Annotated in this window: 47 protein-coding genes and 2 pseudogenes (2 of these 49 only partly in view); 23 read left to right on the top strand and 26 right to left on the bottom strand. The window is 38.9% G+C overall.

Translation table 11 applies throughout. The features are described from left to right. The 8 genes from hrpA to znuC form a co-directional block, all read right to left on the bottom strand. A protein-coding gene (gene hrpA, locus HBL79_RS01780) for an ATP-dependent RNA helicase HrpA (RefSeq protein WP_124994864.1) crosses the window boundary here: on the bottom strand, positions 1–735 show its start. Its footprint begins 3,174 nt before the window's first position; only the first 735 of its 3,909 coding nucleotides appear in the window; it begins with the start codon at positions 733–735; the stop codon falls past the left edge of the window. A 340-nt stretch (positions 736–1,075) separates the two neighbouring features. Beyond that, positions 1,076–1,429, bottom strand: a complete 354-nt coding sequence (rplT, locus tag HBL79_RS01775; RefSeq protein ID WP_005546410.1) for a 50S ribosomal protein L20 — start codon at positions 1,427–1,429, stop codon at positions 1,076–1,078. A 65-nt stretch (positions 1,430–1,494) separates the two neighbouring features. Continuing rightward, positions 1,495–1,692 carry a 50S ribosomal protein L35 gene (gene rpmI / locus HBL79_RS01770; RefSeq protein WP_005596065.1) on the bottom strand — a complete coding sequence of 66 codons (198 nt, stop codon included), beginning with the start codon at positions 1,690–1,692 and terminating at the stop codon, positions 1,495–1,497. A 225-nt stretch (positions 1,693–1,917) separates the two neighbouring features. Further along, a complete protein-coding gene (infC, locus tag HBL79_RS01765; protein ID WP_035688343.1) occupies positions 1,918–2,382 on the bottom strand; it encodes a translation initiation factor IF-3 in 465 nt (154 codons plus the stop codon). Between the two features lie 341 nt (positions 2,383–2,723). Further along, positions 2,724–3,869 carry a molecular chaperone DnaJ gene (gene dnaJ, locus HBL79_RS01760; RefSeq protein ID WP_046097331.1) on the bottom strand — a complete coding sequence of 382 codons (1,146 nt, stop codon included), beginning with the start codon at positions 3,867–3,869 and terminating at the stop codon, positions 2,724–2,726. Positions 3,870–3,935: 66 nt separating this feature from the next. Then, entirely contained in the window at positions 3,936–5,840 is a 1,905-nt protein-coding gene (gene dnaK / locus HBL79_RS01755) for a molecular chaperone DnaK (protein WP_046097330.1), read from the bottom strand. A gap of 343 nt (positions 5,841–6,183) precedes the next feature. Continuing rightward, positions 6,184–6,969, bottom strand: coding sequence for a zinc ABC transporter permease subunit ZnuB (gene znuB / locus HBL79_RS01750; protein WP_017806962.1), 786 nt, complete (start codon positions 6,967–6,969; stop codon positions 6,184–6,186). Positions 6,970–6,981: 12 nt separating this feature from the next. Then, a complete protein-coding gene (znuC, locus tag HBL79_RS01745; RefSeq protein WP_021724575.1) occupies positions 6,982–7,776 on the bottom strand; it encodes a zinc ABC transporter ATP-binding protein ZnuC in 795 nt (264 codons plus the stop codon). A gap of 178 nt (positions 7,777–7,954) precedes the next feature. Between znuC and mepM the strand changes: the two genes are divergently transcribed. Then, positions 7,955–9,364 (top strand): murein DD-endopeptidase MepM, encoded by a 1,410-nt coding sequence (gene mepM, locus HBL79_RS01740; protein WP_017806964.1) that lies wholly within the window; start codon positions 7,955–7,957, stop codon positions 9,362–9,364. A gap of 51 nt (positions 9,365–9,415) precedes the next feature. Here the strand turns inward: mepM and ubiD are convergent, their stop codons facing one another. Then, on the bottom strand, positions 9,416–10,888 hold the full coding sequence (gene ubiD, locus HBL79_RS01735) for a 4-hydroxy-3-polyprenylbenzoate decarboxylase (RefSeq protein ID WP_017806965.1): 1,473 nt from the start codon (positions 10,886–10,888) through the stop codon (positions 9,416–9,418). 129 nt (positions 10,889–11,017) lie between these two features. On the opposite strand from ubiD, the gene smpB reads away from it, so the two are divergent. Further along, positions 11,018–11,500, top strand: coding sequence for an SsrA-binding protein SmpB (gene smpB / locus HBL79_RS01730; protein WP_017806966.1), 483 nt, complete (start codon positions 11,018–11,020; stop codon positions 11,498–11,500). Positions 11,501–11,801: 301 nt separating this feature from the next. On the opposite strand, the gene xseA is transcribed toward smpB, so the two are convergent. Genes xseA through HBL79_RS01710 form a run of 4 tightly spaced genes read right to left on the bottom strand, consistent with a single transcriptional unit; the run spans position 11,802 to position 15,361 of the window. Then, positions 11,802–13,349 carry an exodeoxyribonuclease VII large subunit gene (gene xseA, locus HBL79_RS01725; RefSeq protein WP_046097329.1) on the bottom strand — a complete coding sequence of 516 codons (1,548 nt, stop codon included), beginning with the start codon at positions 13,347–13,349 and terminating at the stop codon, positions 11,802–11,804. Positions 13,350–13,351: 2 nt separating this feature from the next. Then, the gene (locus tag HBL79_RS01720) at positions 13,352–14,548 is read right to left on the bottom strand and encodes a ribosomal protein uL16 3-hydroxylase (protein ID WP_046097328.1); all 1,197 of its coding nucleotides are present in this window, start codon (positions 14,546–14,548) and stop codon (positions 13,352–13,354) included. Continuing rightward, the gene (locus HBL79_RS01715) at positions 14,541–14,930 is read right to left on the bottom strand and encodes an RnfH family protein (RefSeq protein WP_017806969.1); all 390 of its coding nucleotides are present in this window, start codon (positions 14,928–14,930) and stop codon (positions 14,541–14,543) included. The genes HBL79_RS01720 and HBL79_RS01715 overlap by 8 nt, the downstream gene beginning before the upstream one ends. After that, on the bottom strand, positions 14,927–15,361 hold the full coding sequence (locus HBL79_RS01710) for a type II toxin-antitoxin system RatA family toxin (RefSeq protein ID WP_046097327.1): 435 nt from the start codon (positions 15,359–15,361) through the stop codon (positions 14,927–14,929). The genes HBL79_RS01715 and HBL79_RS01710 overlap by 4 nt, the downstream gene beginning before the upstream one ends. A gap of 234 nt (positions 15,362–15,595) precedes the next feature. Between HBL79_RS01710 and pth the strand changes: the two genes are divergently transcribed. From pth to HBL79_RS01690, 4 genes and pseudogenes are all read left to right on the top strand, one after another. Then, entirely contained in the window at positions 15,596–16,180 is a 585-nt protein-coding gene (gene pth / locus HBL79_RS01705) for an aminoacyl-tRNA hydrolase (RefSeq protein ID WP_046097326.1), read from the top strand. 19 nt (positions 16,181–16,199) lie between these two features. Further along, positions 16,200–17,291 (top strand): redox-regulated ATPase YchF, encoded by a 1,092-nt coding sequence (gene ychF, locus HBL79_RS01700; RefSeq protein ID WP_017806972.1) that lies wholly within the window; start codon positions 16,200–16,202, stop codon positions 17,289–17,291. 107 nt (positions 17,292–17,398) lie between these two features. Beyond that, positions 17,399–18,298 (top strand): homocysteine S-methyltransferase family protein, encoded by a 900-nt coding sequence (locus HBL79_RS01695; protein WP_046097325.1) that lies wholly within the window; start codon positions 17,399–17,401, stop codon positions 18,296–18,298. 35 nt (positions 18,299–18,333) lie between these two features. Continuing rightward, positions 18,334–19,744, top strand: a pseudogene (locus HBL79_RS01690) (basic amino acid/polyamine antiporter). Between the two features lie 91 nt (positions 19,745–19,835). Here the strand turns inward: HBL79_RS01690 and HBL79_RS01685 are convergent. From HBL79_RS01685 to HBL79_RS01675, 3 genes are all read right to left on the bottom strand, one after another. Next, positions 19,836–20,774 (bottom strand): sigma 54-interacting transcriptional regulator, encoded by a 939-nt coding sequence (locus tag HBL79_RS01685; protein ID WP_017806974.1) that lies wholly within the window; start codon positions 20,772–20,774, stop codon positions 19,836–19,838. A gap of 179 nt (positions 20,775–20,953) precedes the next feature. After that, the gene (locus HBL79_RS01680) at positions 20,954–21,994 is read right to left on the bottom strand and encodes a YcjF family protein (RefSeq protein WP_017806975.1); all 1,041 of its coding nucleotides are present in this window, start codon (positions 21,992–21,994) and stop codon (positions 20,954–20,956) included. A 21-nt stretch (positions 21,995–22,015) separates the two neighbouring features. Beyond that, a complete protein-coding gene (locus HBL79_RS01675) occupies positions 22,016–23,419 on the bottom strand; it encodes a YcjX family GTP-binding protein (RefSeq protein ID WP_017806976.1) in 1,404 nt (467 codons plus the stop codon). A 65-nt stretch (positions 23,420–23,484) separates the two neighbouring features. On the opposite strand from HBL79_RS01675, the gene HBL79_RS01670 reads away from it, so the two are divergent. From HBL79_RS01670 to HBL79_RS01650, 5 genes and pseudogenes are all read left to right on the top strand, one after another. Next, positions 23,485–25,182, top strand: coding sequence for an ABC transporter substrate-binding protein (locus HBL79_RS01670; RefSeq protein WP_017806977.1), 1,698 nt, complete (start codon positions 23,485–23,487; stop codon positions 25,180–25,182). Then, on the top strand, positions 25,179–26,144 hold the full coding sequence (locus tag HBL79_RS01665) for an ABC transporter permease (RefSeq protein ID WP_017806978.1): 966 nt from the start codon (positions 25,179–25,181) through the stop codon (positions 26,142–26,144). Before HBL79_RS01670 ends, HBL79_RS01665 begins: the two co-directional genes overlap by 4 nt. Next, positions 26,134–27,023, top strand: a pseudogene (locus tag HBL79_RS01660) (ABC transporter permease subunit). Before HBL79_RS01665 ends, HBL79_RS01660 begins: the two are co-directional and overlap by 11 nt. Before the next feature lie 8 nt (positions 27,024–27,031). Continuing rightward, complete coding sequence (locus HBL79_RS01655; protein WP_046097324.1) at positions 27,032–28,087, top strand: peptide ABC transporter ATP-binding protein; 1,056 nt, start codon at positions 27,032–27,034, stop codon at positions 28,085–28,087. A gap of 9 nt (positions 28,088–28,096) precedes the next feature. Beyond that, positions 28,097–28,897 (top strand): peptide ABC transporter ATP-binding protein, encoded by an 801-nt coding sequence (locus HBL79_RS01650; RefSeq protein WP_017806981.1) that lies wholly within the window; start codon positions 28,097–28,099, stop codon positions 28,895–28,897. Between the two features lie 73 nt (positions 28,898–28,970). Here HBL79_RS01650 and ykgO read toward each other — a convergent pair whose 3' ends face one another. Both ykgO and HBL79_RS01640 read right to left on the bottom strand, forming a co-directional pair. Further along, entirely contained in the window at positions 28,971–29,114 is a 144-nt protein-coding gene (ykgO, locus tag HBL79_RS01645; RefSeq protein WP_017806982.1) for a type B 50S ribosomal protein L36, read from the bottom strand. Positions 29,115–29,123: 9 nt separating this feature from the next. Then, entirely contained in the window at positions 29,124–29,390 is a 267-nt protein-coding gene (locus HBL79_RS01640; RefSeq protein WP_017806983.1) for a type B 50S ribosomal protein L31, read from the bottom strand. Positions 29,391–29,596: 206 nt separating this feature from the next. Here HBL79_RS01640 and HBL79_RS01635 point away from each other — a divergent pair, with 206 nt between their 5' ends. Further along, the gene (locus HBL79_RS01635) at positions 29,597–31,327 is read left to right on the top strand and encodes a protein-disulfide reductase DsbD (protein ID WP_017806984.1); all 1,731 of its coding nucleotides are present in this window, start codon (positions 29,597–29,599) and stop codon (positions 31,325–31,327) included. A 290-nt stretch (positions 31,328–31,617) separates the two neighbouring features. Here HBL79_RS01635 and HBL79_RS01630 read toward each other — a convergent pair whose 3' ends face one another. Further along, the gene (locus HBL79_RS01630) at positions 31,618–37,734 is read right to left on the bottom strand and encodes a YadA-like family protein (protein WP_167316907.1); all 6,117 of its coding nucleotides are present in this window, start codon (positions 37,732–37,734) and stop codon (positions 31,618–31,620) included. Positions 37,735–38,343: 609 nt separating this feature from the next. On the opposite strand from HBL79_RS01630, the gene HBL79_RS01625 reads away from it, so the two are divergent. The 9 genes from HBL79_RS01625 (at position 38,344) to HBL79_RS01585 (ending at position 49,131) form a co-directional block, all read left to right on the top strand. Further along, positions 38,344–38,751: a DoxX family protein gene (locus tag HBL79_RS01625; protein WP_046097322.1), complete on the top strand. Its 408-nt coding sequence runs from the start codon at positions 38,344–38,346 to the stop codon at positions 38,749–38,751. A 580-nt stretch (positions 38,752–39,331) separates the two neighbouring features. Further along, on the top strand, positions 39,332–40,936 hold the full coding sequence (gene purH, locus HBL79_RS01620) for a bifunctional phosphoribosylaminoimidazolecarboxamide formyltransferase/IMP cyclohydrolase (RefSeq protein WP_035686908.1): 1,605 nt from the start codon (positions 39,332–39,334) through the stop codon (positions 40,934–40,936). Positions 40,937–41,314: 378 nt separating this feature from the next. Beyond that, positions 41,315–42,601: a phosphoethanolamine transferase gene (locus HBL79_RS01615; RefSeq protein WP_418883990.1), complete on the top strand. Its 1,287-nt coding sequence runs from the start codon at positions 41,315–41,317 to the stop codon at positions 42,599–42,601. Between the two features lie 42 nt (positions 42,602–42,643). Further along, positions 42,644–43,963: a phosphoribosylamine--glycine ligase gene (gene purD / locus HBL79_RS01610; RefSeq protein ID WP_035686913.1), complete on the top strand. Its 1,320-nt coding sequence runs from the start codon at positions 42,644–42,646 to the stop codon at positions 43,961–43,963. Between the two features lie 116 nt (positions 43,964–44,079). Then, complete coding sequence (glyA, locus tag HBL79_RS01605) at positions 44,080–45,345, top strand: serine hydroxymethyltransferase (protein WP_035686915.1); 1,266 nt, start codon at positions 44,080–44,082, stop codon at positions 45,343–45,345. Between the two features lie 489 nt (positions 45,346–45,834). Next, positions 45,835–46,548, top strand: coding sequence for a two-component system response regulator ArcA (gene arcA / locus HBL79_RS01600; RefSeq protein ID WP_017806993.1), 714 nt, complete (start codon positions 45,835–45,837; stop codon positions 46,546–46,548). Positions 46,549–46,607: 59 nt separating this feature from the next. After that, a complete protein-coding gene (gene lolB / locus HBL79_RS01595) occupies positions 46,608–47,237 on the top strand; it encodes a lipoprotein insertase outer membrane protein LolB (RefSeq protein ID WP_035686918.1) in 630 nt (209 codons plus the stop codon). After that, the gene (ispE, locus tag HBL79_RS01590) at positions 47,234–48,124 is read left to right on the top strand and encodes a 4-(cytidine 5'-diphospho)-2-C-methyl-D-erythritol kinase (RefSeq protein ID WP_035686921.1); all 891 of its coding nucleotides are present in this window, start codon (positions 47,234–47,236) and stop codon (positions 48,122–48,124) included. The genes lolB and ispE overlap by 4 nt, the downstream gene beginning before the upstream one ends. A 59-nt stretch (positions 48,125–48,183) precedes the next feature. After that, on the top strand, positions 48,184–49,131 hold the full coding sequence (locus tag HBL79_RS01585; protein ID WP_017806996.1) for a ribose-phosphate pyrophosphokinase: 948 nt from the start codon (positions 48,184–48,186) through the stop codon (positions 49,129–49,131). A 137-nt stretch (positions 49,132–49,268) separates the two neighbouring features. Here HBL79_RS01585 and yciH read toward each other — a convergent pair whose 3' ends face one another. The 7 genes from yciH to cmk all read right to left on the bottom strand — a co-directional run bounded on the left by yciH (position 49,269) and on the right by cmk (position 54,711). After that, positions 49,269–49,598: a stress response translation initiation inhibitor YciH gene (gene yciH / locus HBL79_RS01580; protein WP_035687047.1), complete on the bottom strand. Its 330-nt coding sequence runs from the start codon at positions 49,596–49,598 to the stop codon at positions 49,269–49,271. An 8-nt stretch (positions 49,599–49,606) separates the two neighbouring features. Continuing rightward, positions 49,607–50,299 (bottom strand): orotidine-5'-phosphate decarboxylase, encoded by a 693-nt coding sequence (pyrF, locus tag HBL79_RS01575; protein ID WP_017806998.1) that lies wholly within the window; start codon positions 50,297–50,299, stop codon positions 49,607–49,609. A gap of 19 nt (positions 50,300–50,318) precedes the next feature. Beyond that, positions 50,319–51,506 (bottom strand): lipopolysaccharide assembly protein LapB, encoded by a 1,188-nt coding sequence (gene lapB / locus HBL79_RS01570; protein ID WP_035686923.1) that lies wholly within the window; start codon positions 51,504–51,506, stop codon positions 50,319–50,321. After that, a complete protein-coding gene (locus HBL79_RS01565; RefSeq protein ID WP_017807000.1) occupies positions 51,499–51,789 on the bottom strand; it encodes a LapA family protein in 291 nt (96 codons plus the stop codon). Before HBL79_RS01565 ends, lapB begins: the two co-directional genes overlap by 8 nt. Before the next feature lie 89 nt (positions 51,790–51,878). Then, positions 51,879–52,163 (bottom strand): integration host factor subunit beta, encoded by a 285-nt coding sequence (locus HBL79_RS01560; RefSeq protein WP_035686926.1) that lies wholly within the window; start codon positions 52,161–52,163, stop codon positions 51,879–51,881. 65 nt (positions 52,164–52,228) lie between these two features. Next, on the bottom strand, positions 52,229–53,872 hold the full coding sequence (gene rpsA / locus HBL79_RS01555; RefSeq protein WP_046097320.1) for a 30S ribosomal protein S1: 1,644 nt from the start codon (positions 53,870–53,872) through the stop codon (positions 52,229–52,231). A gap of 110 nt (positions 53,873–53,982) precedes the next feature. Beyond that, positions 53,983–54,711: a (d)CMP kinase gene (cmk, locus tag HBL79_RS01550; RefSeq protein ID WP_244300916.1), complete on the bottom strand. Its 729-nt coding sequence runs from the start codon at positions 54,709–54,711 to the stop codon at positions 53,983–53,985. Positions 54,712–54,867: 156 nt separating this feature from the next. Between cmk and HBL79_RS01545 the strand changes: the two genes are divergently transcribed. Both HBL79_RS01545 and HBL79_RS01540 read left to right on the top strand, forming a co-directional pair. Then, positions 54,868–57,297 (top strand): TonB-dependent receptor plug domain-containing protein, encoded by a 2,430-nt coding sequence (locus HBL79_RS01545; RefSeq protein ID WP_035686933.1) that lies wholly within the window; start codon positions 54,868–54,870, stop codon positions 57,295–57,297. Between the two features lie 77 nt (positions 57,298–57,374). Further along, a protein-coding gene (locus HBL79_RS01540) for a M16 family metallopeptidase (RefSeq protein WP_017807005.1) crosses the window boundary here: on the top strand, positions 57,375–57,671 show its 5' portion. 2,481 nt of this gene lie beyond the right edge of the window; 297 of the gene's 2,778 nt are visible here — the first part of the coding sequence; the start codon lies at positions 57,375–57,377; its stop codon lies off the right edge, out of view.

Here is a 57,671-nt window from a genome sequence, read left to right as displayed (position 1 = left end):
ATGATGCGAAAAACGCTCCACATCAATGGTTGCCGAGGTGATAATCACTTTTAAATCTGGGCGTTTTGGCAGCAGCTGTTTTAAATAACCAAGAATAAAATCGTTATTCAGGCTGCGTTCGTGGGCTTCGTCAATGATCAAAGTATCGTATTGATTTAAAAAAGGATCACTTTGAATTTCAGCGAGCAAAATACCATCTGTCATTAATTTGATTTGCGTATTATCGCTAATTTGATCGTTGAAGCGAACCTTATAACCCACTAAATCGCCTAGCTCACAATATAGCTCTTCGGCAATGCGAGTCGCCACCGATCTCGCAGCGATACGGCGAGGCTGAGTATGCCCAATCAAGCCTTCTTTTCCACGACCTAATGCAAGGCACATTTTCGGCAATTGGGTGGTTTTACCTGACCCCGTTTCCCCCGCGATAATCACTACTTGGTTTTGCTCAATGGCTTTGAGAATTTCATCTTTGCGCTGGCTTACTGGCAAGTTTTCAGGAAATTCAATTTTTCCCACCGCACTTTCTCGTTGCTGTAAACGTGCTTGCGCTTGCTGAATTTGTAATTGAATTTCTGCTGCGACTTTTTCTTGGGTTTGTGGATTTTTGATTTGATGTAGCCCTTTAATTCGCCCTTGCAGACGGCGATAATCTACGTTCATCATCTCCGTTAATTGAGCAAATAAGGCTTTTTGTAATGGGCTAAATGGTTGTTTGTGTTTTGTATTTTTCATTGGTTTTATATATAGGATCACGTCCGCTTTCATTAGGCGTGAAATGATAAATTGTATGAATGATTTTCAAGGTTTTCTGTTTATCTATTTGTGGGCAAGTTTACTAAAAACAATCAAAAAATAAATAAAATTTGCACCGCACTTTGTTTTTCGTTTTATACGGACGGACACATAGGTCTGCCCCTACAGGGCAAAGTGCGGTGAGAAAACTCATCATTTTTTCACCGCACTTTAAGCGGATAAAAAACCTTGATAAATCATTCTTATGCGTATTTGGGTAAAATCGGCTTATAAGAAAAAGGACGCTATGTAGCGTCCTTTCACAATCAGTCTTTAAAAATTAAAGCGCAGATTTTGCTTTTTCAACTAATGCTGCAAATGCAACTTTGTCGAATACTGCAATATCAGCAAGGATCTTACGATCGATTTCAACAGATGCTTTTTTCAAGCCGTTGATAAATTTGCTGTAAGATAAGCCATTTTGACGTGCCGCAGCATTGATACGCGCAATCCATAATTGACGGAATTGACGTTTACGTTGACGGCGGTCGCGATAAGCATATTGACCTGCTTTAATTACAGCTTGGAACGCAACGCGATAAACACGTGAACGTGCACCATAATAACCTTTAGCTGCCTTAAGAATTTTCTTATGGCGAGCCCTTGCAATAACACCACGTTTTACACGAGCCATTATTTAATCTCCTATACAATATTATTAACTAAAATTCACTTGACGTACGCTTTACTTGTTTACGCTTATGCGTATGGCAAGCAGGCTACAACTAAAACTTGGTCTGCTTTCGCAACCATTGATTTATGACGTAGATGACGTTTACGTTTAGTGGTTTTCTTAGTCAAAATATGACGTAAGTGAGATTGTTTACGTTTGAAACCGCCAGAAGCTGTTTTTTTGAAACGCTTCGCAGCACCACGTACTGTTTTAATTTTAGGCATTGTTTAAATAACTCCGCATTGTTTAAGTTAGGTTGGATAATTAGGCGAATTTATCAATTTAATAATAAATTACTTGTAAAGCACTAATTATTTCTATTTGTTAGCCAAAGGCTATCATACACAAGGAAATCAGGTTGCGTAGTTTACCTGATTATCACTTTGTTTTTCTGCAAAGAAAAACGGATGAATTCTATAAGATCCATCCGCTTTAAGCAAGAAATAAAATTATTTTTTCTTCGGTGCAATCACCATTACAGCTTGGCGACCTTCTAATTTACCTGGTGCTGACTCAATCATTGCGATTTCTGAGGTGTCTTGTTTAACACGCTCTAACACATTTAAACCAATATCTTGGTGAGCCATTTCGCGTCCACGGAAACGCACGGTAATTTTTACTTTATCGCCATCTTCCAAGAAACGTAAGATGCTACGCAATTTAACTTGGTAATCACCTTCATCTGTTCCTGGACGGAATTTAATTTCTTTAACTTGAACAACTTTTTGCTTTTTCTTCTGCTCTTTTGCTGCTTTGCCTTTTTCATAAAGAAACTTACCGTAATTCATAATACGGCAAACTGGTGGCTCAGCATTTGGGCTGATTTCCACGAGATCGAGATTTACTTCTTCCGCTTTATTTAAAGCCTCTTGCAGACTGACAATTCCTGCTTGCTCACCATCTTGGTCAATCAAGCGAACTTCCTTCGCCCGAATTTCTTCGTTAATGCGATTTGGGCGATTTGTTGTTGGTGCTTTTTTTACGGTTTTAATAATCTTATTCCTCTATATGATTAAAACAATTTTCTGCAACGCAGAAGAACGAAATTTCACTTGCTTTATCTAAAGCAAAAACGGGCGAATTTTATAGCATTTATAGTTATTATGCAATAGCTTATTCAAGCACAACCGTGATAGCTATCACAAAAAACATAAAAAAACGACCGCACTTTATAAAATGCGATCGTTTTTAATTTGAAGACTGGTTTAGTTCAAATAATCCTGCTTGAATTCACTATTTCAACGAATTTAACAAGCTATTTGCCTAAATTATCAAAAAACTTTTTCACACCGTCAAAGAAACTTGAAGATTTCGGGCGGTGTTTTTTCTTACCGCTTTCAAGGCTTTCTTCAAATTTTCTTAATAACTCTTTCTGTTCAGCGTTGAGTTTCACTGGGGTTTCCACAATCACTTTGCAGATGAGATCCCCTGTATAACCTGTTCTCACAGACTTAATGCCTTTACCGCGTAAACGCAAAGATTTGCCTGTTTGAGTTTCTGCTGGGATTTTCACTTTTAAGCGACCATCAAGGGTTGGCACTTCAATTTCACCGCCAAGCGCTGCCATTGTGAAACTAATTGGCACTTCGCAGTAAAGATTATTACCATCACGCTCAAAAATATGGTGCGGTTTAACGTGAATCACCACATATAAATCCCCCGCTGGCGCACCAAACTCCCCTGCTGCGCCTTCACCAGCTAAGCGTAATTGGTTGCCGGTATCCACGCCTGCTGGAATGGTAACGGAAAGATTTTTCTTCTTGTAAACGCGTCCTTCACCGTGGCATTTTTTACACGGATTTTCAATTTTTTTACCTGTTCCGTGACAAGTTGGACAGACATCTTCCGTCACAAAGAAACCACGTTGATGACGCACTCGACCTGCTCCGTGACAGGTTGGACAGGTTTCCACTTTAGAATCTTTTTCGGCCCCAGTGCCGTGGCAATGATCACATTCTGCCAAGGTATCAAACTGAATTTCTTTTTTCGTTCCACGAACCGCTTCTTCTAGGGTAATTTCGATGTCGTAGCGTAAATCTTCACCGCGCACAACACGCTGTTGGCGTGAGCGACCACCACCGAAAATATCGCCGAACATATCACCAAAAATATCGCCAAAATCAGCACCGCTGAAGCCACCAAAACCGCCGCCAGCACCGCCACCAAATCCACCTTGTTCAAAGGCTTGGTGTCCATATTGATCGTAAGCAGCACGTTTTTCTTTATCACCTAGAATTTCATAGGCTTCTTGCACTTCTTTGAATTTCTCCGCCGCGTCTTTGTCCCCTTGATTGCGGTCAGGGTGCAACTTCATTGCAAGGCGTTTGTAGGCTTTTTTAATCGCTTTCTCGTCAGCCCCACGTTCAACGCCAAGCACTTCATAATAATCTCGTTTTGCCATTGTTATCCTTTTTATACGCTAAAAGGGCATATTGCTATGCCCTTTAATTTTATAATTGAAAATCAATTATTTATTATCTTTCACTTCTTCAAACTCAGCATCTACCACATCATCGTTGCCGTTTTGTTGTGGTTGTGGTTGTGCATCGGCTTGACCTTGTTGCTGTGCCGCTTGCATTAGTTTTTGCGAAGCCTGCACTAAGGCTTGGATTTTCGCTTCAATTTCTGCTTTATCTTCACCTTTTGCTGCGGTTTCAAGTTCGCTTACCGCTGCTTCAATCGGTGCTTTGTCTTCTGCAGATAATTTATCACCCACTTCGCTTAACTGTTTGCGTGTGCTGTGAACAAGGTGATCAGCTTGGTTACGCGCTTGAACTAATTCTTCAAATTTACGGTCAGCTTCTGCATTGGCTTCTGCATCACGCACCATTTGTTGGATTTCATCTTCGCTTAAACCAGATGACGCTTTAATGGTAATTTGTTGTTCTTTACCTGTACCTTTATCTTTCGCTGAAACGTGGATAATACCGTCCGCGTCAATATCAAAAGTTACTTCAATTTGTGGCATACCGCGTGGTGCAGGGTTAATACCTTCTAGGTTAAATTGACCTAGCGATTTGTTGGCAGACGCTTGTTTACGCTCACCTTGTAACACGTGAATGGTTACTGCACTTTGGTTATCTTCAGCGGTTGAGAACACTTGTGATTTCTTCGTTGGAATCGTTGTGTTTTTCTCAATTAAGGTAGTCATCACGCCACCCATTGTTTCGATACCTAATGAAAGCGGGGTTACGTCTAATAACAATACGTCTTTCACATCACCTGCTAATACACCACCTTGAATTGCCGCACCGATTGCAACAGCTTCATCAGGGTTCACATCTTTACGAGGCTCTTTGCCAAAGAACTCAGCCACTTTTTGTTGTACTAATGGCATACGAGTTTGACCACCTACTAAGATCACGTCATCAATGTCTGATACGCTTAAACCTGCATCTTTCAATGCCACTTTTACAGGCTCTAATGAGCGTGCTACTAAATCTTCTACTAAGGCTTCTAATTTCGCACGAGTTAATTTAATGTTTAAGTGTTTTGGCCCTGTTGCATCTGCAGTGATGTAAGGTAAGTTCACATCAGTTTGTTGTGCTGAAGAAAGTTCGATTTTCGCTTTCTCTGCCGCTTCTTTCAAACGTTGCATTGCAAGTGGATCGTTGCGTAAATCAACACCTTGCTCTTTTTTGAACTCATCAACTAAGTAGTTAATTACACGGTTATCGAAGTCTTCACCACCTAAGTGAGTATCACCATTGGTTGCTAATACTTCAAAGGTTTTTTCGCCATCTACTTCATCAATTTCGATGATAGATAAGTCAAATGTACCACCACCTAAGTCATATACCGCAATAGTGTGGTTGCCTTTACCTTTGTCTAAACCATAAGCAAGTGCTGCTGCTGTTGGTTCGTTAATAATACGTTTAACATCTAAACCTGCAATACGGCCTGCATCTTTGGTTGCTTGACGTTGTGCATCGTTGAAGTAAGCAGGTACGGTAATTACAGCTTCAGTGACTGGCTCACCTAAGAAATCTTCTGCTGTTTTCTTCATTTTTTTCAACACTTCAGCAGAAATTTGCGGTGGTGCCATTTTTTCATCTTTCACTTCAACCCACGCATCGCCGTTGTCTGCTTTCACAATGCTAAATGGCATAATGTTCACATCACGTTGTACTTCTTGATCTTCAAAACGACGACCGATTAAACGTTTGATTGCAAATAAAGTATTTTTTGGATTTGTTACTGCTTGACGTTTCGCAGGCTGACCTACTAAGGTTTCGCCATCATTTGTATAAGCAATAATTGACGGAGTTGTACGATCCCCTTCCGCATTTTCAATAACACGCGGTTTGTCGCCGTCCATTACAGCCACACAAGAGTTTGTTGTACCTAAGTCAATACCAATAATTTTTCCCATAATATGTTTTCTCCTAATAAAATTCGGTTAATTTGTTTACGCTTGATTAAATTGGGCTGGCTTTCATAATTTCAAGTGCAATTTTGCAAATTTTTTGCATTTTTTCACACGCGAATAAAATTCAAAGTGTGGTAGAAAATTTTCACATTTTGCAGCCCAACTCACTGATGGAAGTAAAATGTTGGTCGAAAGAGAAATTTCAAGGGCAGTAATGAAAAAATTTTCTTATGTTGAAATTTTGTACTCTTGTAAAATAAAGTTTGTTAAATAAAAAAAATAGAGAAACTTACACCGCACTTTATTTTTATGCTTAGTTCCAAAATAATAAAGTACGGTGCATTGTTTACGATTTTTCTCTTTTAAATAAAGAAAACAGAAATAAAAAAGTCGCACTAATTACCACAGAAGGGCCTGCTGCGGTGTTGTAGAAAGCGGAGAGCATTAAGCCAAATGATACGGCAAGAATGCTGGTGATGACGCCAATCGCTACCATCGCTTCTGGGGTGCGGGCAAAACGCCGTGCAGTGGCGGCGGGGATAATCAGCAAAGAAGTGATGATTAACGCACCAACAAACTTCATACTTAAGGCAATGGTTAAGGCGGTTAAAATCATTAATACAAAACGCATTTTACGAATGTTAATACCTTCTACTTGTGCAAGCTCTAGGCTAACGGTGGTGGAAAGTAGCGGTTTCCAGTAATACCACAAGCAGCCCACCACCACGAGAACGCCAATGGCGATAAGATAAAGATCCTCATAGCTAATCGCCAGTAGATCGCCAAATAAATAATTCATTAAATCCACCCGAACATTTTGCAGTAACCCCACGGTTACTACGCCTAAAGAGAGGCAACTGTGTGCAATAATGCCAAGCAGGGTATCCACGGAAAATTGCGTGTTGCTTTCTAGCCAAACCATTCCTAAGGCGAGCAAAAGAGTGAGAATTAAAATGGTTAGGTAAGGATCAACTTGTAAAAATATCCCGATTGCCACACCTAGCAAAGCAGAATGGGAAAGCGTATCGCCAAAATATGCCATTCTTCTCCATACTACAAATGCACCTAAAGGTGCGGTAATAAAAGATAACAAAATGCCACTCAACCACGCGGGAAATAAAATCTCAAACATTGTTTCCTCTCTTTAATGGCGGTGATGTTCGCATTGCGTTGGGGTGATTTCCTTTCCGCAGCACACATCACCGTGAATATTGTGTTTATGATTATGATGATGGGTATAAAGGGCGATATTGTGCGACAACTGGTTGCCAAAATAATGTCTAAACGTCGGATCATTTGACACGATTTCAGGCGTACCAGCACAACAAATATGTTGGTTAATACACAGCACTTCATTGGTGTCTGCCATCACGATATGCAGATCGTGCGATACCATCAAAATCGCACAATTCAGCTGTTTTCGTGTTTGATGAATGAGCTGATAAAGCTCTGCCTGCCCAGCAATATCCACCCCTTGAGTAGGTTCATCAAGCACCAACAAATTCGGTTTATTCAAAATTGCTCTGGCTAACAACACCCGTTGCATTTCGCCTCCTGATAGCTTTTGCATTGCATTTTGCTTTAAATGGGAAATAGAAAGGAGAGCTAACGCAGCTTCAATTTCAGATTTGCTTACGCCTTTTTTTAGTGCAAGAAATTTTTCTACGGTTAAAGGCAGGCTATGGTCAAGGTGAATTTTTTGCGGCACATAGCCAATACGCACATTATTGTGATAAATCACTTCGCCCGAACTTGGCTTAATCAATTTAAGTAAAACTTTGAGTAAAGTGGATTTCCCGCCGCCATTCGGACCAACAATGGTGATCACAGAATCGGGATAAAGAGATAAATTGATATTTTGTAAAATATTTCTTTGTTCAAATTGAACGTTGATATTTTTTAGCTCAATTAAAAGAGGCTTAATTCTATGAATTTGCATTTTATCTCTATACATTATGAAAAATTGGCTTAAAATAGCTCATTTTGCCATACTTAACAAGTTAAATGCAGAATTTATGCGTTATTCTAAATACAATTTAACTAAAATTAATCAATGAATTTTTAGGCTCTTTTGGGGTCATAAAAACATAGAATAAATGATAAAAGGATTATAGGTAGTGCAGCATATAAAATTAGCTAGAGATAGACGAAAAAGAAAATCACAAATAAAAGCTATCGCCTTCGTTCTAGCAATATTATCTATTCTAATAGGTATCGTTTTTAGTGTAAAAGATAATGTTGAGCCAAATACATTCACACTTTCCTCTGATGAAATGCAATATAAATATCTAACACCTGAAAACGATAATGTATCAGAGGGCTCAAAAATACATTCGGGCTTCAAACTTGACGATGCAACCTCATATGATGAGCTACAAAATCAAGAAGATGAGACCGCTCTATCTTCATTGCCTGAAAATGCTAGAAATGCAGTATATGATTTACTTAATGTCGCTGATCAAGCTATACGAATAAAAGAACAATATTCCCATACCGTTGTTCAAGGTGAAAAACTCCAGGATATTCTAGGGCAAGCTGGGTTAGAAGATAATGTCAGTCAAACTCTTATTTCACTTGATCCAGAGTTAAATAAATTAAAAGCTGGGCAACAATTTTACTGGTCTATAAATAAAGAAGGAGAATTAGAATACCTAAACTGGCTAGTTTCGCAGAAAGAAGAACGTATTTATGAGCGAACAAATGATGATAAATTTAAACGCCAAGTTATAAAAAAACAAAGTATTTGGAAAAAGGAAATTTTAAAAGGCGAAATAAAAGGTTCTTTTTCCGCAAGCCTAAAAGCCCAAGAAATAAACTCAAAACAGATAAATCAGTTAAGTACGGCTCTTCAATGGCAAATTAGTATGAAAAAACTTAAAGCAGGAGATAAATTTGCCCTACTCATTTCTCGAGAGTATTTGGATAACAAATTAACGGGACAAGGCAATGTTGAAGCTATTCACATAAAGACTAATGGTCAAAGTTATTACGCCATTCAATCAAATAATGGGCGATATTATAACCAAAAGGGAGAAACATTAGGAAAAGGATTCGCAAGATACCCTATGCAGCGGCAAGCTCGAGTTTCTTCTCCCTTTAACCCAAATAGACGGCATCCCGTCACAGGAAAAATTAGCCCACACAAAGGGGTAGATTTCTCAATGGCTATTGGTACACCGATTATTGCCCCTGCTGATGGAATTGTTGAAAAAGTTGCTTATCAAGCCAATGGGGCAGGTAACTACATTATGCTTCGTCATGGACGAGAATACCAAACAATTTATATGCATTTAAGTAAGCCGTTAGTCAAAAATGGGCAATCCGTAAAACGTGGACAACGTATTGCATTATCAGGGAACACTGGGCGTTCAACAGGCCCACATTTGCATTATGAATTTCATATTAATGGCAGACCTGTAAATCCACTCACGGTGAAATTACCAGGAACCAGCAGTCAAATGTCTAACGAAGAGAGAAAAAAATTCTTAATAAAAGCGAAAGAAGTAAAACGAGTATTAAAAATATAAAAAATAAAGTGCGGTATATTTTTGCTATTATCTTATATTCCGCACTTTTTTTTAATTATCCAAAATCCCCAAACTGTCCCAAATCTCATCAACACGCTTCACGACATCAGGATCTTTTTTGATGGGAATGCCCCATTCTCGGCTTGTTTCGCCTTGCCATTTGTTTGTCGCGTCAATCCCCATTTTTGAGCCAAGCCCTGCAATGGGGGAAGCAAAATCCAGATAATCAATTGGCGTATTTTCCACGATGGTGCAATCTCGAGCGGGATCGCTCCGTGTGGTAATCGCCCAAATCACATCTTTCCAATCGCGAGCGTTAATATCATCATCGCACACAATCACAAATTTGGTGTACATAAATTGACGTAAGAATGACCACACCCCCATCATCACTCGCTTGGCGTGTCCCGCATATTGTTTTTTCATCGTAACCACCGCTAGGCGGTAAGAACAGCCCTCTGGAGGCAAATAAAAATCCACAATTTCAGGAAATTGCTTTTGCAAAATAGGGATAAATACTTCATTTAACGCCTCGCCCAAAATCGCGGGTTCATCAGGTGGTCGTCCTGTGTAAGTGGAATGATAAATCGGCTCTTTCCGCATTGTGATATGCGTTACAGTAAAAACGGGGAAGTATTCTTGTTCGTTATAATACCCCGTATGATCGCCATAAGGCCCTTCTAATGCGGTTTCATTCGGGTCAATATAGCCCTCCAACACAATTTCTGCACTGGCTGGCACATCAAGATCATTACTCACCGATTTCACCACTTCGGTTTTATTGCCGCGTAACAGCCCCGCAAAGGCATATTCAGAAAGGCTATCTGGCACGGGCGTAACTGCTGCAAGAATGGTGGCAGGATCTGCCCCCAATGCCACAGAAACAGGGAAAGGCTTGTCGGGATTTTGTGCTTTCCATTCTTGGAAATCCAACGCACCGCCACGATGAGAAAGCCAACGCATAATCAATTTATTTTTGCCGATTAATTGCTGGCGATAAATGCCTAAATTTTGCCGTTTTTTATTCGGCCCTTTGGTAATCGTCAGCCCCCAAGTGATGAGCGGTGCGATGTCCTCTTTCCAGCATTGCATAATGGGCAGACGGTATAAATCCACCTCATCACCACGCAACACCACCTCTTGGCAAGGTGCTTTACTCAGCACCTTAGCGGGCATATTTAGCACTTGTTTATACTGTGGCAAGGTTGCCCATAAATCTTTGAAACCTTTTGGTGGCTCAGGTTCTTTGAGAAAAGCGAGCAGCTTGCCAACCTCCCGCAATGCCGACACATCAGCCTGCCCCATTCCTAATGCCACCCGCTTTGCTGTGCCAAACAAATTGCATAACACGGGCATATCAAAACCTTTCGGATTTTCAAATAGTAACGCAGGACCACCTGCTCGCAAAGTGCGGTCAGAAATTTCGGTCATTTCTAAATAAGGATCGATTTGTTGCGAAATGCGTTTTAGCTCGCCTTGTTCTTCTAACAACTGCAAAAAATCGCGTAAATTTTTGTATTTCATTAATGAGAACTCAATAGAAAAATGTGCTGTCATTGTTATAAAGATTGCCAAGCAACGCAAGGGCTTTTGCGATTTTTTGTGAGATTGGTTAGAATGCATAATCATTTGACTAGATTGAGCAACAACACAATGACAAAGAAAAAACTCAAGCCCGCCTCCAATACCATTGCATTAAATAAACGGGCAAGATTTGAATATTTTATTGAAGACGAGATCGAAGCGGGGCTTTCCTTGCAAGGCTGGGAAGTGCAATCAATGCGAGCGGGCAAAGCCAATATCAGCGACAGCTATGTGATTTTCCAAAATGGGGAAGCCTATTTGTTCGGAGCAAACATTCAGCCGTTAAATGTTGCCTCTACTCATATTGTCTGCGACCCAACTCGCACCCGAAAACTCTTACTCAAACAAAAAGAACTGGCTTCATTATTTGGCAAATCAAACCGCGATGGCTACACCCTCGTTGCCCTTTCTCTTTATTGGAAAGGTCCTTGGGCAAAAATCAAAATCGGACTTGCCAAAGGGAAAAAACAACACGACAAACGCGATGACATCAAAGATCGTGAATGGAAAGTGGCGAAAGATCGGATTATGAAACATTCAATACGAAATTAACCTAAGAAATTAACCTAAGACAGAAAGGATTTCTATAGTTATAAAAAAGTGGCTAAGCTCCCTTAGCCACAAATGAACAAAGTTTTCATTTGATTTGCCACTATTAACCGGCCAAATCCTCCCCATTGTAAAAAAAAATGATTGCAAGTCAAAAATGAAATTTTTTTAATTTTTTTATTCTCCATTACTACGAAAGTTTAAGTTCAACGTAAAATTAAGTAATGAACAAAAGGCAGTATCAATAATAATTGAATGCGAGATAACATAATACTATTTTGAAATCCCACAACCATATATTAATTTAAGCTTTCATTTCCTCTTTGATATGTTCAACTCGGCTAATTAGCATACCATTTGCCAATCTCGTTTTAAGGATTTCCCCCACTTTCACTTGATGACATTGCGTAATTGCAATGCCTTTCTCATTTTCAGAAATCGAATATCCCCTTGAAAGAATTTTCAGTGGGCTTAATCCGTCTAAGCGTTGGCAGAGTTGGGCGAAGTGGTTTTGTTTTTGGCTGAGTTTTTTTTCTATGGCAAAATCCAACCGCACTTGTAATTGTTGCAGGTGTTGGCTGTGTTTTTGCATTTGGTAAGGCAGTGGGTTGTTGTTGAGCCGTTCGCAAAGTGCGGTGAGATTTTGCTGCGTTTTTGTGAGATAACGTTGCATTGCGAGCTGTAAATCATAACGCTGTTGTTGAATTTGGGCTTTTTGTTGATTGAGCTGTTTTTGCGGGTGGCGGCTATGTAATTGTCGCTCCAGTTGGTGCAAAGGCTGTTTTTTATTAGCGATAAACTGTGTGATCGCGGTAGCTAAATGCTGGCGTTGCGTTGCAAACCCTTGTGCTTTTCGATCAACATTGCGTTGTATGGCGAATTGTAGGCGATAATTTAACTGAGCTAAGTGCGATTTTTGTTGATTCAACTGAATCTGCGGGTGGCGGTTCTGCAGGCGGAGCTGAAGTTGGTTTAGCCATTGGCTTTTTTCATTAAATAGCCGATCTAGTGCCATTTCTAAACGCTGGCATTTCTCATTGAGCTGTCGTATTAGTTCTTGCTGATCACGGCTTACCAACTCTGCGGCGGCGGAAGGGGTCGGCGCTCGTACATCAGCGACAAAATCTGCAATGGTTACATCTGTTTCGTGTCCAACCGCACTAATAACGGGAATGGCGGAGTGGAAAATCGCACGGGCAACGGCTTCTTCGTTGAAGCACCATAAATCTTCCAACGAACCGCCACCCCGCCCGACAATTAACACGTCCACTTCTTGCCGGCGATTGGCAAGTTCGATCATCTGTACAATTTCGGCGGTTGCCTCTTGCCCTTGCACGGCGGTTGGGTAAATGATGACATTCAGGCTAGGATCACGACGTTGCAAAATGTGCAAAATATCCTGCAATGCTGCCCCTGTTGGCGAGGTGATCACTCCCACCTTACGACAAAAGTGCGGTAGGTTTTTCTTTAAGTTTTGTGCAAATAATCCCTCAGCAGCGAGTTTCATTTTTAAGGCTTCAAATTGCTGTTGCAACAAGCCTTCACCTGCAGGGTGCATTGTTTCGATAATGAGCTGATAATCCCCTCGCGGTTCATAAAGGCTGACGCTTGCCCGCACCAGCACTTGCATTCCATTTTGTGGACGAAAGGCGACACGCAAATTTTTCATTCGGAACATTGCACAACGTACTTGGGCATTTTCGTCTTTTAAGGTGAGATACCAATGCCCCGATACGGGCTGGGTGAAATTGGAAATCTCCCCCGTGAGCCACACCGAGCCAAGTTGTCCCTCCAACAAGCGGCGTGCCTGTTGGTTAAGTTGTGAAACAGAATAAATCGCACTATTTTCCATCGTTAATCCAATAATATCCAGCCATCATCAAGCCAGTTGCATAGGCTGTCGAGCAACAATGCCATTACGCTGTCTTTATCTTGTACGTCCTCTAACAGGGCGTTTAATTCCTGCAAACCAAGACATTCACCATCAGCTAAGCGTTTTAATAACTGGGCTTCCAGTGGGTTGAGTTCATCAAGCCATTCGCCGTTGGCATAAAGGCGAAGCGGGTTTTCCGTGTAGAGCAATTTGCAATTATTATCTTGCGAAAGCTGACAATTCTCTTCCAAAAGCGACCGCACTTCATCGGGATCATATTCGCCCTCCGTTGGTAATAATTCATAGCGGCGGGTGCTGACGGTGGTGGCTAAGGCTTGCTTGAAAAGTGCGTCAAATTGCGGGCTTTGTGCGAGGCGGTGAATAAATTGCTGTTTTATCGTGTCGATATTTTGTTGTGCCAACAAGCCTGTTTTTTGCAATTCAGGATTGAGGCGTAAAGGAATGAAAAATTCGTTTAAATCTAATTCTAAATTAGGTTGATTGAAGGCTTTGCCGAGATTTTCAAAAATATCCGCAATATTCGGATAACGCAAGCCGAAAGAAAAAGTTAAACAATCATCTTGTGCCACACCGTAATGAGATAAGCGGGACGGCACATAAAGCACATCGCCAGGGGCAAGCACTTCATCAAGCACCAGCTCGCCCATATCATCAAAAATCCGAATTGGCTGGTTAGGTTTAAATTCTGTGCTAGGATCGCACCATTTGCCAAGTTGCCAACGGCGATGTCCGTAGCCTTGCACGAGGAACACGTCATATTCATCATAATGGCGACCCACCGATCCCCCTTGCGGGGCATAAGACACCATAATATCGTCCCGTTGCCATTGGGGAATAAAGCCAAAAGCATTCCAAAGTTGCCCTAATTCTGGCGACCATTGTTCCATATTTTGTACTAATACTGTCCATTGTGCGGGGAGCTGAGCGAAGTCTTGTTCTGCTAGCGGGCTTACTTTTAGTTCCCAATGATCATCGCTGTGCTGCTTAATTAAGCGTGCGGTAACCTCTTCCCCTTGAGCAAGTTCAAGAATATCTTCAGGCTCAAACTGCCCGACAATTTGCAGCAATCCATTGCGAATTAACAAGGGTTTCTTTTGCCAATATTCTGTCAAAAATTGAGCAGGGCTGATGTTGTCGGGTAGGCAAAGTTTAAGCATTGGTGGTGTCCTCTTGTGTTGGTTCGGTGTCGGCTTGTTGAGCTAACTGTTTGGCGAGTTTTTTCGCTTCTTTTTCCGCTTGTTTTTGTGCTTGCTGTTCTTGCAACTGCTGAGCCGCACGCTTACGGCGGATTTCTTTCGGATCAGCAAGCAAGGGGCGATAAATTTCGATACGATCGCCATTTTCTAACACATCAGTGAGCTTCGCAGGGCGGCTGAAAATGCCGATTTTATTTTCTCGCAGATCGATGTCATTAAATTGATGCAAAATGCCCGATTGCAAAATGGCAGTCTGCACCGTTGTGCCTTGTTCCATATGCAAGGTTTTTAAAAAATAGCGATCTGGCAGGGCATAAGCCACTTCGATTTTCAATTTTGTCATTGGGCGTAAACCTCCTTAGCGCGTTGCTTGAACGCATCGATCATTTTGCTGGTAAGATGGGTAAAAATCTGCCCGAATGCCATTGCAATCAAGGGGTTAGAAAACTCAAAATCCAGTTTTAACACAATTTGGCAAGATTGTTCATCAATTTCTGTAAATTGCCATTGCCCTTGTAGAAATTTGAAAGGCCCTTCAACCAGTTGCATTTGAATTTGCTGATTTTCCACCATGGTATTTTGCGTGGTGAAACGCTGACGAATGCCTGCCTTGCTAATCACCAGTTCGGCGGTTAGTTCGCGTTCACTTCGGTTTAAGGTACGACTTTCCACGCACCCCGGAACAAACTCGGGGTAGCGTTCATAATTATTCACTAAGTCATACATTTGTTTGGCACTGTAAGGCACTAAGGCTCGTTGATTCACGCTTGGCATTGCTTTATATTATCTTTCTATTACCTTTCTATAAAAAACGCCCGCTATTATAGCGGAAAAGTGCGGTGAGAAACCAAAGAATAAAGGAAAAAATAAATTCATTTTGTTCTTCAATTGGATTCTATATTGAGTTCAGCTAGAACCCTCGCTTTAACGTTATCGTTCCGCTTTGGCTGGTTTTTCACAACATTTTTCGCTACAATAGCCCACTATTTTTGTCCAGTTAAAGAAAGTATGTCAGAGATTAAACTCATTGTTGGGCTGGCTAACCCCGGCGATAAATATTCCGACACGCGCCATAATGCAGGGGAATGGGTGATTGATCGCCTTGCTCGTCAGTTTCATTTTCAGCTCAAAGAAGAAAGTAAATTTTTCGGTAAAACGGCAAGAGCGGTGATTTTTGGCGAAGAAATTCGTTTTCTCGTTCCTACCACCTTTATGAATTTAAGCGGTAAAGCGGTGAGTGCATTAGCCAATTTTTACCGTATTAAACCTGAAGAAATTCTGATTATTCACGATGAGCTTGATCTCCCGCCCGGTGTTGCCAAAATTAAACAAGGGGGCGGACACGGTGGGCATAACGGTTTGCGTGATAGCATTGCTCAACTGGGCAATAATAAAAATTTCTACCGTCTGCGTGTAGGCATTGGACACCCCGGTGATAAAAATCTAGTTTCCGCCTATGTACTCGGCAAACCTTCGCCAACTGATTGGCAACTGATTGATAAAGCCTTAGATGAAGCCGCCGCGTGCGTAGAAATTCTCATCAAAGAAGGCATTACAAAAGCAACAAATCGACTCAATAGCTTTAAAGCATAAAACAAATTAAGGAAAAATTATGGGATTCAAATGTGGTATCGTGGGTTTACCGAATGTGGGTAAATCAACCCTTTTTAACGCATTAACAAAAGCAGGTATCGAAGCGGCGAATTATCCGTTTTGTACCATTGAACCAAACACCGGTGTTGTGCCAATGCCTGATCCGCGTTTGGACGCATTAGCGGAAATCGTTAAACCTGAACGAGTATTACCGACCACAATGGAATTTGTGGATATTGCAGGGCTTGTGGCAGGGGCGAGTAAAGGCGAGGGGTTAGGTAACAAATTCCTTGCGAATATCCGTGAAACTGATGCCATCGGACACGTTGTGCGTTGTTTTGAAAATGACGACATCGTCCACGTTGCAGGCAAAATTGATCCTGCGGAAGACATCGACACCATCAACACCGAGCTTGCCCTTGCGGATTTAGATAGCTGTGAGCGAGCCATTCAGCGTTTACAAAAACGTGCTAAAGGTGGTGATAAAGAGGCGAAATTTGAATTAAGCGTAATGGAAAAAATTCTGCCTGTGTTAGAAAATGCAGGAATGATTCGCTCAATTGATTTAGATAAAGAGGAACTTCACGCCATTAAAAGTTACAACTTCCTCACCCTTAAACCGACAATGTACATCGCTAACGTAAACGAAGACGGTTTTGAAAATAACCCTTATCTTGACCGCGTGCGTGAGATCGCAGCAAAAGAAGGGGCGGTGGTTGTGCCTGTGTGTGCGGCGATTGAATCGGAAATCGCAGAACTTGACGATGAAGAAAAAGTGGAATTTTTGCAAGATCTTGGCATTGAAGAACCGGGCTTAAACCGTGTAATTCGTGCGGGTTACGCCTTACTCAATTTGCAAACCTATTTTACCGCTGGGGTGAAAGAAGTGCGTGCGTGGACAGTTTCCGTAGGCGCAACTGCACCAAAAGCGGCGGCAGTTATTCATACGGATTTTGAAAAAGGCTTTATCCGTGCCGAAGTGATTGCTTATGAAGATTTCATTCAATACAAAGGCGAAAATGGTGCAAAAGAAGCCGGCAAATGGCGTTTAGAGGGGAAAGATTATATCGTGCAAGACGGCGATGTAATGCACTTCCGTTTTAATGTATAACTGTTCTTAATGATGCCAATTTAGTCTAAAAAAATAATGAAAAATCTCACCGCACTTTGCAAAAGTGCGGTATTTTTTTAGCCCAAATGTTATTAAAGGAAGCAAAAATGACAATGACAATTCTTGACGGTGGAATGAGCCGTGAATTAATGCGTTTAAACGCCCCTTTTCGTCAGCCTGAATGGTCAGCTCTTGCTCTTTATGAGTCACCGCAAGCGGTACAACAGGTACACGAAGATTTTATCGCAAATGGTACTGAGGTAATCACGACAAATAGTTATGCGGTTGTGCCTTTTCATATTGGTGAACAGCGTTTTGTGGTGGACGGAAAAATACTTGCCGATCTCGCGGGGCGTTTAGCTAAAAGTGCGGTACAAAATAGTGGAAAATCGGTCAAAATTGCAGGTTCATTGCCTCCATTATTTGGCTCATACCGCCCTGCTTTATTTCAACCTGAGCGCGTAAAAGAAGTAGCTCAGCCTATCATTGACGGGCTTTCTCCTTATGTGGATCTCTGGTTGTGCGAAACGCAAAGTGCGATTATTGAACCTCAATCCATTAAGCCATTATTACCTGATGATCGCCCACTTTGGGTTTCTTTCACTTTACAAGATGAAGATCTCAATCAACCGGCGTGTTTACGTTCAGGCGAATCTGTGCAAAGTGCGGTGGAAAAAATGATCGAATTGGGTGTCAGTGCGATCTTATTTAACTGTTGTCAGCCAGAAGTGATTGAGCAAGCCTTAGCTATTACCCGTGAAACCTTACAAAAACACGGAGCATTACATATTGAAACAGGGGCATATGCCAATGCTTTTGCACCACAAGGTAAAGAAGCAACAGCCAATGAAGGGCTTGATGAAGTGCGTCATGACCTCGATCCGCAAGCCTATTTAGCTTGGGCGAAAAAATGGCAACAAGCTGGAGCAACGATTATTGGCGGGTGCTGTGGGATTGGTTTAGCTCATATTCAGGCACTCTCTCATTATTTCAAACCGCAGATTTAAACATTTTAGATAATCTTTTTATAGGAAAGCGATTTATGTCGAATAAAAAAATTGGTTTAATTTCACTCACTGCATTAGTGCTGAGTTCTATGATTGGCTCAGGCATTTTCAGTTTACCGCAAAATATGGCAGCGGTGGCAGGCTCTGAAGCTTTGCTCATTGGTTGGTTAATCACGGGTATTGGCATTATCTTCCTCGGGCTTTCATTCTTTTTTATCTCTCGCCTTAAACCTGAATTAGATGGGGGCATTTATACCTATGCACGGGAAGGTTTTGGCGATTTAATGGGATTTCTTTCTGCGTGGGGCTACTGGCTATGTGCCACCATTGGCATTGTGGGCTATTTGCTTGTTGCATTTGAAGGAATTGGGACTTTTACCGATAATGAAAGTGCGGTGATTTTTGGGCAAGGAAATACGATTGCCTCATTTATTGGTGCGTCTTGCGTGGTTTGGTTAGTGCATATTCTCATTGCTAAAGGAGTAAAAGAAGCGGCTTCCGTTAATTTAGTCGCCACCATTGTCAAAGTGTTTCCGCTTATTTTATTTATTGCATTAGCCCTTTGGTTTTTCTCGCCTGATACCTTTAATTTGGACACCAAAGCCACCGCACTCAATAATAGCGTAAGTGATCAAGTCAAAAATACGATGTTGATTACCTTGTGGGTATTCACGGGCGTGGAAGGGGCAGCGGTATTATCTGCTCACGCTAAAAACCGAACTGATGTGGGGCTTGCCCACTGTATTGGGAATTGTGATTGCGTTAATTCTCTATGTGGCGATCACCGTGCTTTCTTTAGGGCTTTTACCAAGAGAAGCCATTGCTCAAATGGCAAATCCATCAATGGCAGGCTTGCTCGAATTGATGATTGGAAAAAGTGGAAAAGTGTTAATTACGTTTTGTTTGATTGTTTCCGTATTGGCTTCATATATTAGTTGGACAATGTACTCTGCCGAAGTGCCTTATCGTGGTGCAAAAAATGGGGCTTTTCCGCAAATTCTCAACAAACTTAATCGCAACGATGTGCCAATTAATTCTTTATGGTTCACCGGTCTTGTTGTGCAGCTTTGTTTATTCCTTGTGTTGCTTACTGGCAAAACCTATGATGCCTTACTACTTATTTCAACCTCAATGATTCTAGTGCCTTATTTGCTTATCGGAGCTTACTTGCTGAAACTCTCTTTCCAACAATCTAGCCACTGGTACATTAAGTTCACTGGATTTATGGCAACCCTTTACGCTTTATGGATATTATACGCCGCTGGATTAGATTATTTGCTAATTTCCGTGGCATTATATGTGCCTGGTATTGCACTTTTTCTTTACTCTCGTTACCAATCTCAAGGCAAACGGCTTAATCTCAATCATTGGGAAAAAGCCCTCCTCGCTATTTTTGCTATCCTTTTTATTTGGGCAATTAAAGTGTTGATGAACTTTGAGTTCTAGTCAATATTAACATAGCTCATATACTTCGGATGATGAATAAAGGTCTAGACAGAAAGCTAGACCTTCACCATAAATCTCAAAAGAAATTTCCTTATTTTCCAATCCCATATTGTTTTAACTTATTTGCGATCGCCGTATGCGAAACACCTAATCTCGTTGCTAATTTTCGTGTACTCGGATATTCTTCATAAAATTTTTGCAATACCCTCGCTTCAAAATTATTCATCATTTCCTCTAATGTTTGGTTAGCAAACTGCTCAATATTGGCAAGAGGGAGTTCTTGCTCAACCAAGTTCAATCCCTCAATTGATAACTGATTATTCTCCGCTAGAGAACAAGCACGATAGAGTGCGTTGTACAATTCTCGGACATTTCCTGGCCAAGTATAATGCGTTAAATAATTAAGAAATGCGTAGTCAAAATGCGGTGTAGAAATACCTAATTCTTGACTAATCTGTGCCACAAATATTGATACAAACTGTACAATATCTTCTTTACGTTCACGCAGAGGCGGAATAGTAAGGCTAAGCACATTAAGACGATGAAACAGATCTTCACGCATTTTACCCTTTTCTACATAGTACATTAATGGAACCTGAGAAGTGCAAATCACACGCACATCAGCATAATGCTCTTTTTCCTCACCAACGCGACGAAACGTGCCATCATTAAGAAAACGCAACAATTTTGCTTGCAAACTTAAAGGTAATTCTGCCACACTGTCCAACAACACGGTTCCACCATCAGCATATTCAAAAAAGCCTTGAGTTTCAGAATGTACATTAGTTCTTCCAAACATTTCACTTTCAGCATCTTCACTTGGTAATCCTGCACAATTTACCGCAATAAATTTATTCTCCCGTCTAGGGCTAGAAAAATGGCAAGATTTAGCAATGAAATCTTTTCCTGTTCCTGTTTCACCTTGAATAAGTAGTGGAGCATCAAGCAATGCGAATTTTCTTGCTTTTTTTACAACCTCTTTCATTTTCCAACTTTGTGCAATAATTTCTGCAAAAAAATCAGTATTCATCTCTATCGCTCCTTTCTATTTTTTCAACTCGCCTTTATTGTAAATATTTTGGACAAGATGGAAAGAAAATTTTACATTGCATTACTATTTAAAATGAATTATCAGAATAATGAGCTATTAGACATAAGAAAATCTTATAACGCCGTATTATGTTAATCATCAACGCCTCACTTAAAAAGTCATTGCTTCAAATTTGACAAGATCTCTTTATAAATATGCTTTAAATGAGGTTTTTCTTCTTTTGTAAAAGGTAGTGGACGGCAAAACTCCATTGCTTTAATTCCCAAACGTGCAGTCAAAATACCGACACCAATCCCTTGAGCAAGGCGACCAGAAAGTTTTGCACTTATATCTTGTGAAAGCCAATCTATTCCCATCTCTTTAACCATTTCTGTTGCACCAGCAAATACCATATTACCTAAGACCATTCGGAACAAACGCAGACGGCTAAAATAACCCAACTCAATATGATACAACTTAGCTAATTGATTAATTAAATGGATATTCCGCCAAGCCACAAAAAGCATATCAACCACTGCCAAGGGACTGACTGCGACAGCAATCGCCGATTCAATAGCATTTTTACTCACTAATTTTTTTGCCTCCAAATCAATTGAGGTTAAAACTGTTTGACTGAACATATACATTATTTCTGACGCCGAAAGCCCATCGCTAATACGAGCCTTCCAACAAATTAATGATTGTGCATCTTGAGGAATTTCTAAAATATTAGTCAGCTCATCACAGATCTTCTTTGCCTCTTCAATATCCTGAATAGAAAAATCCTGACAAAAAACCACCGCACTTTCAGTTAATAAATTCTGGCTTCGTTCTTGTAATCGCATCCTTCTTTTTAATTTTATTAACTTATAGCATTCATTAGCTATCGCTACTCCACCTAATGCTAAAATGGTGCAACTTGCACAAGCAAAAGAAAAATAAATCCATTGATGATTTTGCCAACTGTCGATTAACCATTGTATAGACTGAGCAACTACGCCTACTAAGAAAAACAACATTGAGCCAATTAACCATTTCTTCCACCAGCTCAGGCCTGACTGCACGATTTGTGTAAATTGCGTAGATACTTCATCGGCCATCTCTGAATCTATTTTCAGCTCTGCTTCCATTGTAAGATCACTTTGATCAAAAGTTTGCTTAGGAATAAGTGACGACGATTCCCCTTCCTGAAAGGGGGTATGAAAAATTTCTTTTTTCATAAAAAACCTTCTAATATTCTATTACGTTAATTTATCCGCTAACAAAAATTGTAATACCGTGTCCATTCTAAAATGAGGAATAACACCGCCTTGTTCTAATCGTTGAGGAGAAAATTGATCAAATTCAAATTTCTGTTTTTGCCAAAATTGGATATTTGGTAAACGTTTTGGCACTTCCCCTGGATAAACTGTTATTTTTTGTTGATCTATTTGTCTAACCCCTTGAATTGCATTATAAAATTTACCATTTTTATTGACCCTCACTTGCTGTGTTGAGCGAACAGAAGCAATTGCCCCATAACTTGTTTCAATTCCTTCATATTCTACATAATGATGCCCATCTTGCACGAGATGACGCAACAAACTTATCAAATTGCTCCATTGATCATTTGTAATATGATCCGCTTTTGTTGCAAGAAACATTAATTTATCAATTTTAGGGGCAAATAGACGATGAAGTACCGTTCGCTTTCCATAACGAAAGCTTTCAAATAATTGCTTCAACCCCTCTTGCATATCCAAAAAGGATTGCTGACCATAATTTAGCGAAGTCAAACAATCAGCGAGAATAACTTGACGATCAAATAAAGAAAAATATTGCTTATAAAATTGTTTCACAATATGTTGGCAATAGTAGTTATAGCGTTTTTCTAGTATTGAAAAATAACTGCCACTCTCCGCTTGCCTTAAACGTTTCCATTGTGCTTCATTTATATGAATCAAAGGAAAAAATTGTACTGCCGGTGAGCCGTCCAATTCACCAGGTAAAACAAAACGCCCTGGTTGAATAAAATGTAGCCCTTGCTTTTTACAATCTAATAAGTATTGCGTATAACACTTTGCGAGTTGAGCAAGAACATCCTCATCTGCTTTTTTTGTTAAATCTAGTTTTTGTATTTTTTCTAACCATTGTTGTGCTAACTCCCTACGCATTCCATACATCAATTGAGACTGTTGCTCACTCCATTGCTGAAAATTCAATTCCAATAAAGGTAAATCTAATAACCATTCGCCAGGATAATCAAAAATGTCTATATATAATGTCCCCGTTTCTTTTATATGCCGTAAAAAACCAGACTTTTTATAACGAATAGCAAGCCGAATTTCGTGTACACCTATCGTAGAATTTGGCCATATAGGTGGCTCCTCACCTAAACATTGTAGATTATTCTCATACTCAAAACGAGGAATAGATAAATCACGTTGCTCTACCCGTTTAACCGCTAAAATACGTCTATCACGAGCAGCATCAAATAAAGGAAGATGGTTCTCATCAGTTGAATTAATGTGTAAAAGTTGGTTGATAAAACTCGTTATAAACGCTGTTTTCCCACTACGACTCAGCCCTGTTACAGCTAAGCGTAAAGATCGATCAAAACCTCGGTCTATAAGGTTATCAATTTCTTTTTGGATAGAATCAAACATTTTATTTCTATATTTTAGTAATATACTTTAAAATTTCCCCATAATGTATCACAAATCCCTGTTTTATGTTTATAAGAAAAATCATTTCAATCATTACATTTATACTTACATTTTTAGCAAGTGTAGCTATTCAAGCTGCACCAAAAATTCCAGATAGCCTTACTCAAAATGGGCTTATTTATTGTACTCACGCAAATGGTTTATCCTTTAATCCACAAACAAATGATGCTGGTACAAATATGAATGTCGTTACTGAACAAATTTATAATAAACTATTTGAAATTATAAATAATAGTTCAATAGTTGAACCCGTATTGGCAAAAAACTATAGTATTTCTGAAGATGGCAAAACAATTACAATTAATTTACGCAAGGGAATTAAATTTCATCACACAGATTGGTTTACGCCAAGTCGTAATTTCAACGCAGAAGATGTCGTATTCTCTCTCAATCGAGTTTTACAACGTAATACAGATTTACCCACATTAGAATCCTCAGCAAATTACCAAAACCCGCAATATCAGGTTTTCCACGAGCAAGCTAGAAAAGTTCATTTTCCTTATTTCGAAAGCATTAAACTCAACGATAAAATTGAATCTATCATCGCAACATCACCATACCAAGTACAAATAAAGCTATTTCAACCTGATGCCTCTATCCTTTCTCATTTAGCTAGTCAATATGCTATTATTTTTTCTCAAGAATATGCATTACAGCTCAATGCCGATGATAACCTATCGCAACTTGACAGCTTACCTGTTGGCACGGGTCCTTATAAAGTCAAAAACTTTGTCAAAAATCAATATATTCGCCTAATAAAAAACGAACATTATTGGCGTAAAAAAGGCACACTTAACAATATTATTATTGATCTCTCAACAGATAAAACAGGAAGATTAATAAAATTTTTAAACGGTGAATGCCAAATTACTTCTATGCCTGATGTGAGCCAACTTGGTATTTTGAAAAAATTCAATGAAAAATATTATCTCAAGTTCACAGAAGGAGTAAATTTATCTTACCTTGCTTTTAATTTTGCGAAATCTACAATAAAAGACCCTAAATTACGGCAAGCTATCTCACAAAGTATTAATCGTAGGAGAATCGTTCAACGTATTTATCACAATACTGCAAGTATAGCCAATAACATTATCCCGAGTATCTCTTGGGCGGCAACCGTCAATACGCCTGATTTTACTTATGATTATAACCCTCAATTAGCTAAAGCATTCTTTCAAGATAAACATTTAAAATTAACAATGTGGGTTTTAAATGAAGAGCAATTTTATAACCCCTCTCCTCTAAAAATGGCGGAACTAATAAAATGGGATTTATCCCAAGTAGGTGTGGATATCAGTATTCTACCTATTACTCGTACTTATTTACTTGAACAATTAAAAAATAACGCTGAAGATTATGATTTAATTCTTACAGGCTGGTTAGCTGGAAACTTAGATCCTGATAGCTTTATGCGTCCAATCCTAAGTTGCGGTATCTCGAATGATGTCACCAATCTATCAAATTGGTGCTATGCCCCCTTTGAGCAAGCAATGAATAAAGGATTAAGTACATCAAACTTACGTGAGCGAGCTAAATACTACAACATAGCCCAAGATATTATCTTATCTGAATTGCCTATTATCCCTATCGCAAATGCTAAACGGATGTTAATCGCAAATACTAAGGTAAAAGGATTAGAACTCGCCCCATTTGGCAGCATAAATTTCACTACCTTATCCTATCAACAAGGAGAGAAACAATGATTTTGTCTTTTTTTAGACATTTAGTCTTATTAGTCATTACACTTATCGCTCTCTCACTCATTAGTTATATCGTGCTAATACAAGATCCGTTGAATCAGGTATTATCCACTCCCCATTTTTATTCTGGTTACTTTTTATATATAAAAAATCTATTAAATGGTGATTTAGGAATTAGTTATAATGGTGGGGATGCATTGAGCAATTTAGTTTTCACTGTACTCCCTCCCACTCTTGAGTTATGTTTTACCGCACTATTACTTGCAATTTTATTCGGTATCCCGTTAGGATTAATCGGTGCAATCTATCGGACTAATTTATTAGGAAAAGCGATCCAAGTAGCCTCAATTATCGGGCTTTCTCTCCCTGTCTTTTGGGTTGCCCCTATATTACTATATTCTGCTGCGATTTATGGATGGGAAATTGCTGCCATAGGACAATATAATCTCCTTTACGATATCCCTTCTATAACAGGTTTTCCTATTATTGATGTATGGTTTATTGAGGTTCCCTATAGAATAAAAGTTATCCAAAATGTGTTACAGCACTTAGTACTTCCCACGCTAGTTCTCTCTATCTTACCAACAATGGAGATTATCCGAATTATTAAAGGGCGTGCGGAGTATTTGTTTGAGCAAAGCTATATTAAAATTACCATCACAAGAGGTTGGTCTTTATGGAGAATACTGCGGGTTCATATTTTACGTAACACACTGCCTCTATTAATTCCACAAATGACAAGGTTATTCACACTTGTTATTGCACAATGTATGCTAGTAGAAAAAACCTTAGGATGGTCTGGTATAGGGCGATGGTTAATTAATGCGGTAACACAACAAGACTACAATAGTATTTCAGCTGGCATCATTGTTATCGGGTTATGTATTATTATTGTAAACTTATTTACAGAAATACTGATTTTCATTTTAGATCCTCTTAATAAAAAAGGTTGGTATGCAAGATAAAGACACTGAAGAATTTCGCCATACAAGAACATTCACAAATATTTGGAAACTTTTTTATCAGAATAAAGTGGCTTTAGGAAGTTTTTACCTTTTTTTAGCATTTATTTTGACCGCACTTTTTAGTCGATTCCTCGCACCTTATTCTGACCAAATGCAGTTTGTAGGCTATGAACTTATGCCACCTTCTTGGGTTAATGAAGGAAAGATTACCTATTTTTTTGGTACTGATGATATAGGGCGAGATGTATTTAGCCGTTTAATTATTGGAACCACTTATACCTTAGGGTCAGCATTAATTGTTATTTTAATGACCGCAATATTTGGTGGAATCCTTGGTGCTTGGGCTGGGATGTCTCAAGGCATTAAAGCTCGCATACTAGGGCATTTCCTTGATGCATTTCTCTCTATTCCTGTTTTATTAATCGCCATTATTATTGCAACATTAATGCAACCAAGCCTAATGAATGCAATATTAGCTATTACATTGGCATTACTTCCTCATTTCATTCACGAGATCTATCAAACCATTCAAACCGAATTAAAAAAGAATATGTTTTAATGCTACGTCTAGAAGGTGCGTCCAATTGGCTTATTTTTAAAGAAGCCATATTTCCAAATATTTGTATTAAATACATTCAAGAGATCGTAAGAGCTTTTACTATCGCAATATTGGATATAAGTGCATTAAGCTTTATCTCTTTAGGAGCACAGCCCCCCACTCCAGAATGGGGAGCAATGATCAAGGACTCACTTGAGCTCATTTATCTTGCCCCTTGGACCATTATCCTCCCTGGGTTAGCCATTATGGCTCTGATTCTTGTCGGATTATTACTAGGGAACGGCATATGCCAAGCCATTGAACAATACTACAAAAAATAGGAATCCTAATGGCACTACTCGATATTCGAAATCTTTGTATAGAAATTCCCACTTCAACTGGGAAAGTAAAAATTATTGATAATGTAAACCTCACACTGAATGAAGGTGAAATCTGTGGACTTGTCGGAGAATCAGGATCAGGCAAAAGCCTTATTGCGAAAGTTATCTGTAATACGATTAAAGAATCTTGGATTGTTACCGCAGATCGCTTTCGATTTAATGATATTGAGCTACTAAAACTCAGCACACATAAAAGAAGAAAACTCATCGGTAAATCTATTTCAATGATTTTTCAAGAACCCCTTACTAATTTAGATCCTAGTAAAAAAATAGGCAAACAACTCATACAAAACATTCCTTCTTGGGCATTTAAAGGTCATTGGTGGCAGTGGGTTGGCTGGAAAAAACGAAGAGCAATCGAACTGCTTCACAGAGTCGGAATAAAGGATCATAAGGATATAATGAACAGTTACCCCCACGAAATAACAGAGGGAGAGGGACAAAAAGTGATGATCGCTGTTGCTGTTGCTAACCAGCCTCGTCTACTTATCGCAGATGAACCTACAAATGCTTTGGAATCGATCACTAAAATACAAATATTTCGTTTACTATTAAGTATGAACCAGAATCAAGGTACCTCAATTTTACTCGCTAGCAATGATATAAATAGTATCAGTGAATGGTGCGACACCCTTAATGTTTTATACTGTGGTCAAAATGCTGAGTCAGGTCCAAAAGACAGCATTATTTCAGCCCCTCATCACCCTTATACAAACGCTTTACTTCACTCGATCCCAGATTTCAAATACCCTCTGCCTCTTAAAAGCCGTCTCAGTACATTAAAAGGCAATGTTCCCTTACTGGATCAACTTCCAATAGGCTGCCGACTAGGTCCAAGATGTCCATTTGCACAAAAAAAATGTATTCACAAACCTGCTGGAAGACGAATAAAACAACACGAATTTTTCTGCCATTTCCCACTAAATTTACGGGAACATCAATATAAAGAAAAAGAAGAGCAACGCCCTCTTATCATTGCCACCGATGAAAATAATGAAGAATAAGGAAATGAAGTGGATACCTTACTACAAATTAAAAACTTATCGAAATATTTTGAAGATAATATAAATATTTTTTCCTCTACGCGACTGATCGCCGTAGAAAATATTAACTTCGAACTACAACGTAAAAAAACACTTGCCATAATAGGAAAAAATGGCTCTGGAAAATCAACTTTAGTCAAAATGATCGTTGGAATTATCAAACCGAGTGCGGGGGAAATTTTATTTAAAAATACCCCCCTTCAATTTGGCGATTATTCTTACCGATCACAACATATTAGAATGGTATTTCAAGATCCTAACAGCTCGTTTAACCCTAAACTTAATGTAGGGCAAATTTTAGATACCCCACTTAGACTCACATCTACATTAAATGAAAGAGAACGCGACAAAAAAATCTTTTCTACGCTCAAATTAGTCGGTCTTTATCCTGATCAGGCGAATGTCAGAATTAATACAATGTCTATTAGCCAAAAGCAACGCGTGGCATTAGCAAGAGCATTGATCCTAGAACCTGAAATCATAATTACCGATGATGTTCTTGGCTCACTTGATGCAACCGTAAAAACCCAACTAATGAATTTAATGCTAGAAATTCAAGAAAAACTCGGTATTTCATATATTTATATAGGGCAACATCTCGGTATTATCAAACATATCTCAGATAATGTATTAGTGATGGATGAAGGTAAAATGATTGAATACGATACCACTAAAAAAATTTTCACTCATCCTCAAAATGAAGTAACTAAACGTCTGGTAGAAAGCCATTTTGGACATCTCCTCACAGAGGAATCTTGGCAAACGAGATAGTCAATACACAATAACAAAAAGCTCGCAACATATTGCGAGCCTGACAGAAATAATAAAGAAACCATAACCCAAATTAACGTTTTTTCTTTTTACCGCCTTGACGAGCTTTAAAACGCGGATTTTCTTTACAAATCACATAAACCACACCGTGGCGGCGTACAACTTTGCATTTTGGGTGGCGAGTTTTCGCTGTTTTTAATGATGAAAGCACTTGCATAATTGATCCTTATTTTGATTTTAATGCACCGAATTTACCGTAGCGATTATTGAAATCACTGGCACGCCCTTCACTACTAATTTGGCGTGTTTTCCCTGTATAAAATGGATGTGATGCAGAAGAGGTATCACACATAAACACAGGATATTCCTTGCCATCTTCCCATTTCATTGTTTGCGTTGTTCTGGCACAAGAGCGGATTAAAAAACCTTTTTTGGCATTGCTATCATAGAAAAGTACGGTGCGATAATTTTCAGGGTGGATACCTTTTTTCATTAGAGAACCTCTTATTTTGCGATAAAAAATAACTTGAGCAGCTATCCTACAATAAATGCAAACTATTATCAAATCTTATTTTTTAAAGTAAAATAAGATGGCGATAAATTTGTCAAAATCCTAGACTATTTCTACATTGATTAACAAAAGGATATGCTAAAATCCTATCTTTATTAACGCATTTAACCTAATTTTCTAGGACTAGAATGAAAAAAATTATCATCACTGTTTTATTATGTTGCACAGCTTTACTGGCACAGGCAGGGTTATTTGATACCAAGCCTAAATTCCTCAAAGCTGATGATGCCTTTCAGTTTAGCTATCACCCAACTGGTAACCAGCTTTTATTAGAATGGACAATCGCCCCCGATTATTATCTTTATAAAAAAGAAATTCGCCTTGAACAAAATGATCAGCCACTTCGCGATCTTCCGTTTCCGCCAGCCGAAAATTATCACGATGAATTTTTTGGCGAAACGGAGATTTATCGCCAACATTTAGCCTTACCAATCCCTATCAACAGCGATACGCCCGTGCAGTTCAGCGTAACCTACCAAGGTTGCACCAAAGGGTTTTGCTATCCGCCAGAAACGAAACGCGTAGAATGGCAGCCTTCAGAAAATGCGATGCAAAAAAATTCGTCGCCAAAAAGTGCCGCACTTTTACCCTTGAATGAACAACAATCGCTCGCACAACAATTATGGCAAAGCAAATATGCCGTATTTGGCTTTTTCCTATTGGGATTAGGGCTGGCATTCACCCCTTGCGTGTTGCCGATGTTGCCATTGCTTTCCGCCATTGTCATCGGCAGCGGACAACGCCCAAGCACCTTGCGAGCCTTAGGGCTGAGTTTCGCCTATGTGCAAGGAATGGCACTGACTTACACCTTGCTCGGCTTGACGGTCGCCGCTATCGGCTTGCCGTTTCAAATCGCCTTGCAAAGCCCCTATGTTCTGATTGGGCTATCCATTCTTTTCGTATTACTCGCATTGTCAATGTTTGGGTTATATAGCTTACAGCTTCCTACTTCCTTGCAAACCAAGCTCACCTTGCTCAGCCAAAAACAAAAGAGCGGTGCGTTTGGCGGGGTGTTTTTGATGGGAATGATCGCAGGACTGGTCGCCTCCCCTTGCACCTCCGCCCCTTTATCGGGTGCGTTGCTTTATGTGGCACAAAGTGGCGATCTGTTCACAGGGGCAATCACTCTCTATTTACTCGCCTTAGGAATGGGCGTGCCGTTGATGTTGGTTACAGTATTTGGCAATCGCATTTTACCCAAATCAGGCGACTGGCTGGAAAAAGTCAAAATTATCTTTGGCTTTGTGATGCTTGCTTTGCCCGTCTTTTTGCTTTCTCGCCTATTGCCTGAACTATGGGAGGCCCGCCTCTGGGCATTACTCGGCGTTTCGTTTTGCTTATGGGCTGGGTTGCAAATTCAGGGTAAAGGCTTAGGCTGGGTAGCTCGCATCGCTTTCTTTATTTTGGCGATGATGTTAGTGAAACCTTTGCAATCTTGGCTCTGGAATGAGGCAGATTTCCCACAACGCTATCAAGGGCAAAGCAACGAAGCTCACAAAGTCGCGTTCCAAAAAGTGGAAAGCTACGCGGAGTTACAAAAAATCTTACAAAAAAATGACCGCACTTTTGTCATGCTCGATCTCTATGCAGATTGGTGCGTTGCCTGTAAAGAATTTGAAAAATACACCTTTTCCAACCCGCAAGTGCAACAAATGTTTGATGAAATGTTGTTACTCCAAGTGGATATGACCAAAAACAGCCCACAAAACACTGAACTGATGGAAAAACTCAATGTGTTAGGCTTGCCGACAATCCTGTTTTTTAACTTACAGGGAAAAGAAATTGAAGCCGCTCGTATTACAGGATTTATGAACTCAGAGCAATTTTTAAACTGGTTACAGCAACGGCTTAATAAATAATTAATGCCTTGTTATAGCTAAATTGATTTCCGCTTTATACAAGGCTTTGAGCCAATGACAGTACAAGCTAAGTAAACGCCATAAGAAAATGAAAGAAGTTTAGCTATAGTTTAAATTAAACAGCTATATCTTTATTAGAGATATATAGTCGTTTGATTTCAAAATAATACGGCGTTACATCGCCTTGTCTTATTTTGAAATCAAACGACTATACTATTCCTAAACATTATACTGAGTATAAAAAAAGCGAATCAAAGGTGATTCGCTTTTTGCTTATTTATGGATTAAGGCTAAAAGGTAAATCCAACACTCATTGCTGCCCCTTTATCTCCGTTACTCGTACTCATACCAGATAAACGGATACCTACTTTTCCATTATCAGAGAGTCTAGACATCCCTATTGCAACAGCATTCTCCCCTTTGAACGTTGCTGTACCTACGGAAATCGTTGTTTTCCCTGGTAAAGCAACATTTTGTAGGCTTGCCGTCGCCATTGCACCTGCAATACCTGCACGCGACTCCCGTGTTAAATCGCCAATACGTTGATTAACTTGATTGAAATTATTTTGAACATTATCAATCACAGTATTTAATTGACCTCGATTCACCGCACTGGTTGGGTCATCACTCGCTTTAACGCCAGTAATCACTTTATTACCTGCGTGGATTCCACCATTGTTGATTACAATGCTATCTCCCTTTTGAGCATCAGGATCTGTATTTGGAATCTTAACCTCATCAATCGCGATTTTCTTATTCAGTGAAACTTTCACCTTATTATCATCAGTAATAGATGTTGTCACATTCTCATCACCAACAATTTCAACGGTTTCATTAAGTTTCTTATTAATCACTTTATCCCCGTCGGCTTTGAACTTCAAGCCATCATCCATTGTAGCAAATGAGGTTTCCACTTTTTCAAGTTGCCCATCAGCATTTGTTCTTTCAGTCGTCACAGAGAGACGGCTCAAATCATTTCCATCAATATCTTTACCTTTCTTAGAGGAAAGGGTGACTTGAGAATCATCATTGCCGACTAAAGTTAATGCCCCATTTTGTCCATCAAGAACCGCTCTTGGTTTTGCCTTTTTATCACTGAGAACAAGCATATTTTTCTCGTTATTAAAGACCATCGCCGCATTCCCGTCATCTTTGTTAGTGATAACCAAAGCATTACCTTCTTGTGCGGCTAATTTTGCCTTCTCAGGCTTATTTGAACCAATTACCAAGTTATTCTCAATAGAAATATTTGGCTGTAATGAAATCCCCACTTGATTACCCGCAGAAATCGTTGTTTTCACATTATGATCTCCGTGAATCTTGAGGCTTCCACCTAACGGCACAGCCAAGTGATCACCAACCAATGCCGTTTTCATCTCTGGCAATGCTGGCTGTGTCGGCGCAATATCCCCCGTTGCTACATTACCTGCTGGTGCTACACCACCCGCCGTATTCGCCGTTGTCGCCCCACCTTGAGTGCTAGATGCTGTAGGTGCTGTTGTTTGAGTCTTCGTTGGACTAACTTCATCACCATACACGCGAATACCTTTCTGCATTAAGGCGTAGAGCTGACGACCTGTCACTACATCACCACTGGTTGGAGAAATATCCCCATCGGCGACATTACTAATTTTCTTATTCCCAGCATCAATACCATCAATACCTGTTGCCAAAATACCTACCTTTGATCCCCAACCTGTATTCACAGCGGTGGTTAATTTATCCACCGCGTCTTTAAAGGTGGTTGGAGCCGTGCCGTTTATCGGATTAAAGATAGAGGTTTGATTTGGATTTTTGGTTACCGCTAAATCTGTTGTGCCTAATGCGTCATTGATCGCTTTAAAAAGTTTATCTAACTGACCTTTATTCACCGCATCGGTGTCTGCCGTCCCTGCTTTCACGCCAGAGACTTTAATGCCATCTGTTGCTGCATTGCCTGCACCAGATAAAGATAAAGTGCGGTCATTTCCTGAGCCAGATTTTGTTAGCACAATGCCCTCTGTCTCGCCGCCCACGGTTACTGTGCCGCCAGCAATAATGTTTTGAGAAGCATTCAAAGACTCAGTTGCGATAGTTTTTAAGCCTGTTAATCGATCTTTTAAGGTGAATTTCACCACACCACTATCTTCTACTGAGGCGTCAATATTGGTCGTGCTAGTAAAATTCAATCCTTCAGTCAATTTAACCGTTTTATCGTTTTTACTGTCCGCTTTATATGCTAAGGTCGCATTAGTGAGAGCCTGTTTCACATCAGAAATGGCTTCACTGATCGTTGTTTTCTCAGTACCGCCAATTTTAGCCCCGCTATCAACCCCTAATAACGTACGCAACTGCCCCCCATTTACCGCATCTTTTGAATTTGCCGTAATGTTGCCATCTGCAACACCAGTCAATTTAATCGCCGTTCCGGTTGCGTTCCCCGCAAGAGTAATCGCATCTTGGGCTAAGGTGATGCGAGATTTATCGGAGGTGTTATCCGCTTTTAAGGCTATGCCCGATTTAGTTACTTCAACGTGTTCTGCATTTTCCGCACCGATAGATAATTTTGTCGGGGCTAATTTGCTTTCATCGCTGCCATTTTTCACCGAGAAGCCATCACGACTTACTTTCACTAAGTTTGTTTGAGCAGAATTTGTTGTGCTATCAATGGTTAAGCCATCTTCTGCAAAAGTGGTGGTTGAACCATTTGTTGTGTCGCCTTTTTTGAAGGTTAAACCCGCACTGCTCATTCTGCCCGTAACTTGATTTGGATCTTGCCCTGACTTATCAAAGGTAATGCTGTTTACCCCTTCAATGTCTTTCATTAAGCCGACAGTGAAGGTTTTTTTCTTGTTGTTATCGGTAGAAGGCTCAACTGTGATCGGTGAATTTGCTTTTTTCACCACATCCACCAAGCCAGTAATGCCTTTGTTGGCTTCTGCTGAAACCGTTGGTTTTGCACCTTTAAGTGCATCATAGACAGCTTCCCCTGACACCACTTCTTCTTCTGTTGCCGAAAGCGAGATCAATTTGGTGAGAACATTATTAATCGCATCGTGGATTGTATCTTGCCCTGTGCCGCCAATATTTGTAAATGTAATTGTGCCATCAGTGGCAAGATTTGCATTGCCACCAAAGTTGTTCTTAACAGATTGAGCCAGTTTGCTCAACATAAAGTTCGTTGCATAAAGCTGTGAGCCGTTAATGGCTTCAGTAGAAGTTTGCGAAATATTGCCTGCTGCAACATTAACAATTTTACGCTCTTTCCCAGCCGTTCCGATACTTAACACACCGAGTGTTTCAGGGGAACCTGCAAAATTATTGAATGTTAAACCATTTATCATCGCTGAACTTGTACGGCTAATTGCGGAATTGGCAACCGTCGAATCTTGCCCCAATGCAATGGAAGGTTTTCCACCCGCAGTAACCGTTGCACCTTTACCAATCGCCACTGCCCCTGTCATTGAGGTATCCGAATTCGTACCGATAGAAATGGCATTTTCAGCGGAAGAATTCGCTTGGAAACCAATCGCAATGGCTTGTTTCCCTGCTAATCCATTATTAGCTCCTGAGGTTTTTGCCTGCCAGCCAAATGCAATACTGTCTTGCCCTTTTGCACCATCATTAAGATAGTTATTATTGACTTTTAACGCTGCAATGGCTTGAGGGGTTAAGCCGTCTATATTTCTTGCTGAATCCGTATTGCTTGCATTCTCAATCTGCATTTTATATTGATTAAATTTGTTGAAGTCAGTTACGGTTGCTTCTAGATCTAATTGTGCTGCAACCTGATTGAGCTCTGACGCAGTTGTTTTTAAGTCGCCACTATATTCCGCTTCAAGTTCTTGCACTGCCGCACGAATTTTGTCTATTGAAGTTTGATTAAACTTCTCTCCATTTAATTTTTCTCGTGCATTTAAATAGAGCAATTGTGTTTTTAATTTCACATATCGCTCATAACTTTCCCCTTTACGAATATTGCTAGCCACTCTCCCCGCTTGTCCATTGATATTCGTTTTTTCAACAGAGAGATATTGCACCCCACCGCTATTTTGTAATAACTCAATTTCAGATAGGAAACGTTCTTCAATGGTTTTCAACTGAGCCACATTCACTGCATCGGTATCAAGAGAACCAGACGCAACATTCACAATACGACGTTCTGAGCCTTTTGAGCCCACCGAAATAACCCCAGTTTTTCCTGAAGTTGGGATACTGATTCCCCCTTTAGATACCCAAGGTTCGGCTTCTAACTGTTCCCAAGTGTAATCTGTTTTAGAGTTTACCCCAAGTGCGGTGGAATTTTGCAAAGTTGCTCGAGCATAAGCACCAATTGCCATTGCATTAATCCCCGTTTCCATTTTGCCCGCACCACGCGAAACCTTCGCACTAAAACCTAATGCCATTGCTTGACGCATATAATCGCTACCTTTATTAAAGGCTCTAAAGGCTCGAGCATTTTCATCATAAACTTGAGGCTGATGCAAAATACCACTATCTGTATCTTTAGCGTCAATTCGTGTGTATCTACCAATGGCTAAGCTGTCAGGAGAGTTGGCATTTTTCCCAATAATAGAACCCATACCTAATGCCAATGAAGAAGAACTACTAGACCCAATAAAGGCATTCACCCCTATTGCTAATGAATCGGGAGAATCAGAGTTAATTGAAGCGGAATACCCTAGCACAATAGTACGATCTGAAAGCGTTGATGTCCAAGAGCCCCCCAAGAAGCTGCTTGTCCCTTTGGCATAACTTCCCACACCAATTGCAATCGTATTGCTTCCTGAAGGTTCCACAAAAGAATAAGAACCCAAGGCAAAGGCATTTTTGGCATTGGCTAAGGCATAGCTCCCTAATGCCACAGAATTTGCTCTAGATGCAAAGGTTTTATTACCAATTGCAATGGCATTTTTCCCTTCATCTTCAGTTGTAGCTAATGTTTTCTTGATCGCACCTGCTGAAGTGGTTAAATAGGTCTCATTTCCCGCTACCAGCGGTAATCCATTAGTAAGCACATTATCAAAAGACTTGGTAAATACGTTAATCGCATTTTCAGCTTTAGTTTCATCTGATTTATCGGCATTTTTTAAGGTAGCATAAGCACCGTCATTTTGTAATAAATTTCCTGCTTGACGGCTATCAAATTGAGCCCCTGCTGCGACTTCTGCACCAATTGCGATTGCCCCCGTACCTACTGCTTTCGCCTTATAACCATAAGCCATTGAGCCAGCATTTGAGGCTTCAGTTTTATTACCCATAGCAACGGAATTTGCAGCAAAAGTTCGCGATTCTTCCCCGATTGCCGTACCGCCCACTGCATCTCTCGCAACAAAAGAACGTAACCCCATTGCAGTAGATTTATCTGCCAAAGCAAAGGCTAAGGAACCGACCGCAGTGGACATTTCCCCTGCGGCAATAGTACGGGAACCTAGGGCAATTGCCCCTAATTTACCTGCATAAGTGGGAGAGGCACTTGGGTTATCAACATATTTGCGTTTAAAATCAGAATAGGTATAAAAAGCCTCTTGCTTATTTGGATCGCGGCTACCTTTTTTTATATCATAATCTGTGCCGTCAGCCTTTTTCCCCATATATAAATCAGAAAATATATCCCAAATGGAATTAGTAGGTGCCTTACCTGCTCTTCCATCCCAATTAGTAGCAGGCAATTCGTCATTATACTTAGTCCCTGATATTTTATCAGACCCAATAGCAATGGTTGATTTTCCTTCCGCAAAGGTTCCTGCCCCAATAGAAATAGAATTGGTTTTTGACCACGCATTTTGCCCTAAAGAAACAGATTGATTCCCCACACTTTTCGCATTTTCCCCAATCACCACAGAACCTTGACGGCTTTCTGGAGTTCTACGGGGATCTAATTGTGTATAAGCATTAAGACCTATCACAATAGATTTTTTAAAACGGTTTATCGCGTTGGAAATAGCCACAGAATCTGATGCTATACTTTCATTTTTTGCCCCCTGACCAATAGCAATTGAGTTCATCGCCCAATTATCATTTTTTGCCCCCTGACCAATAGCAATTGCTCCCGTCGCCGAATTACTATTTGTTGCGCTATGGCCAATAGCGACCCCTTGATTGCTATTTGTGCCAACACTCTCACTTCCCGATGGATTAAGATTAACACTATTACTTGGTACGCCACTATTAACATGCTGTAGTTTTACGGAGCTATTATAAACCTCTAAAAATTTCGCATTAGCTAATTGAGGGAATAATGATGTTCCTAGTGCGATATTAATGAGAAGAGCAAGATATGTACACTTTGTAAATAGCGGTTGAAAAAATGCAGTATTATGTGTGTTTTTTTGGCTAGCTGTTTTATCTTTATTATTTGCTAGCTCTGAAACCACAATCATTTCTTGTTTAACAACAGAATATTTAATTTTAAAAACTTTATTCATAAATCATTTACCTATATTAAAAACGCAAACATTAACGCAATACTAATTCACGCTTTTTATAAAAAACTGAACCCTATATTTAAGTAATTTATTAATAATAATGAGCGTTAATCATCATTGATAAATTACTTTTGTAATATGCCCCTAATGTAACTCTTATTAGGTATTTCTAGGGGGGGGAATTTGCTTCTCCCTCTCTGAGAGGTGATACTATTAATTTAGTAAAGATAAAACTCGGCTTAATACTACTCTAATTAATTAGAGATTACAAATAAAAACACCTCATTTATTGATGCAATAGGTAATTTCTAACACTTAATAACTAAATGCAATTAAAAACACTATTTTAATTCCCTTGCTGGTCTAATGAGTGAGCATAATTTAATCATTTTCTTTAAGTTTCTCCACTTATAACCGACTAATTTGATTGGTTATTTCATCATTTCAAGAAAAATTTGTATTATTAAAAATGCAATACCTACAGTTAAAATAAGTGCGGTGTTTTTTTTATCACTTTTTCTTAACCGTAAAAACTTAATTTCCTTATTTTGAATTGTTTAAAAACAATAATTCCCTTATGATACGCCCCGTTTTATTTAAGGAAAAAATATGAATATCTTCACAAAAATACAACCTTACGCCCTCGGATTATTACGCATTATCGCAGGCTATATGTTCTTACTTCACGGTACGGCAAAATTCTTTGAATTTCCTGTATCAATGACAGGTGGAAATGAGGCGGTGGAACTGTTCTCAATGATGGGTGTTGGCGGTGTATTAGAAATCGTTGGTGGAACCTTGTTTATCCTAGGGCTATTCACCCGCCCAGTCGCCTTTTTATTGTCAGGTATGATGGCTGTGGCGTATTTCCAAATTCACGCGTCTTTAGATAATGTATTGTTACCAATTGTGAACAAAGGCGAACTTGCGGCGTTATATTCCCTTGTTTTCTTAAACTTTGTTTTCCTTGGTGCAGGTGCATTCTCGCTAGACAGCAAAATCTGCAAAAAAGCATAAGTATTCACAAGCAAGTGTCTTTTTCGGGGCGGAATAACCGCCCTTTTTATTATCAAAAAATAGCATAAAAAACACCCTCAAAAAACTACCGCACTTTTTAAAACCACCCTCCCCGTGTAAATTGCCCTCATTTCAATAAAATTTTTAGAAAAGTAACGCCTGAACGCAGCGAAGCGAGTATGGGCTTACTTTTCGTTAAAAAAATTTATTGGAATGAGGAACAGCAATTTAGTCGGGGTTCTCTTTTCTTTGCTTACTTTCTTTTGAGTAAGCAAAAGAAAGTAAGTCGCTCAACGAGCGAAATCCGTTATAACTACCAAAGAAAAAAGTCATCAGCCCAAATATCCAAAAATGACAGAACAAAAGTACGGTGTTCTGTAAGTAAAAAATCCAGCACTGAAGTGTATGCAACGCCCCCTACGATCAACTAAATCATTTTGTTTTATGAAAACCATAAATTTTCCTTCTGATGATTTTTTTAGCAAAAAAATAAATTTCTCTCTGCTCTTACTATATAAAAGCAAACGTTTGCGTTATAATGTGGGCGTTTTTTCATTTCATTTAATTAAAGGACAGTTCAATGCAATCAAATCGCCCAATTCGTCAGGCTTTACTTAGCGTTTCTGATAAAACAGGTATCGTGGAATTTGCTCAAGGTTTAGTGCAACGTGGTGTAAAGCTGCTTTCCACCGGCGGCACGGCAAAATTATTGCTGGAAAATGGGTTGCCTGTTACGGAAGTTTCTGATTACACTGGCTTCCCTGAGATGATGGATGGGCGTGTGAAAACCCTTCACCCAAAAGTACACGGGGGGATTTTAGGTCGTCGTGGTGTGGACGATGAGGTAATGGCAACACATCAAATTGAGCCGATCGATATGGTGGTAGTGAACCTTTATCCTTTCGCTCAAACCGTCGCCAAACCAGATTGTTCCCTTGCCGATGCAGTAGAAAATATTGATATTGGCGGGCCAACAATGGTGCGATCAGCAGCGAAAAATCATCAAGATGTGGCGATTGTGGTGAATAATCAGGATTTTTCCGCGATTTTGGCAGAAATGGATCAAAATCAAAATGGCTTAACCTTAGAAACACGTTTTGATTTAGCCATCAAAGCTTTTGAACATACCGCACAATATGATGCGATGATCGCCAATTATTTTGGCAAATTAGTGAAGCCTTATTTTGCCGCCGATGATGACGAGCGTGAAGCGGTTTGCGGGCAATTCCCGCGCACCTTGAATTTGAATTTTATCCGTAAACAAACAATGCGTTATGGGGAAAATGGCCACCAAAATGCCGCATTTTATGTGGAAAAAGAACAAAAAGAAGCCAGTGTGTCCACCGCAAAACAGCTACAAGGTAAAGCCCTTTCTTACAATAATATTGCCGATACCGATGCGGCGTTGGAGTGCGTCAAAAGTTTTGCCGAACCCGCTTGCGTGATTGTGAAACACGCAAACCCTTGTGGTGTGGCATTAGGTAAAGATATTTTAGAAGCCTATAACCGTGCCTATCAAACCGATCCAACTTCTGCATTTGGCGGTATTATTGCTTTTAACCGTCCTTTAGATAAGGCAACAGCACAGGCAATTATTGAGCGTCAATTCGTTGAGGTGATTATCGCTCCAGTGGTGCAGGAAGGGGCGAAAGCCGTATTGAAAGCGAAGAAAAATGTGCGTGTTTTAGAATGTGGTGAATGGCATAACCAACCGCAACAACGCCTTGATTTCAAACGGGTGAATGGCGGGCTTTTGGTGCAAGAAACAGATTTAGGAATGGTGGAACTAGCGGATTTGCAAGTGGTCAGCAAACGCAAGCCAACGGAAAAAGAACTGCAAGATTTGCTTTTCTGCTGGAAAGTGGCGAAATTTGTGAAATCGAATGCCATTGTGTATGCCAAAGATAATCAAACTATCGGCATCGGAGCAGGGCAAATGAGCCGTGTTTATTCTGCCAAAATTGCGGGGATTAAGGCCCAAGATGAGGGGCTGGAAGTGAAAGGGTGCGTAATGGCGTCCGATGCCTTTTTCCCATTCCGCGATGGCATTGATGCTGCTGCCAAAGTCGGCATTGAATGTGTGATCCACCCTGGTGGTTCAATGCGAGATCAAGAAGTGATCGATGCCGCAGATGAACATAATATGGTAATGGTGCTAACGGGAATGCGTCATTTTAGACATTAATAGATGTTTCTATTATAATTGACTGCTCATTCTATCTTAGGAAAAGTTACTCGTATTACAATGAATATTTATTTAAGAAGCATTTTTATTTTCATACTTTACCCTCTCTTTTTTGTTTTAAGTGAAATGGGGTATCGTTACTTATTTGGTATAAGACCTTTAGAACAATATATTGAAACATTTTGGATAAATCTTGCATTTATTGTTTTCTTATATTTTTCAAAATGCCGATTTACTCGGTTTTGTCTTGTATTTTTCTTTGGGTTAAGCCAAATTGTGAACTCGGTTCATTATGAGGTTTATCAAAATTGGATTAATGCAACGAATTATTATCTCTTTTTTGAGGAATTTCAGGAGGTTTTTCATAATGGCGTCTCAATGTTAGACAAAGTAATTCCTCCTTTTCTTTATTCTCTGCTAGAAACTTTTGTATTTGCTTCTATCTTATTCTTCATACCTCATAGAAAATCCAAAAAATACCTATCAATAGATCTCCTTTTTTATCTTATTTTTATTTATATGTTTATTCCTTCTTTTTATTCTACACAAGAATTTGGAATAACTTCAAATTTATCTTACTCTAGAATAAAAAGTAACTTTTATACCTTTAGTGTATTTATTGGAAAAGTCATTCCTTATAATTTATTACATTTAAGTAAAGTAGAAAATTATTCTCACCCTATACCCGATATAGTTTCTGAGCCTAAAGTAAAAAACATTATTTTAATAATGGGCGAAAGTCTATCCGCAACACACGTAAATTATTTTGGTTATAAACGAGAAACAATGCCGTTTTTAACACAACTCGCTAAAAATAATAAAGATAATAATGAGGTTTTACTAAAAGAAGCCTATAGTGCAGGTTTAATGACCGCCATTTCTGTACCTGCATTTTTTAGTGCAATTCCTTACCCTAATGGCTTAACTCAAATCATCAAAGGTGATACTAATTTTTTCCATTTAGCAAAACTGCAAGGATTTGAAACCTATTTCTACACGGCTCAACCCGAGAAACAAATGATGATTATGAGTTTAATGGGAAAATCTTGGATGGATCATCAATTTACACCTACAGATTTACACCACAATAGTAGCCTAGGAATGAATGATCACTATTTATTTCCGCTATTTGAAAAAATAAATTTAGATCAAGGAAAACATTTTATCGTATTACATCAACGAGGCTCGCATGGTGTTTATGGCGAATATTTATCAGAAGATGAAAAAGCCTTTAAAGAAAATACACCTTTAGATAACTACGATAGTACCATTTATAATACAGATCAATTAATTAAAAAAGTTTATGATTATTTAAAAGCTCGTAATAAAGAAGATTATTTATTAATTTATACTTCAGATCACGGACAGCATGTTACAAGCAATTTTTATAATCAAGGCACAATGGATGAATCTCAATATCTAGTCCCTGTATTTATTTATGCTCCAGAACATATTTTTAATAACACTATACAGAAATTCAAGCAGTGTAACCGTTTATTTCATCAACAAATAGCAACCTTTATTATTAATACGATGGGATTTAATATGCCTATCTCTGATTGTAAAAATGGCATTATTAATTCTGGTTTTATTACTGGAGATATGGGATATCTAAAAGTTTCTTATCCTGCTCCTCCTGTATTTATTAATCCTAATCGAAAATAAACTTTGTGTAATAAGTATTTTAAAAATAAAAGGTTAATTATTATGAATATTTTAATTATTGGAAACGGAGGGCGTGAACACGCCTTGGCTTGGAAAGCGGCACAATCGCCGTTGGCGAGCAATATTTTTGTTGCACCGGGTAATGCGGGGACGGCGAGAGAAAATGGCTCAGAGAAAAATGACACTGAGAAAAGTGCGGTGCAAAATGTGAACATTTCTGCCACAGACATTCCCGCACTCGTGAAATTCGCTCAGGATAATCAAGTGGGCTTAACTATTGTCGGCCCTGAAGCTCCATTGGTGGCTGGCGTGGTGGACGCTTTTGAACAGGCGGGGCTAACCATTTTTGGCCCAACGCAAGCAGCCGCACAACTTGAGGGTTCAAAAGCCTTTACTAAAGATTTCTTAGCCCGTTATCAAATCCCAACGGCGGAATATCAAAACTTCACAGAAGTTGAGCCAGCACTTGCTTATGTGCGTCAAAAAGGTGCGCCGATTGTCATCAAAGCGGACGGATTAGCCGCGGGGAAAGGTGTGATCGTGGCGATGACCCTTGCTGATGCGGAGGAAGCCATTCGTGATATGTTGTCAGGCAATGCGTTTGGCGAAGCGGGAAGCCGTGTAGTGATTGAAGAATTTCTTGATGGCGAAGAAGCTAGTTTTATTGTGATGGTCGATGGTAAAAATGTTGAACCAATGGCAACTAGTCAGGATCACAAACGGGTTGGCGAGGGCGATAAAGGCTTGAACACAGGCGGAATGGGAGCGTATTCTCCTGCTCCTGTGGTTACACCTGAAATTCATCAGCGAGTAATGGAACAAATTATTTACCCAACCGTGCGAGGAATGGCAGCGGAAGGCAATCGCTACAAAGGCTTTTTGTACGCAGGGTTGATGATTGATAAAAACGGGCAACCTAAAGTGATCGAATTTAACTGCCGTTTTGGTGATCCTGAAACCCAGCCGATTATGATGCGTTTGGAGTCTGATCTCGTTGAGCTTTGCTTAAAAGCCTGCGAAGGGAAATTGGATCAAGTGAAATCGCAATGGAAACCGCAAGCCGCGTTAGGCATTGTGCTAGCGGCAGAGGGCTATCCTGCGGATTATCGTAAAGGCGATGAAATTCACGGACTGAGCGAAAAAGTGCGGTCAGATGAAAAAGTGTTTTTAGCTGGCGTGAGCGAAGCAAACGGTAAATTGCTCACCAACGGCGGACGAGTGCTTTGTGCCACCGCACTCGGCGATTCCGTCTTAGAAGCCCAACAAAAAGCCTTAGCTCTAGCGGAACAAATTCAATGGCAAGGTCGCTTTTTTCGCCGTGATATTGGCTGGCGAGCGGTGGAGCGGGAAAAAACAAGCTAGATGAAAAAAATTCATCTATAAGATGAGAAATTATAAATTGTATTGCTATTAAAAAATGCACTTTAACAGGATAAACTTATCTTATCTATTTTTCTACACAAAAGAGGACAAACACAATGTTAAAAAGAAGTATGAACATCGCTGATTACGATCCCGTATTATGGCAAGCCATTTTGGACGAAAACCGCCGTCAGGAAGAACATATCGAATTAATCGCATCAGAAAACTATGCCAGCCCGCGTGTGATGGAAGCACAAGGTTCTCAATTTACCAATAAATATGCCGAAGGTTATCCGGGTAAACGCTATTATGGTGGCTGTGAGTATGCGGATATTGTTGAGCAATTAGCGATCGACCGTGCCAAAGAATTGTTTGGTGCAGATTATGCCAACGTGCAGCCACACTCAGGTTCACAAGCGAATGCGGCAGTGTATATGGCATTGTTAAACCCAGGCGATACCATTTTAGGAATGAGTTTGGCACACGGCGGGCATTTAACGCACGGTGCCTCAGTGAGCTTCTCAGGTAAAATTTATCACGCTGAACAATATGGCATTACCGATGAGGGCGTGATCGATTACGATGCCTTGCGTGAACAAGCCTTACGCGTGAAACCAAAAATGATCGTGGGTGGTTTCTCAGCTTATTCGCAAGTGGTGGATTGGGCGAAAATGCGTGAAATCGCTGATGAAGTGGGGGCATATTTATTTGTGGATATGGCTCACGTTGCAGGGCTTATCGCAGCAGGTGTTTACCCTAACCCATTACCACACGCTCACGTTGTTACTACTACGACGCACAAAACCCTTGGCGGCCCGCGTGGTGGTTTGATTTTAGCCAAAGGTGGCGATGAAGATCTTTATAAAAAATTAAACAGTGCGGTATTCCCAGCTGGTCAAGGTGGTCCGTTGGTTCACGTTATTGCTGCTAAAGCGGTATGTTTTAAAGAAGCCCTTGAGCCAGAATTTAAAGCTTATCAACAACAAGTAGTGAAAAATGCCAAAGCAATGGTGGAAGTGTTTAAACAGCGTGGTTATAACGTGGTATCCAATGGCACAGAAAACCATTTATTCCTTGTGGATTTAGTCAGCCACGGTTTAACAGGGAAAGCAGCCGATGCCGCATTAGGCAAAGCCAATATTACAGTGAATAAAAACGCTGTGCCGAATGACCCACAAAAACCGTTTATCACTTCGGGCATTCGTGTAGGAACACCATCAGTAACCCGCCGAGGCTTCAAAGAAGCGGAAGTAAAAGAACTCGCTGGCTGGATATGTGATGTGCTTGACGCTGTAGGCAAAGAAAACGAAGCTGAAGTTATTGCTGCCACAAAAGAAAAAGTGCTTGAAATTTGTAAGCGTTTGCCAGTTTATCCCGCATAATTTTAATTAAGAATAAAATAGGCTAAGTTAAGTATTGTTATTTAGCCTATTTTTCTGACGCATCGCCATTTGATGAAATGTATATTACGTTAATACGGAATGTTTCTGTAGGAAAGTAAAGGGAGTTTACCTATATGCTGCCTTTAGCTTACAACATTGCCTTACACCAAACTTAACTCCCTATCCTATTCTGTTTCTTGTTAAAATACCTCTGTAAAACGACCGCACTTAATTTTATCTCCGATTTCTCAATAAAAGCTGATATTCAAAATAATGGCTGTAATAAACGGCAAGCTATATGGATAATCCTTCTAAAACCAATTAGTTTCAAATTCAATGCCTATAATATGATTTAGATCATAAAATATAAATGATTCATCACTTCTTGCTCTTTTATGCTTGTTACAATAATGTTGCAATTATACAATTACCCACATAAAATACCTGACAATTTTTAAATCGACACGACTGTAGGAAAAAAGCATTAATATGATTACGCCGCAAATTCTAATCGTTGAAGATGAAGCGATTACAAGAAATACGCTGAAAACTATTTTTGAGGCAGAAGGATATAATGTATTTGAAGCAAATGATGGTGGCCAAATGCATAAGATCCTTTCAAGCAGAGAAATAAATCTTGTCATTATGGATATTAATTTGCCTGGGAAAAATGGTTTAATGCTTGCTCGAGAACTGCGAGAAACAACAAATACAGCACTAATGTTTTTGACTGGGCGTGATAATGAAGTAGATAAAATCTTAGGGCTAGAAATTGGTGCTGATGATTATATTACTAAGCCATTTAACCCTAGAGAGCTAACGATCAGAGCAAGAAACCTACTCCAACGAACAATGTCTGAAAATAAAAAATCACCGAAACAGCAAATTGAGCAATATCGGTTTAATGGGTGGACGTTAGATCTTAATAGTCGAACACTTATCAATCCAGAAGGTGAAAGTTATAAACTTCCGCGTAGCGAATTTCGTGCAATGTTGCAATTTTGCGAAAATCCAGGAAAAATCCAATCTCGCGAAGAATTATTGAAGAAAATGACTGGACGGGAATTGAAACCTCAAGACAGAACTGTCGATGTAACTATTCGCCGAATTCGCAAACATTTTGAGGATCATCCGAATACACCTGAACTTATTTCAACAATTCACGGGGAAGGCTATCGTTTCTGTGGGAATATAGAAAACTAGAAAATTAAGTGCGGTCAGTTTTTTTGTATTTTTTATTCTTCAATCGTTAGTAAATTTTAATGCTCATTTTTAATCGTTTTTTTATTTTTTTAATATTCAGCCTAGTTCTTACAGGCTGTATGCTCAGCGTTGATAATGTTCGCCCTACACATATTCATTATCTTGATAAAACTGATCCTAAGTGGCAAATACATTTAGCTCAAATAAAACAAATAAAATCCTATCATATCCAAGGGCAAATTGGCTATCTTGATAGAAAACAAAGAGCCTCCGTTACATTTGATTGGCAATATCATTCTCCTAACGAATATACACTCACCCTTTCCTCAATTTTAAGTCGCTCCTTATTTATTCTAGAAAAGAAGAATGGGGAGTTTATTATTACTGATGAAAAAGGGAAATCCTATAACAATAGTAACGCACAACATCTTCTAGAAGAAACACTAGGCATAATGATTCCTATTGATCAACTAGCTATTTGGTTAAAGGGTGATCCAAATGCTCAACTTGACTATCAAGTCGGGGAAAATCATTTACTGGCTAGTTTCACTTACAGTATTTATTCCGATGAATGGACTGTAGATTACTTAAATTACCATAATAGTCCTATTCCTCTACCTCAAGATATTTTATTAAAAAATACGGAGCAAACCTTAAAAATTAGAGTGAATAACTGGAAATACCAATGAAAAACTATCATTTTTCCTCTACACCGTTGAATACGCATATAGCAGATGGCAAATATCGTTTTCCTAGTCCCGCAAAACTGAACTTATTTCTTTATATAAATAGGCAATTGGAAAATGGTTATCACGAATTACAAACTCTATTCCAGTTTCTTGATTTTGGTGATTGGCTAGAAATTGAGATTAGGCAAGATCCCCAAATTATTCTTTCCCCAGCATTTTCTAAAATAAATGTTACAGATAATCTTGTTTTCCGAGCGGCTAAGTTATTACAACAATATACTCATTGCCATTTAGGTGCGAATATCTATTTAGATAAGATTTTGCCAATGGGTGGCGGTATAGGTGGAGGTTCATCTAATGCTGCAACTACTCTTGTTGCCTTAAATGCCTTATGGAACACGCAATGCTCGCTAAATGAATTAGCTGAACTAGGACTACAATTAGGTGCTGACGTTCCAATTTTTATTCATGGAAAAGCGGCTTTTGCCGAAGGGATAGGAGAAAAAATTCAGTATTGTAACCCCCAAGAAAAATGGTATGTCGTACTAAATCCTAATATTTCTATTTCAACCCAAGCAATTTTTCAGGATCCTAATTTACCTCGTAATACACCTAAAAAAACATTACAACAACTCTTAACTGAAAATTATACAAATGATTGTGAAAAAATTGTTCGAGATCATTATCCAGAGGTTGAAGAACTACTAAAGTGGTTGCTACAATATGCACCCGCAAGGTTAACTGGAACTGGAGCCTGTGTTTTCGCTGAATTTGACGATTCAGGATCCGCTCATTCAGTCTTTCTAAATAAACCCAAAAACTGTTTTGGTTTTGTTGCACAAGGTATAAATCTTTCACCATTACATAAAATGATGAAGGACTTATAAAAATAAAATCACGATGTTATACACATTCTTCCATCTAAAATTCTGAGGTTAATTCTAAAATGCCCGATATCAAACTTTTCACTGGTAATGCGACGCCAGAGCTAGCAAAACGAATTTCTGAACGCTTATATACATCTTTAGGAGATGCGACTGTAGGCAGATTCAGTGACGGAGAAATCCAAGTTCAGATCAATGAAAACGTACGGGGGAGCGATGTTTTTATTATTCAATCTACTTGTGCTCCAACAAACGATAACCTAATGGAATTAATTGTGATGGTAGACGCTCTACGCCGTGCTTCTGCTGGTCGCATCACTGCAGTAATTCCTTATTTTGGCTATGCTAGACAAGATCGTCGCGTTCGTTCTGCTCGTGTACCTATCACTGCCAAAGTTGTTGCTGACTTTTTATCTAGTGTCGGTGTTGATCGTGTTTTAACCTGTGATCTTCATGCCGAACAAATTCAGGGATTCTTTGATGTCCCTGTTGATAATGTATTTGGCTCGCCTGTATTAATTCATGATATCTTGAAAAAAACTGATCTTGAAAACCCTATTGTCGTATCACCAGATATTGGTGGGGTTGTACGAGCTCGTGCCGTTGCAAAACTCTTGAACGATACAGATATGGCGATTATTGATAAGCGTCGTCCGAAAGCGAATGTGTCGCAAGTTATGCATATCATTGGTGACGTTTCCGAACGGGATTGTATATTAGTAGATGATATGATTGATACTGGCGGAACATTATGCAAGGCTGCTGAAGCACTTAAAGAAAGGGGAGCAAAACGTGTTTTCGCTTATGCAACTCACGCTGTATTCTCAGGAGCTGCTGCAAAAAATATCGCTAGTGATGCCCTTGATGAAATTGTAGTAACAGATACCATCCCTCTTTCTCCTGAAATTAAAGCATTAGGGAAAGTTCGCGTTCTTACCCTTTCTGGTATGCTTGCTGAAGCAATCCGCCGTATTAGCAACGAAGAATCCATTTCAGCTATGTTTAACTAAGATAAAAAGGCTAATTTAATCAATTAGCCTTTTTTTATTAACATAAAATATAATTTCTACATCTTATCGTCCAGTAAACTTTCGAGGATAGCCAACAAAATTCAAAATGAGATAACCCCATATACTCAATAATGAATCTATCCACCAGCTAACTTTACGCTAAAATTTTTTTCCTCTAAAAGTTGTTTTAATAAATCTCGTTTATCACCTTGAATTTCAATCATACCATTTTTGATTGATCCTCCGCAGCCACAACATTTCTTTAATTCCGTGGTTAGTGCCTTCATTTCATCATAAGGCAAATTAAGCCCTTTGATAACACTAACCGCACTCCCCTTACGCCCACTTACCTGGCGTTCAATACGAATAATGCCATCGCCATAAGAAAAAGAAATAGGTTGTTTTTTCTGCTTTTTTTCCTTTTCTATCCAACCGATTTCTGTCGAATAAACTAAAGTTTCTTCCATCATCATTATTACTCGATAGAAGAGTTAATAGAACGCAACATTTCAGCCGGATTCTCAGCCTGAGTAATAGGACGACCAATAACAAGATAATCTGAGCCTGCTTGAATAGCAGCTGCAGGAGTCATCACCCTTCGTTGATCGCCAAAGTCAGCTCCAATTGGTCTAATTCCTGGTGTAATTAATTTAAATTCTTTCCCACAATGTTCACGTAAAATTTCTACTTCTTGTGGAGAACATACAACGCCATCAAGCCCTGCACGCTGTGTTAAATGAGCAAGGCGGATTACCTGTTCCATAGGTGATGCATTAATTCCAATTTGTAATAAATCTAAATCTTCCATACTAGTTAATACTGTAACACCAATTAATAGTGGAGCCTCTTTACCATAAGGTTCAAGAATATTCTTAGCCTCTTCCATCATTCTTAACCCACCACTTGCGTGCAAATCAACCATCCAAACGCCCAAATCAGCAGCAGAACGAACAGCTCTGGCTACAGTATTTGGAATATCATGAAATTTTAGATCAAGAAATACATCAAAATTTCGGCTATGCAACTGCTTGACAAAGTTAGTCCCTAATGTTGTAAACATTTCTTTCCCTACTTTAAGCCGACATAAGCTGGGATCGAGCTGATCAACTAAAGACAAAGCTTGTGATTCTTTTTCATAATCCAATGCAACAATAACTTTACTAGCCATATTTTTTTCCTTAATTAAGTTAACGGTATTCTATATCTTTGGTAGGTTTAATGCTTTCCCATTGTCTGCAAGATGGACAACACCAAATAAGCTTGTGTGTTTGGTAGCCACAATTGGTACAACGATAATCAAATCCCTGTTTAATTCGCTCTCCAACGATCTTATGCAATAAAATTAAACTATCCTTTGCTTTCCCATTTTCAGCAATATCAATTTGATATTGAATAAAACGATGAAACATTATCGTAGTTGGATTTTGCGTAAGGTATTGATAGAGTTTAGTCTGTGCGACAAAACTCCCTTCTTTTTCGGCAATAAAATCTGAAAGGGCAAGATCCACAGCACTATTTTTACATATTCTGCTTGCCTTAATGAGAAATAGTTCATAGTCATCAGGCTGTCTTAATTCTTGATAGCAATACTTTAAAATAGGCAATGCCTCGCCAATATAATCTGCATTTTGGTCCAAAATTTTTTCTAAATTTTCGACCGCACTTTGATAATCTAAGTGTAACATATGATATTCAGCTAACAGTAAGGAAGCTCGAATACTTTTAGGATTAGCTTTAAGTGCCTGTTGTAAAAATGGTAGAACATCAATATTATTATTTGCAACATTTTCTGCATATTCACAATAATAGTGTGCAAGCGCAATACTATTATGAACATCTGATATCTTTGCAAGTTTTTCTGCCACATTAATCGCTTTTAGCCAGTCTTTCATTGTTTGATATATGAGCATAAGCTGGTTTAAGGCATTCTCTGCAAATTCTGGCTCATCAACTAAAGTAATATATAAACTTTCAGCACGATCAAAAAATCCAACCATCATAAAATCTTTTGCTAACTGCTGTCTTGCTAATAACTTTTGCTCAAAGCTGTAATTAGGACTGCGTTCAAGAGCTTGATGAATTCTCAATGCTCTATCTACCTCTCCACGTGAACGAAATAAATTTCCTAGCGTAAGTTCAGCCTCAAATTGTGAACCTTTTTCAATTTCATTCTCTTGTTCCTGCTTTTGTAATATATCTAAAAATAGATCCACTGCCTTATCTTGTTGGTTAGACAGCAATAAATTAACGCCAGTAACATAGTCACGGGAGAGCCTATTACTAATATCTTCCTGCTCTTTCTTTGCACTTCGATATCCCATATACCATCCGTAAGCTGCCGCCACAGGAAGTAAGAGAAAGAGCAATTCAAGCATTATTATCCTTTGTGGTTAATTCAGTAATTTGTAATGATTGACGCTTAATTTTACGCGATAAAGACATATTTTTTAACTTCAGCTTCAAATAAAAGAAACCAGTCACTATCCACCCCAAAATAAATCCAAAACCAAACAAAATTGCAACCAATGTAGAAAGTTGAATCTCATTTTGTGCAAAAATATAATTGAACGTTATAATTTGATCGTTATTAGCACCTACAGTAATCCCAACCAGAATAACAGCAAGTAAAATAATGAAACCTAAAACATATTTAATCATAGGAACCACCTAAAAATCCTTTTCACTATTATGTTACAAATAAATATAAAAAACGACACCAAAGAGTGCCGTTCAATTAGTTGAGTATATTATGCCTGAATATCAACACGCATTCTTAAATCTTTACCAGCTTTAAAATGAGGAACTGATTTCGCCTCTAATTCAACTCTAGCTCCTGTTTTAGGATTGCGTCCAATACGTGGCTGACGGAAATGTAATGAAAAACTTCCAAATCCTCGTACTTCCACGCGTTCCCCTCTTTCTAATGTTTGTGCAACCTGTTCAAGAATTTCTCTCACTGCACTTTCTACCTTTTTCAAAGGAAGAGAGGGGTTATTTTGAACTATACGTTCAATAAGTTCTGACTTAGTCATAAATATTCTCCTAACATCAGCAAATTGGCGTAATTACTACGCCAATCTTTTACAGGGAATGTAAATTATTCACCTTTTGCTGCTTTGAAAGCTTCAGCCATTGCATTTGGAATAACAATTTCTTCTTTATTCACGCTTGCAACTGCAGCTGCTTCTTCGGCTTGATCTTTCGCTTTCACAGATAAGTGAACAAGACGTGCTTTACGATCCACTCCTGTGTATTTCGCTTCAACAACATCGCCTACTGCAACTTCGCTTGTTAAGTCTGCTGCACGGATATAACCTTCAACTCCGCCATCTAACTCAACTTTTGCACCTTTTGCATCAGCTTCAACAACTTTAGCCGTTACGATAGTTCCTTTTTTGTTTGCCGCAATGAAGTTATTGAATGGATCATCTTCAAGTTGTTTAATACCTAAAGAAATACGCTCTTTCGCTGAATCAACTTGTAAAACGATGGCAGAAACTTCATCACCTTTTTTGTAGTTACGAACGGCTTCTTCACCTGGTACATTCCAAGAAATGTCAGATAAATGAACTAAGCCATCAATACCACCTTCAAGACCGATGAAGATACCGAAATCAGTGATTGACTTGATCTTACCAGTAACTTTATCACCTTTATTGTGAGTTTCAGCAAATTGTAACCACGGGTTAGGTTTGCATTGTTTTAAACCTAAAGAAATACGACGACGTTCTTCGTCAATTTCTAATACCATCACTTCAACAACATCACCAAGGCTCACAACTTTAGATGGGTGAATATTTTTATTTGTCCAATCCATTTCAGAAACGTGAACTAAACCTTCAACCCCATCTAAAATTTCAACGAAACCCCCATAATCAGTTAAGTTAGTTACTTTACCTGTTAATTTGCTACCAACAGGGTGATTTTCAGCAATCGCAACCCAAGGATCTTGACCTAATTGTTTTAAGCCTAAAGAAACACGCGTGCGATCTTTATCAAATTTTAATACTTTAACTGTGATTTCATCACCCACATTCACGATTTCGCTTGGGTGTTTAACACGTTTCCAAGCCATATCTGTGATATGTAATAAACCATCAACGCCACCTAAATCAACGAACGCACCGTAGTCAGTTAAGTTTTTAACTGTTCCTTTAACTTCACTACCTTCCGCTAGGTTAGCTAAAATTTCTTCGCGATCTTGGCTGTTTTCTGATTCGATTACAGCACGACGAGAAACAACAACGTTGTTACGTTTTTGATCTAATTTGATTACTTTGAATTCTAATTCTTTACCTAATAAGTGATCCGCATCACGTACAGGGCGAGTATCTACTAATGAACCAGGTAAGAATGCACGAACACCGTTTAACTCAACTGTGAAACCACCTTTCACTTTACCGTTGATTAAACCGATAACAGTTGCTTGATCTTCGTAAGCTTTCTCTAATTCGATCCAAGATTCGTGACGCACTGCTTTTTCACGAGATAATTTAGTTTCACCGAAACCATCTTCAACAGCGTCTAACGCAACGTTTACCACGTCGCCAACTTTAACGTCTAATTCACCTTGTGCATTTTGGAATTCTTCAGCTGGGATACGTGCTTCAGATTTTAAACCTGCATCTACATACACGAAGCCTTTTTCGATAGCAACAACAGTACCGTTAACGATTGAACCTAAACGAGTTTCAAGGTCTTTTAATGATTCTTCAAAGAGTTGAGCAAAAGATTCTGACATAATTAATCTTCTAAATTTAGTTAATAACGTCCACTTTATATCCATAAAAAGTGGGGCTGACAATAAATGTTTATCCTTCCTTGAATAAACTGACGAAAATAATTTAAGCCTTAAAAATCAACCTTTTGTCGGATGTAATCCAAGGCTTGGGCAATCACTTCCTCAATACTTAATTCCGTGCTGTCCAATAACAACGCATCCTCAGCAGGTTTTAAAGGGGCGATTGAGCGATTTCTATCGCGAAAATCACGCTCTTCTATCTCGGCTAAAATCTGTGCAAAGTTACCATTAATTCCTTTAGTTTGCAACTGTTTATAGCGTCTTTTCGCTCTTTCTTCTGTGCTAGCATCTAAAAATAACTTTACTTGTGCATTAGGGAAAACTACGGTTCCCATATCACGCCCATCAGCAATAAGCCCTTTTTCATTGGCAAAACTTTGCTGTAATTGTAATAATGCAGCACGAACTTTCGGGAATACTGCCACTTTAGAAGCAGCATCTGCCACTTCTTGCGTGCGGATTTGGCTGCTAACATCTTCCCTATCTAAAACAATTTTCACTTCATTATCTTTAGGTAAAAAAGCAACATTTAATTGACTTGCCAAATTCGCCAAAGCTACTTCATCATCTAATGGCGCTTGCTTTTTTAAAGCAGCCAATGCGGTAACACGATAAATCGCCCCGCTGTCTAACAAGGCAAAGCCTAGCTTTTGTGCTAGGGCATAGCATAGTGTTCCTTTCCCCGCCCCACTTGGTCCATCAACGGTAATAATCGTATGTTTCACATTAAATTCTCTTTCCAGCACATCATTTTTATTAGAATAACATATTCTAAACATAATAAGATGATTTTCATCTTATGAATTTTGAAGTGCGGTCAAATTTTTTATATTCATTTTGTGATAGCTATCACATTTTAGATATTTTTCTCTTTTCAAAGTCATTCTTTAAAATTATTATTGATAATAATTATCAATAATATTTAGATCAAGTATATGTCTAAACTGCTCGTTCCAATGCTCGGCCTTAGTGTCAGTGTCATACTTATACCAACTTATGCTCAAACACAAAAAATAGATACTCAAAAAATGCAAGCACAATTCTCAATACCTGAAATTGTTATATATGCAGATAAAAATAAATCTTTAACTTCAGTGCTGAAGATTGATTCAGATAAAATGAAAAAAACTCCATCAAAGGGAAATAATATTACGGATTATTTACGTTCCAGCCCTCATATACGCTATGAAAATAGTGATCAAGATGGTTTTCAGCAAGGAGAAATAAAACCCGAAAATATATCAATTAATGGTTCAGATGCTAATCAAACTGCCTATTTTGTCGATAATGTTAATGTTAATAATGATCTAGCTGTTGAACAAGGCATATTTGATGGTGCAATGCAGGTACTGCCAGGAATTTCACATACCCAGGCTTATTTTTTCGATGCGAGTATGCTTTCAAAAGTTGAAGTTCAAGATAGCAACATTTCTGCCAGTTTAGGTGGATTTATGGGAGGAAGCGTAATTGCTAAAACCAAGCAATATAGCGGGCAAGATAGTTTTAAATTGAAATACCGAACAACGCATTCTTCTTGGGCTAAAATGAAACAAGATGATAATGTAAGTCAAGTACTAGAAAAGGTACGCCCAGAAATTGATGGTTCAGCTAGTTTACAACCTAAATATCATAAGCAAAATTTTAGCCTTGTTGCCGAAAAAGGTTTAACTGAAAATATTGGTGCTGTATTAGGGATTAGTCGAAGAACCTCAACCATTAATCAATACCGACTCATCGGTTTTGCCTCCGAAGCCCAACTACATCAACAAGCTCATACTCGCCGTTCTGATAATCTATTATTTAATGTTAATTGGAATATTAATGACAATAACCGATTAGAATTAAATACTCGCTATTCTAACTATCGAGAAGAAAAATATTCGCAAACAAATATCAATGGAAATGTTTCAGATTACCATAGTGCAATGGGTGCAACACTCGCTTGGGTAAGCACCTTTAATTCTGGCGTTTTAACTAATACTCTTGCTTATGATCACTTTAAAGATAGCCGGTATTCTAGTGCTAATTATGTAGAAATTGTCTCTGTTTCTGATGAAAATTATGAACCACTTTATGATTATGAAAAAGGCGGCTATGGAAACAGTCAATTAAAACAAACCAATCTTCATTATTCAACAGAATATGCTTTTGAACCTTTTAATATAGGAGCAGCTCGCCATTCCATTTCTCTAGGAGGAATTTATCAATTAACCCACTATAAATTTCATCGTGGTGAAAATGTTTATGCAAAAACAGGAATGGCAACATTAGGGGAATCTGAAGAAAATATTTTTTGGTTTCCAATGGGAGATAATGGTTCAACTATTGCAACAACCTATCGCGGCAATGCGAAAGTACATTATCAAAATATCGCATTATATGCCGAAGATTTGATAACTAGGAAAAATTTAGAATTCCGACCAGGTATTAGATTTGAGCGTGATGATTATTTAAAAAATAACAATTTCTCTCCCCGTTTTGTTGCTAAATATTCCCCTTGGGATAATACGGGAATTACTTTAGGCTTAAATCGTTATTACGGGCGTTCTTTTTCCTCTTTAAAATTGACAAATGAAATTTTAAAAATTAATCGTGATACTGAGAATATTAGAGATTTTATGCTCTCAGGTAAATTAAAAACGCCTCATTCTGATGAATTAAGTGTAACTTTTGAGCAAAAATACCACAATATTTTAGCTAAAATAGGTTATATTCATCGTAAATATAAAAATCGCATTATTCTAAAACAGAAAGATGTTAATGGAGAGAAAATAAAATATTACACCAATAGTAATCCTTATAATGTCGATATTTATACTTTACAAGTTGAGAATAGCGAACCATTTAAATTAGGAAGTACACATTGGAATGCTTCTTTAGGCTTTGATTGGCTAAAAACAAAACGCTCGGATCTTGATAAAGATATTGATCCCAATGAACTTATTTATCTTGATGGTAAATTAATGACTCGTCATACAATGCAGCAAAAAGTAAATGCTAATACAGAAGACTGGATTGCGAGATTAGGTATTGATATGGCTATTCCTAATTGGGACTTAACTTGGTCAAATCGAATTTATATCAAAGCCCCAATCAAAGGTTATGAAGAAATCATCAATATTGAATATCCAGATGGAATATCTCGCTATCGAACCTTTGATTATGGCTCGCATACCCAATGGGATATGAGTTTACGTTGGCGGCCAAAATTTGCTGGAAAACATTCTGTTTATCTACAAGTTGATGCACTGAATGTTCTCAACCAAACTCGAAAAATTCGTTCCGTTTCTCTGTCAAATAATTCCGAATATAGCCTTTATACACCAGGTCGTGAATTTTGGTTAGAAATAGGATATGAATTTTAACGCAATTTATCTGTAAGAATCTCTATATCTACAAACATTATATAGGGATTTTTACCTTTTTTATTTTGGGAAAAATAATGAAAAAACTAACCGCACTTTTCTTTATCTTCTTCATTCTCTCAGCTTGTCAAATAAATACCAAAGAACAGCTGTCAATGCCATTACCTTCTGATCCTAATTTGCAGTATGGAAAATTAGAAAATGGATTGACCTATTACATAATGAAAAATGTTGAGCCAGCAAATCGCGTTTATATTCGATTAGTGATTAATGCGGGTTCTATGCACGAAGAGGAAGATCAAAAAGGTATTGCTCATTTGGTAGAGCATATGGCATTTAATGGCTCCAAAAAATATCCTGAAAACCAAATTATT

Source organism: Avibacterium paragallinarum, assembly GCF_011765605.1.
GTDB classification, from domain to species: domain Bacteria; phylum Pseudomonadota; class Gammaproteobacteria; order Enterobacterales; family Pasteurellaceae; genus Avibacterium; species Avibacterium paragallinarum.
This window is presented reverse-complemented; position numbering and strand designations above follow the sequence as displayed.

What these genes read in the sequence shown, in the direction of transcription:
- rplT (WP_005546410.1), bottom strand. Translation starts at nt 1,429, where the DNA reads ATGGCTCGTGTAAAACGTGGTGTTATTGCAAGGGCTCGCCATAAGAAA.
- rpmI (WP_005596065.1), bottom strand. Translation starts at nt 1,692, where the DNA reads ATGCCTAAAATTAAAACAGTACGTGGTGCTGCGAAGCGTTTCAAAAAA.
- dnaJ (WP_046097331.1), bottom strand. Translation starts at nt 3,869, where the DNA reads ATGGCAAAACGAGATTATTATGAAGTGCTTGGCGTTGAACGTGGGGCT.
- dnaK (WP_046097330.1), bottom strand. Translation starts at nt 5,840, where the DNA reads ATGGGAAAAATTATTGGTATTGACTTAGGTACAACAAACTCTTGTGTG.
- znuB (WP_017806962.1), bottom strand. Translation starts at nt 6,969, where the DNA reads ATGTTTGAGATTTTATTTCCCGCGTGGTTGAGTGGCATTTTGTTATCT.
- znuC (WP_021724575.1), bottom strand. Translation starts at nt 7,776, where the DNA reads ATGCAAATTCATAGAATTAAGCCTCTTTTAATTGAGCTAAAAAATATC.
- ubiD (WP_017806965.1), bottom strand. Translation starts at nt 10,888, where the DNA reads ATGAAATACAAAAATTTACGCGATTTTTTGCAGTTGTTAGAAGAACAA.
- smpB (WP_017806966.1), top strand. Translation starts at nt 11,018, where the DNA reads ATGACAAAGAAAAAACTCAAGCCCGCCTCCAATACCATTGCATTAAAT.
- xseA (WP_046097329.1), bottom strand. Translation starts at nt 13,349, where the DNA reads ATGGAAAATAGTGCGATTTATTCTGTTTCACAACTTAACCAACAGGCA.
- HBL79_RS01720 (WP_046097328.1), bottom strand. Translation starts at nt 14,548, where the DNA reads ATGCTTAAACTTTGCCTACCCGACAACATCAGCCCTGCTCAATTTTTG.
- HBL79_RS01715 (WP_017806969.1), bottom strand. Translation starts at nt 14,930, where the DNA reads ATGACAAAATTGAAAATCGAAGTGGCTTATGCCCTGCCAGATCGCTAT.
- HBL79_RS01710 (WP_046097327.1), bottom strand. Translation starts at nt 15,361, where the DNA reads ATGCCAAGCGTGAATCAACGAGCCTTAGTGCCTTACAGTGCCAAACAA.
- pth (WP_046097326.1), top strand. Translation starts at nt 15,596, where the DNA reads ATGTCAGAGATTAAACTCATTGTTGGGCTGGCTAACCCCGGCGATAAA.
- ychF (WP_017806972.1), top strand. Translation starts at nt 16,200, where the DNA reads ATGGGATTCAAATGTGGTATCGTGGGTTTACCGAATGTGGGTAAATCA.
- HBL79_RS01695 (WP_046097325.1), top strand. Translation starts at nt 17,399, where the DNA reads ATGACAATGACAATTCTTGACGGTGGAATGAGCCGTGAATTAATGCGT.
- HBL79_RS01685 (WP_017806974.1), bottom strand. Translation starts at nt 20,774, where the DNA reads ATGAATACTGATTTTTTTGCAGAAATTATTGCACAAAGTTGGAAAATG.
- HBL79_RS01680 (WP_017806975.1), bottom strand. Translation starts at nt 21,994, where the DNA reads ATGAAAAAAGAAATTTTTCATACCCCCTTTCAGGAAGGGGAATCGTCG.
- HBL79_RS01675 (WP_017806976.1), bottom strand. Translation starts at nt 23,419, where the DNA reads ATGTTTGATTCTATCCAAAAAGAAATTGATAACCTTATAGACCGAGGT.
- HBL79_RS01670 (WP_017806977.1), top strand. Translation starts at nt 23,485, where the DNA reads ATGTTTATAAGAAAAATCATTTCAATCATTACATTTATACTTACATTT.
- HBL79_RS01665 (WP_017806978.1), top strand. Translation starts at nt 25,179, where the DNA reads ATGATTTTGTCTTTTTTTAGACATTTAGTCTTATTAGTCATTACACTT.
- HBL79_RS01655 (WP_046097324.1), top strand. Translation starts at nt 27,032, where the DNA reads ATGGCACTACTCGATATTCGAAATCTTTGTATAGAAATTCCCACTTCA.
- ykgO (WP_017806982.1), bottom strand. Translation starts at nt 29,114, where the DNA reads ATGCAAGTGCTTTCATCATTAAAAACAGCGAAAACTCGCCACCCAAAA.
- HBL79_RS01640 (WP_017806983.1), bottom strand. Translation starts at nt 29,390, where the DNA reads ATGAAAAAAGGTATCCACCCTGAAAATTATCGCACCGTACTTTTCTAT.
- HBL79_RS01635 (WP_017806984.1), top strand. Translation starts at nt 29,597, where the DNA reads ATGAAAAAAATTATCATCACTGTTTTATTATGTTGCACAGCTTTACTG.
- HBL79_RS01630 (WP_167316907.1), bottom strand. Translation starts at nt 37,734, where the DNA reads ATGAATAAAGTTTTTAAAATTAAATATTCTGTTGTTAAACAAGAAATG.
- HBL79_RS01625 (WP_046097322.1), top strand. Translation starts at nt 38,344, where the DNA reads ATGAATATCTTCACAAAAATACAACCTTACGCCCTCGGATTATTACGC.
- purH (WP_035686908.1), top strand. Translation starts at nt 39,332, where the DNA reads ATGCAATCAAATCGCCCAATTCGTCAGGCTTTACTTAGCGTTTCTGAT.
- HBL79_RS01615 (WP_418883990.1), top strand. Translation starts at nt 41,315, where the DNA reads ATGTTAGACAAAGTAATTCCTCCTTTTCTTTATTCTCTGCTAGAAACT.
- purD (WP_035686913.1), top strand. Translation starts at nt 42,644, where the DNA reads ATGAATATTTTAATTATTGGAAACGGAGGGCGTGAACACGCCTTGGCT.
- glyA (WP_035686915.1), top strand. Translation starts at nt 44,080, where the DNA reads ATGTTAAAAAGAAGTATGAACATCGCTGATTACGATCCCGTATTATGG.
- arcA (WP_017806993.1), top strand. Translation starts at nt 45,835, where the DNA reads ATGATTACGCCGCAAATTCTAATCGTTGAAGATGAAGCGATTACAAGA.
- lolB (WP_035686918.1), top strand. Translation starts at nt 46,608, where the DNA reads ATGCTCATTTTTAATCGTTTTTTTATTTTTTTAATATTCAGCCTAGTT.
- ispE (WP_035686921.1), top strand. Translation starts at nt 47,234, where the DNA reads ATGAAAAACTATCATTTTTCCTCTACACCGTTGAATACGCATATAGCA.
- HBL79_RS01585 (WP_017806996.1), top strand. Translation starts at nt 48,184, where the DNA reads ATGCCCGATATCAAACTTTTCACTGGTAATGCGACGCCAGAGCTAGCA.
- yciH (WP_035687047.1), bottom strand. Translation starts at nt 49,598, where the DNA reads ATGGAAGAAACTTTAGTTTATTCGACAGAAATCGGTTGGATAGAAAAG.
- pyrF (WP_017806998.1), bottom strand. Translation starts at nt 50,299, where the DNA reads ATGGCTAGTAAAGTTATTGTTGCATTGGATTATGAAAAAGAATCACAA.
- lapB (WP_035686923.1), bottom strand. Translation starts at nt 51,506, where the DNA reads ATGCTTGAATTGCTCTTTCTCTTACTTCCTGTGGCGGCAGCTTACGGA.
- HBL79_RS01565 (WP_017807000.1), bottom strand. Translation starts at nt 51,789, where the DNA reads ATGATTAAATATGTTTTAGGTTTCATTATTTTACTTGCTGTTATTCTG.
- HBL79_RS01560 (WP_035686926.1), bottom strand. Translation starts at nt 52,163, where the DNA reads ATGACTAAGTCAGAACTTATTGAACGTATAGTTCAAAATAACCCCTCT.
- rpsA (WP_046097320.1), bottom strand. Translation starts at nt 53,872, where the DNA reads ATGTCAGAATCTTTTGCTCAACTCTTTGAAGAATCATTAAAAGACCTT.
- cmk (WP_244300916.1), bottom strand. Translation starts at nt 54,711, where the DNA reads ATGTTTAGAATATGTTATTCTAATAAAAATGATGTGCTGGAAAGAGAA.
- HBL79_RS01545 (WP_035686933.1), top strand. Translation starts at nt 54,868, where the DNA reads ATGTCTAAACTGCTCGTTCCAATGCTCGGCCTTAGTGTCAGTGTCATA.